General features: G+C 65.8%; 50 protein-coding genes (2 of these 50 running past the window's edge). 28 read left to right on the top strand and 22 right to left on the bottom strand.

Annotated elements, in window-relative coordinates:
- Positions 1–1,829: the 3' portion of a TRAP transporter large permease gene (locus tag DEA8626_RS07880; protein WP_108852452.1), read on the top strand. It extends 529 nt beyond the left edge of the window; only the last 1,829 of its 2,358 coding nucleotides appear in the window; its start codon lies off the left edge, out of view; it ends in the stop codon at positions 1,827–1,829.
- Between the two features lie 82 nt (positions 1,830–1,911).
- Positions 1,912–3,027 carry a cystathionine gamma-lyase gene (locus tag DEA8626_RS07875; RefSeq protein WP_108852451.1) on the top strand — a complete coding sequence of 372 codons (1,116 nt, stop codon included), beginning with the start codon at positions 1,912–1,914 and terminating at the stop codon, positions 3,025–3,027.
- A 6-nt stretch (positions 3,028–3,033) separates the two neighbouring features.
- Here the strand turns inward: DEA8626_RS07875 and DEA8626_RS07870 are convergent, their stop codons facing one another.
- The 3 genes from DEA8626_RS07870 to DEA8626_RS07860 form a co-directional block, all read right to left on the bottom strand.
- Positions 3,034–3,879: an arginyltransferase gene (locus DEA8626_RS07870; protein ID WP_108852450.1), complete on the bottom strand. Its 846-nt coding sequence runs from the start codon at positions 3,877–3,879 to the stop codon at positions 3,034–3,036.
- Between the two features lie 150 nt (positions 3,880–4,029).
- Positions 4,030–4,494, bottom strand: a complete 465-nt coding sequence (locus DEA8626_RS07865; protein WP_245890794.1) for a DUF2852 domain-containing protein — start codon at positions 4,492–4,494, stop codon at positions 4,030–4,032.
- Positions 4,495–4,610: 116 nt separating this feature from the next.
- Entirely contained in the window at positions 4,611–5,081 is a 471-nt protein-coding gene (locus tag DEA8626_RS07860; RefSeq protein ID WP_108852448.1) for a YbaK/EbsC family protein, read from the bottom strand.
- A gap of 142 nt (positions 5,082–5,223) precedes the next feature.
- Between DEA8626_RS07860 and DEA8626_RS07855 the strand changes: the two genes are divergently transcribed.
- From DEA8626_RS07855 to DEA8626_RS07845, 3 genes are all read left to right on the top strand, one after another.
- Positions 5,224–8,028 (top strand): bifunctional [glutamine synthetase] adenylyltransferase/[glutamine synthetase]-adenylyl-L-tyrosine phosphorylase, encoded by a 2,805-nt coding sequence (locus DEA8626_RS07855; RefSeq protein WP_108852447.1) that lies wholly within the window; start codon positions 5,224–5,226, stop codon positions 8,026–8,028.
- Between the two features lie 35 nt (positions 8,029–8,063).
- Positions 8,064–8,345: a hypothetical protein gene (locus DEA8626_RS07850; RefSeq protein WP_108853369.1), complete on the top strand. Its 282-nt coding sequence runs from the start codon at positions 8,064–8,066 to the stop codon at positions 8,343–8,345.
- Between the two features lie 226 nt (positions 8,346–8,571).
- Positions 8,572–8,958: a hypothetical protein gene (locus tag DEA8626_RS07845; RefSeq protein ID WP_108852446.1), complete on the top strand. Its 387-nt coding sequence runs from the start codon at positions 8,572–8,574 to the stop codon at positions 8,956–8,958.
- Positions 8,959–8,965: 7 nt separating this feature from the next.
- Here the strand turns inward: DEA8626_RS07845 and eda are convergent, their stop codons facing one another.
- The gene (eda, locus tag DEA8626_RS07840) at positions 8,966–9,613 is read right to left on the bottom strand and encodes a bifunctional 4-hydroxy-2-oxoglutarate aldolase/2-dehydro-3-deoxy-phosphogluconate aldolase (protein WP_108852445.1); all 648 of its coding nucleotides are present in this window, start codon (positions 9,611–9,613) and stop codon (positions 8,966–8,968) included.
- A gap of 82 nt (positions 9,614–9,695) precedes the next feature.
- Positions 9,696–11,501, bottom strand: a complete 1,806-nt coding sequence (edd, locus tag DEA8626_RS07835) for a phosphogluconate dehydratase (protein WP_108852444.1) — start codon at positions 11,499–11,501, stop codon at positions 9,696–9,698.
- A gap of 191 nt (positions 11,502–11,692) precedes the next feature.
- Between edd and DEA8626_RS21040 the strand changes: the two genes are divergently transcribed.
- From DEA8626_RS21040 to DEA8626_RS07805, 7 genes are all read left to right on the top strand, one after another.
- Positions 11,693–11,854: an RSP_7527 family protein gene (locus tag DEA8626_RS21040; protein ID WP_181366384.1), complete on the top strand. Its 162-nt coding sequence runs from the start codon at positions 11,693–11,695 to the stop codon at positions 11,852–11,854.
- 115 nt (positions 11,855–11,969) lie between these two features.
- On the top strand, positions 11,970–13,166 hold the full coding sequence (locus DEA8626_RS07830) for an RSP_2647 family RNA methyltransferase (protein WP_108852443.1): 1,197 nt from the start codon (positions 11,970–11,972) through the stop codon (positions 13,164–13,166).
- Positions 13,163–13,705, top strand: coding sequence for an RSP_2648 family PIN domain-containing protein (locus tag DEA8626_RS07825; RefSeq protein WP_108852442.1), 543 nt, complete (start codon positions 13,163–13,165; stop codon positions 13,703–13,705). The genes DEA8626_RS07830 and DEA8626_RS07825 overlap by 4 nt, the downstream gene beginning before the upstream one ends.
- 107 nt (positions 13,706–13,812) lie before the next feature.
- The gene (speB, locus tag DEA8626_RS07820; protein WP_108852441.1) at positions 13,813–14,778 is read left to right on the top strand and encodes an agmatinase; all 966 of its coding nucleotides are present in this window, start codon (positions 13,813–13,815) and stop codon (positions 14,776–14,778) included.
- 222 nt (positions 14,779–15,000) lie between these two features.
- On the top strand, positions 15,001–16,056 hold the full coding sequence (gene prfA / locus DEA8626_RS07815; RefSeq protein WP_108852440.1) for a peptide chain release factor 1: 1,056 nt from the start codon (positions 15,001–15,003) through the stop codon (positions 16,054–16,056).
- On the top strand, positions 16,053–16,880 hold the full coding sequence (gene prmC / locus DEA8626_RS07810; protein WP_108852439.1) for a peptide chain release factor N(5)-glutamine methyltransferase: 828 nt from the start codon (positions 16,053–16,055) through the stop codon (positions 16,878–16,880). Before prfA ends, prmC begins: the two co-directional genes overlap by 4 nt.
- 248 nt (positions 16,881–17,128) lie before the next feature.
- Positions 17,129–17,809: a DUF4167 domain-containing protein gene (locus tag DEA8626_RS07805; RefSeq protein ID WP_108852438.1), complete on the top strand. Its 681-nt coding sequence runs from the start codon at positions 17,129–17,131 to the stop codon at positions 17,807–17,809.
- Positions 17,810–17,875: 66 nt separating this feature from the next.
- On the opposite strand, the gene rsmA is transcribed toward DEA8626_RS07805, so the two are convergent.
- The 6 genes from rsmA to lptF form a co-directional block, all read right to left on the bottom strand.
- A complete protein-coding gene (rsmA, locus tag DEA8626_RS07800; protein ID WP_108852437.1) occupies positions 17,876–18,718 on the bottom strand; it encodes a 16S rRNA (adenine(1518)-N(6)/adenine(1519)-N(6))-dimethyltransferase RsmA in 843 nt (280 codons plus the stop codon).
- A 127-nt stretch (positions 18,719–18,845) separates the two neighbouring features.
- Positions 18,846–19,823: a 4-hydroxythreonine-4-phosphate dehydrogenase PdxA gene (gene pdxA / locus DEA8626_RS07795; RefSeq protein ID WP_108852436.1), complete on the bottom strand. Its 978-nt coding sequence runs from the start codon at positions 19,821–19,823 to the stop codon at positions 18,846–18,848.
- Positions 19,824–19,833: 10 nt separating this feature from the next.
- Entirely contained in the window at positions 19,834–21,120 is a 1,287-nt protein-coding gene (locus DEA8626_RS07790; protein ID WP_108853368.1) for a peptidylprolyl isomerase, read from the bottom strand.
- 91 nt (positions 21,121–21,211) lie between these two features.
- Positions 21,212–23,350, bottom strand: coding sequence for an LPS-assembly protein LptD (locus DEA8626_RS07785; protein ID WP_245890793.1), 2,139 nt, complete (start codon positions 23,348–23,350; stop codon positions 21,212–21,214).
- Positions 23,350–24,447, bottom strand: a complete 1,098-nt coding sequence (gene lptG, locus DEA8626_RS07780) for an LPS export ABC transporter permease LptG (RefSeq protein ID WP_108852434.1) — start codon at positions 24,445–24,447, stop codon at positions 23,350–23,352. Before lptG ends, DEA8626_RS07785 begins: the two co-directional genes overlap by 1 nt.
- Complete coding sequence (gene lptF, locus DEA8626_RS07775; protein ID WP_108853367.1) at positions 24,444–25,574, bottom strand: LPS export ABC transporter permease LptF; 1,131 nt, start codon at positions 25,572–25,574, stop codon at positions 24,444–24,446. Before lptF ends, lptG begins: the two co-directional genes overlap by 4 nt.
- A gap of 125 nt (positions 25,575–25,699) precedes the next feature.
- On the opposite strand from lptF, the gene DEA8626_RS07770 reads away from it, so the two are divergent.
- From DEA8626_RS07770 to DEA8626_RS07760, 3 genes are read left to right on the top strand one after another with little or no spacing between them, the layout of a single operon-like run.
- The gene (locus DEA8626_RS07770) at positions 25,700–27,175 is read left to right on the top strand and encodes a leucyl aminopeptidase (RefSeq protein ID WP_108852433.1); all 1,476 of its coding nucleotides are present in this window, start codon (positions 25,700–25,702) and stop codon (positions 27,173–27,175) included.
- A 26-nt stretch (positions 27,176–27,201) separates the two neighbouring features.
- On the top strand, positions 27,202–27,609 hold the full coding sequence (locus tag DEA8626_RS07765) for a VOC family protein (RefSeq protein WP_108852432.1): 408 nt from the start codon (positions 27,202–27,204) through the stop codon (positions 27,607–27,609).
- On the top strand, positions 27,609–28,073 hold the full coding sequence (locus DEA8626_RS07760; protein WP_108852431.1) for a DNA polymerase III subunit chi: 465 nt from the start codon (positions 27,609–27,611) through the stop codon (positions 28,071–28,073). Before DEA8626_RS07765 ends, DEA8626_RS07760 begins: the two co-directional genes overlap by 1 nt.
- A gap of 28 nt (positions 28,074–28,101) precedes the next feature.
- Here the strand turns inward: DEA8626_RS07760 and DEA8626_RS07755 are convergent, their stop codons facing one another.
- From DEA8626_RS07755 to DEA8626_RS07740, 4 genes are all read right to left on the bottom strand, one after another.
- A complete protein-coding gene (locus DEA8626_RS07755) occupies positions 28,102–28,653 on the bottom strand; it encodes a thioredoxin family protein (RefSeq protein ID WP_146188847.1) in 552 nt (183 codons plus the stop codon).
- Between the two features lie 133 nt (positions 28,654–28,786).
- Positions 28,787–29,362: a retropepsin-like aspartic protease family protein gene (locus tag DEA8626_RS07750; protein ID WP_108852429.1), complete on the bottom strand. Its 576-nt coding sequence runs from the start codon at positions 29,360–29,362 to the stop codon at positions 28,787–28,789.
- A 3-nt stretch (positions 29,363–29,365) separates the two neighbouring features.
- Positions 29,366–29,983 carry a MarC family protein gene (locus tag DEA8626_RS07745; protein WP_108853366.1) on the bottom strand — a complete coding sequence of 206 codons (618 nt, stop codon included), beginning with the start codon at positions 29,981–29,983 and terminating at the stop codon, positions 29,366–29,368.
- Positions 29,984–30,022: 39 nt separating this feature from the next.
- Entirely contained in the window at positions 30,023–31,876 is a 1,854-nt protein-coding gene (locus DEA8626_RS07740) for an ABC-F family ATP-binding cassette domain-containing protein (RefSeq protein WP_108853365.1), read from the bottom strand.
- Between the two features lie 201 nt (positions 31,877–32,077).
- Here DEA8626_RS07740 and ndk point away from each other — a divergent pair, with 201 nt between their 5' ends.
- Positions 32,078–32,500, top strand: a complete 423-nt coding sequence (gene ndk / locus DEA8626_RS07735) for a nucleoside-diphosphate kinase (protein WP_108852428.1) — start codon at positions 32,078–32,080, stop codon at positions 32,498–32,500.
- Here the strand turns inward: ndk and DEA8626_RS07730 are convergent.
- The 3 genes from DEA8626_RS07730 to DEA8626_RS07725 form a co-directional block, all read right to left on the bottom strand.
- Positions 32,497–32,850: a TfoX/Sxy family protein gene (locus DEA8626_RS07730; RefSeq protein ID WP_108852427.1), complete on the bottom strand. Its 354-nt coding sequence runs from the start codon at positions 32,848–32,850 to the stop codon at positions 32,497–32,499. The genes ndk and DEA8626_RS07730 overlap by 4 nt on opposite strands.
- A 64-nt stretch (positions 32,851–32,914) precedes the next feature.
- The gene (locus tag DEA8626_RS21035; protein WP_181366383.1) at positions 32,915–33,079 is read right to left on the bottom strand and encodes a hypothetical protein; all 165 of its coding nucleotides are present in this window, start codon (positions 33,077–33,079) and stop codon (positions 32,915–32,917) included.
- 313 nt (positions 33,080–33,392) lie between these two features.
- Positions 33,393–33,953 (bottom strand): DUF4202 domain-containing protein, encoded by a 561-nt coding sequence (locus DEA8626_RS07725; protein WP_108852426.1) that lies wholly within the window; start codon positions 33,951–33,953, stop codon positions 33,393–33,395.
- A 163-nt stretch (positions 33,954–34,116) separates the two neighbouring features.
- On the opposite strand from DEA8626_RS07725, the gene DEA8626_RS07720 reads away from it, so the two are divergent.
- The 5 genes from DEA8626_RS07720 to DEA8626_RS07700 all read left to right on the top strand — a co-directional run bounded on the left by DEA8626_RS07720 (position 34,117) and on the right by DEA8626_RS07700 (position 42,897).
- Positions 34,117–36,315 carry a fused MFS/spermidine synthase gene (locus tag DEA8626_RS07720; protein ID WP_108852425.1) on the top strand — a complete coding sequence of 733 codons (2,199 nt, stop codon included), beginning with the start codon at positions 34,117–34,119 and terminating at the stop codon, positions 36,313–36,315.
- Positions 36,316–36,581: 266 nt separating this feature from the next.
- Entirely contained in the window at positions 36,582–37,571 is a 990-nt protein-coding gene (locus DEA8626_RS07715) for a carbon-nitrogen hydrolase family protein (protein WP_108852424.1), read from the top strand.
- Positions 37,572–37,642: 71 nt separating this feature from the next.
- On the top strand, positions 37,643–40,381 hold the full coding sequence (locus tag DEA8626_RS07710) for an aminotransferase class I/II-fold pyridoxal phosphate-dependent enzyme (protein WP_108852423.1): 2,739 nt from the start codon (positions 37,643–37,645) through the stop codon (positions 40,379–40,381).
- 15 nt (positions 40,382–40,396) lie between these two features.
- On the top strand, positions 40,397–41,857 hold the full coding sequence (locus DEA8626_RS07705) for a biotin carboxylase (protein WP_108852422.1): 1,461 nt from the start codon (positions 40,397–40,399) through the stop codon (positions 41,855–41,857).
- A 47-nt stretch (positions 41,858–41,904) separates the two neighbouring features.
- Complete coding sequence (locus DEA8626_RS07700) at positions 41,905–42,897, top strand: C45 family autoproteolytic acyltransferase/hydrolase (protein ID WP_108852421.1); 993 nt, start codon at positions 41,905–41,907, stop codon at positions 42,895–42,897.
- On the opposite strand, the gene DEA8626_RS07695 is transcribed toward DEA8626_RS07700, so the two are convergent.
- Complete coding sequence (locus DEA8626_RS07695; RefSeq protein ID WP_108852420.1) at positions 42,890–44,278, bottom strand: phosphomannomutase; 1,389 nt, start codon at positions 44,276–44,278, stop codon at positions 42,890–42,892. The two genes, DEA8626_RS07700 and DEA8626_RS07695, sit on opposite strands and share 8 nt — an antisense overlap.
- Before the next feature lie 442 nt (positions 44,279–44,720).
- On the opposite strand from DEA8626_RS07695, the gene DEA8626_RS07690 reads away from it, so the two are divergent.
- The gene (locus DEA8626_RS07690; RefSeq protein WP_108852419.1) at positions 44,721–46,127 is read left to right on the top strand and encodes a mannose-1-phosphate guanylyltransferase/mannose-6-phosphate isomerase; all 1,407 of its coding nucleotides are present in this window, start codon (positions 44,721–44,723) and stop codon (positions 46,125–46,127) included.
- 164 nt (positions 46,128–46,291) lie between these two features.
- Complete coding sequence (locus tag DEA8626_RS07685; protein ID WP_181366382.1) at positions 46,292–47,374, top strand: alpha/beta hydrolase; 1,083 nt, start codon at positions 46,292–46,294, stop codon at positions 47,372–47,374.
- A 126-nt stretch (positions 47,375–47,500) separates the two neighbouring features.
- Here the strand turns inward: DEA8626_RS07685 and DEA8626_RS07680 are convergent, their stop codons facing one another.
- The gene (locus DEA8626_RS07680; RefSeq protein ID WP_108852417.1) at positions 47,501–48,673 is read right to left on the bottom strand and encodes a glycosyltransferase family 4 protein; all 1,173 of its coding nucleotides are present in this window, start codon (positions 48,671–48,673) and stop codon (positions 47,501–47,503) included.
- Positions 48,674–48,912: 239 nt separating this feature from the next.
- Between DEA8626_RS07680 and DEA8626_RS07675 the strand changes: the two genes are divergently transcribed.
- Positions 48,913–50,073 carry a glycosyltransferase family 4 protein gene (locus DEA8626_RS07675; protein ID WP_108852416.1) on the top strand — a complete coding sequence of 387 codons (1,161 nt, stop codon included), beginning with the start codon at positions 48,913–48,915 and terminating at the stop codon, positions 50,071–50,073.
- Here DEA8626_RS07675 and DEA8626_RS07670 read toward each other — a convergent pair.
- Entirely contained in the window at positions 50,054–51,127 is a 1,074-nt protein-coding gene (locus tag DEA8626_RS07670) for an NAD-dependent epimerase/dehydratase family protein (RefSeq protein WP_108852415.1), read from the bottom strand. The two genes, DEA8626_RS07675 and DEA8626_RS07670, sit on opposite strands and share 20 nt — an antisense overlap.
- 165 nt (positions 51,128–51,292) lie before the next feature.
- On the opposite strand from DEA8626_RS07670, the gene DEA8626_RS07665 reads away from it, so the two are divergent.
- The gene (locus DEA8626_RS07665) at positions 51,293–52,345 is read left to right on the top strand and encodes a Gfo/Idh/MocA family protein (RefSeq protein ID WP_181366381.1); all 1,053 of its coding nucleotides are present in this window, start codon (positions 51,293–51,295) and stop codon (positions 52,343–52,345) included.
- 35 nt (positions 52,346–52,380) lie between these two features.
- A complete protein-coding gene (locus DEA8626_RS07660; RefSeq protein WP_108852413.1) occupies positions 52,381–53,301 on the top strand; it encodes a glycosyltransferase family 2 protein in 921 nt (306 codons plus the stop codon).
- A 103-nt stretch (positions 53,302–53,404) separates the two neighbouring features.
- On the opposite strand, the gene DEA8626_RS07655 is transcribed toward DEA8626_RS07660, so the two are convergent.
- Positions 53,405–54,028, bottom strand: a complete 624-nt coding sequence (locus DEA8626_RS07655) for a transglutaminase-like cysteine peptidase (RefSeq protein ID WP_108852412.1) — start codon at positions 54,026–54,028, stop codon at positions 53,405–53,407.
- 366 nt (positions 54,029–54,394) lie between these two features.
- Between DEA8626_RS07655 and DEA8626_RS07650 the strand changes: the two genes are divergently transcribed.
- Together DEA8626_RS07650 and DEA8626_RS07645 are read left to right on the top strand one after the other, a co-directional pair.
- Complete coding sequence (locus DEA8626_RS07650; protein WP_108852411.1) at positions 54,395–56,134, top strand: ABC transporter substrate-binding protein; 1,740 nt, start codon at positions 54,395–54,397, stop codon at positions 56,132–56,134.
- A 113-nt stretch (positions 56,135–56,247) separates the two neighbouring features.
- A protein-coding gene (locus tag DEA8626_RS07645; protein ID WP_108852410.1) for an ABC transporter ATP-binding protein crosses the window boundary here: on the top strand, positions 56,248–56,399 show its beginning. 913 nt of this gene lie beyond the right edge of the window; only the first 152 of its 1,065 coding nucleotides appear in the window; the start codon lies at positions 56,248–56,250; its stop codon lies off the right edge, out of view.

Raw genomic sequence — 56,399 nt, 5'->3', positions numbered from 1 at the left:
CGACCGGGATCGTCGGTGCGACCGTCGTCACGATGGGTCTGCTCTCGCTGCCGACGATGCTCAGAAACCACTATTCGCCCGAGCTCGCTACCGGCGTCATCGCCGCGTCAGGGACGCTCGGCCAGATCATCCCGCCCTCGATCGTCATCGTGCTTCTGGGCACGCTCGCGGGCGACCTCTACGCCGCCGGCCAGGAAATCCGGGCGAGCGCGGCGGGCTGTTCGGACGCGCTAACCTATCTCGGCGAAGCGGCGGTGCTGTCGGTTGGCACGCTCTTCCAGGCCGCACTTCTGCCCGGGATCATGCTGGCCGGACTCTATGCGCTCTACGCGTTCAGCTACGCGCTATACAGTCCGAAGAACGCGCCCCCGGTCTCGCTCGAGCCGGTGGGCGGCGAGATCGTGACACGGTTCGACGCGCTGAGGTGGTTCGTCCTCGCGCCCGTCGCGTTGATTGGCGGCGCGCTTCTCGCGGGCCAGATCGGGCTTGTCGGCACCCAGGACCTGACGGTTGACAGCTTCACCGACGCCGGCCAGACAGCCGCGCTCCGCACGCGCGTATCGGAGCAGTGCAAGACCTCGATGATCGAGCTGCACGGGCAAGAGGCCTGGGACAATGCAGTCGCCGAACAGTCTGCGATCGACGAAGCGGGCGGCGTGGCACGAAGTTCGCGCCGGACCGCTGAGGAGTTGGAGACGGCCCGAGCTGCCAAGATCTCGGATGCCGCGCCCATCGGCACCGGCGTGACCGTCCTGTTCATCCTTGCGGCGCTCGTCCTGACGACGGCGCGCGGTGTGTCGCCCACCGCTGACGTCAGACCCTTGATCGTGGGTGCGATCGGGGTTGCCGCCGGACTTCTGGCCGACGCGATCCTGGTCCCGCCAACGATGAGCCCTGGCCAAAGCTTCCTGTTCCTCGCCATACCGTTCGCACTGACCATCTACGGCTGCGCGGCTGCGGCGGGGAGCATGTCGCACAACGACCTCATAAGGGTTGTGTTCCCGCCGCTCGTTCTCATCATCGCCGTGCTGGGGTCCATCCTTGGCGGCATTACCAACCCCACGCCGGCAGCGGCGCTCGGCGCGGGCGGGGCGCTTCTTCTGGCCGCCTACCGGCGGCTCCATGACCAGAACAGAACCGGCGCGTTCATCCTGGCGACCGCCTTCGCGGTCGTGATCATGATCCTCGTCGGGATCAACTTCGACCTCAGGCTCGGCCGCGCCGTCGTTCCGACTGAGGATCTGATCGCCTTCTACGTCGCGCGCATATCCTATTTCTTCGCGATCATCGGACTTCTTTATGCGTGCTGGGTGCTTCTTCGGGGCCGCATCCTCGGCCCTGTCGTGCGCGAGACGGCCAAGGTTACGTCGATGGTCTTCACGATCCTCATCGGCTCGCAGATCCTGAACCTCGTGCTCATCTCCTTCGGCGGCGAGCACTATATCCAGAGTTTCCTGCGGTCGTTCGAGGAGGAGTGGACGGCCTTCCTGATTGTCATGCTGGTTCTGTTCATCCTGGGATTCGTGCTCGATTTCCTCGAGATCATCTACATCGTCGTGCCAATCGTGGGCCCGGTGATTTACGGCGGCACCTACGACCCCTCGTGGGTGACGATCATGATCACCGTGAACCTCCAGACCTCATTCCTGACGCCGCCCTTCGGCTTCGCCCTCTTCTACCTCAGGGGCGTGGCGCCCGCGAGCGTGACGACAGGCCAGATCTATCGCGGCATCATTCCTTTCGTGCTGATCCAGGTGATCGGGCTCGCGCTCCTGTGGGCCTTCCCATCCATCGTGACGATCGTGCCGGCGCTTCTGCCCAACAACTGACACCGGCCGCGGGCGGACGCCTTCCGCCCGCGCCACCTTTGGTCTAGTCAGCAGCAGCCTGTAACGGGAGGGGAGCCTTTCGATGACCTCCGATGATGCCGATCGCGCGGCGGCACTTCTGCACCTGAGGGGCGCGACGCTCGACAAGGGCGAACCGCTGCCCATGCCGTTGACCATGGCCTCCATGTATCACCTGCCGGGCGATCCCGAGGGAGCCGCCCAGTATGGCCGGACCCACAATGCGACCTGGGAAGGTCTGGAAAAGGCGCTCGGCCATCTCGAAGGCGCACCCTGTATCGCCTTTCCCTCGGGCATGGCGGCGATCGCGGGAGTGTTCTTCGCGACATTGCGTGCAGGAGATCGCCTCTTGCTGCCTTCGGACGGCTACTACGCGACCCGCGCGCTGGCCGAGCGGTTCCTCGCGCCAATGGGGATCGTGGTGGAGACGCGCCCAACCGCAGCTTTCCTCGACGGCGGATTCGAGGGCTATCGCCTCGTCTTCGTCGAGACGCCGTCCAATCCGGGCCTGGACGTTTGTGACATCGCCGCCACCGCCGAGGCCGTTAGAGCGGCGAGCGGCCTCACCGTCGTCGACAACACCACGATGACGCCCTTCGGCCAGCGCCCGCTAGATTTCGGGGCCGATATCGTGGTGTCGGCCGACACGAAGGCGATGAACGGCCATTCCGACCTTCTCATGGGCCACGTGGCGACGCGGGATGCGGATCTGCTGGCCGCGCTCTCCGACTGGCGCCGGCTGTCGGGCAGCATTCCGGGGCCGTTCGAAGCGTGGCTCGCCCATCGCGGACTCGAAACGCTGGATGTGCGCTTTGCCCGGATGTGCGACACGGCCGAAGCAGTCGCGCCCCGGCTCGCTGACCACCCCGCGCTCTTGAGCGTTCGTTATCCGGGACTGACGGCAGATGCGTCGCACGGTTTGGCCGCGCGGCAGATGCGGCGCTTTGGATTTCTTATCGGCCTCACCTTTGCATCTAAGGGCGCCGCCGAGCGCTTTATCGACGGATGCGCCTTTCTCAGGCCCGCGACCTCTTTCGGCGGCGTTCACAGTTCGGCTGAACGGCGCGCGCGTTGGGGCGATGCGGTTGAGCCCAGCTATGTCCGACTGTCGATCGGGTGTGAGCCGGCCGAGGCGCTTTGGCCAGCGCTCGAAAGGGAACTCGGACGGGCAACTTCGTAGCCGCCGTCAGCGCTTGGTTGGAGTTGTCGGTCGCGTCTCGGGTAGAGCGATCCGCGCCACCTGCTCTGCGATGGGCTCGACCGACAGGGGGTGAGTTTTGCCGGAATGGTCGGCCGGGTTTCCGATGTCCTGCCAGCGTCCGTTCTTGTAGATTTCGAGCGCGTTGAATCCCGCCTTGTAGCCCATCTTCTTGCTGCCGGGCACCCAGTAGCCCAGATAGACGTAGGGCAGGCCGGAACGTCGGGCGATCTCGATATGGTCGAGGATGATGTAGGTCCCCAAGCTGTGCGCCGCCCGGTCGGGATCGTAGAAGCTGTAGACCATAGACAGGCCATCATCGAGCACATCGGTAAGGCAGACCGCCACCAGCTTGCGCCGGTCCTGTGGTGTCGCGGCCGGGACGGAATACTCGACCACCCGGCTACGTACCGGCGTCTCCTCGATCATCGCGGCGAATTCGAAGATATCCATGTCGGCCATGCCGCCATCCGCGTGCCGGCTGTCGAGGTAGCGTCGGAAAAGCGCATACTGATCCTCGGTCGCCCAAGGGCTCGTCGCGTCGCGCCTAAGGTCGACGTTGCGCTTCAGCGTGCGGCGCTGGCTGCGGCTCGGCGTGAAATCGGCCACGCGGATACGCGCCGAGAGACAAGCCGCGCATTCGGCGCACGAAGGGCGGTAGAGCACATTCTGCGACCGGCGGAAGCCCTGCTTGGAAAGCGCGTCGTTCAGCTTCTCCGCATTTTCGCCCTGGAGTGCCGTGAACAGCTTCCGCTCCGACCGGCCCTCGAGATAGGGGCAGGATTGCGGAGCCGTCACGTAGAATTGGGGCGCTATGGGAAGCGTATGGCGCATGGCCGAAGGGGCGGGGCGGCGTTCATTGCTGTTCGGTGGCTAAGAAGACGTTAGCAAGCGGAGGCATTTCCGCCAAGCCCCGAGTTGGGATTCCAGTGAAAACGCGAACGGCCCGGTCGGGGCCGGGCCGTTCGTAGCGGTGGTTGCAGGTCAGTAGCGGCCACGCTCGGGGTGGTCGCCGTCACCATCGTTGTCGCGATCGTCGCTGTCCTCGCCGCTTTCGCGGGCGGCGCGTGCACGCTCGTCGAGATACTGATCGAACTCGGCCTTGTCCTTGCTTTCGCGAAGCCGCTTCAGGAAGGCTTCGAACTCGTCCTGCTCGCGCTCCAGCCGATCGAGCGTGTCGGCTTTGTAGGCGTCAAATGCCGTGTTGCCCGAGGAGCGGAAGCCATGCCGGCGGCAATGATTGCGGGCCATGTGGGAATGGGCGTCGTGGCGGCTCCAGCCGCAGCCTTTTGAGAACATGCGCTTGCTCCAGATCATGTAGGCGAGAAGAAAGAGGCCGATAGGCCAGAAGAAGATGAAGCCGAGCACCATGGCGGCGATCCAAGCGCCTTTACCGCGCTCGTCGAGCCATGCTTCAGCCCGTCCGGGCCAGGCGGCTATCGTGGACATGTTCAACTCCTCTGTTCTGGACATGTAAATTCCTTTCACATCCCCAACATTGTGACGGTCGGCGGCTGCGTCAAGAGGTGATGTGAATGTTTTTCACATCGGCCGTGAAAAGACGCTCACTCGACAAAGTCGGTTGGCCGGGCGCGGGTGAGGCCGAGGAGCGCATCGGGCGCGATGGCGAAGATGTGGCGCGGCGTGCCGGCCGCGGCCCAGACGCGGTCAAAGTCGAGCAAGCGTGGATCGAAATAGCTCTCGACTGGGCGGAGGTGGCCGATGGGCGCGACGCCCCCGATGGCGAATCCGGTCTCTGCGCGGACGAGGGCGGCATCGGCCTTGCCAAGCGGCTGGCTCGCGACCGTGCTCGCCTTTGACGTGCTCACGCGGTTGCCGCCGGCGGTAAGGAAGAGAACGACATGGCCCGTCGCCTCGCCGCGAAAGATGATGGATTTCGCGATCTGATCGAGCGCACAGCCCGCCGCTTCCGCCGCCTCGGCCGCCGTGCGCGTTTCACTCGACATTTCCAGTATGTCCACGTCGAGTCTCGCCGCTTCGAGCGCCGATCTCACGCGTGCCAGGCTCTTGCTCATCCCGTCATCTTGCCTCGAACGGCCTCTCCGAAAGCAAGAAGGTCATGACCGGGAACAAACTTCAATGCCTGCAAAAGGGTTATTTCGGGCAAGCCGGGACCAGCCGCGTTGACGCCGACCGACCGGGCGCTAGTGTCTGGCCATGACCTTTGCCGCCCGCATCACGCGCTGCCCGATCCCTTATGAGCCCGAACGGACAGCGGATACGCGCGAACGCTTCACGGCGTTCGCGCCCGAACTGCGCGCGCTTCTGGAAGGCACGGCCGGGTGCAGCCCCTATCTCGCCGATCTTATGATGCGTGAGGCCGATTGGCTGGACGAGGCGCTGTCGGGGTCGCCCGAAGCAGCGCTCGACGCGACGTTGACAGGGTTTGGAGAACTCGACAGCGCTGCACTCAAACCCGCACTCAGGCGCGCCAAGGCGCGCGTGGCGCTTCTTGCGGGGCTTGCCGATCTTGGCGGCGTCTGGCCGCTCGAGGGGGTGACCGGGGCGTTGACACGGCTCGCGGATCTGAGCGTGCATGAATCGCTCCGCGCCCTCGTCGCCGACGAAATCCGGCGCGGCAAGGTGCCGGGCGCTGTGCCCGAAGATGCGGGGACGGCGGCCGGCATCGTCGCACTCGCGATGGGCAAGATGGGGGCGGGGGAGCTGAACTACTCCTCCGATATCGACCTCATCTGCCTGTTCGACGAAACCCGCTATGACGCGGACGACGTGCAGGATGCGCGCGCGGCGTTCATTAAGGTCGTGCGCCGGATGGCGGCGCTTCTGTCGGACCTGACCCCCGATGGCTACGTCTTCCGCACCGATCTCAGGCTCCGGCCCGACGCCGCGGTCACGCCCGTCTGCATCTCGATGGCCGCCGCCGAACAGTATTACGAGGCGCAGGGTCGCACGTGGGAGCGGGCGGCCTATATCAAGGCGCGGTCCTGCGGCGGAGATATCGCGGCAGGTGACAGGTTCCTCGCGACGCTCACGCCGTTCGTCTGGCGCCGGCATCTCGATTTCGCGGCGATCCAGGACGCCCATGACATGCGGCTCAGGATCCGCGAGCACAAGGGTCTGCATGGTCCCATCGTGCTTGAAGGACATGACATGAAGCTCGGCGTGGGCGGTATCCGCGAGATCGAATTCTTCACCCAGACCCGGCAGCTGATCGCAGGTGGGCGCGACCCGGAGCTGCGCCAGCGCGACACGGTGGGCGGATTGGCGGCGCTGGCCTCCAAAGGCTGGGTGCCTGCGGCCGATGCGAAGGAGTTGACGGACCACTACCGCGCCCATCGCGAAGTCGAACACCGCGTGCAGATGGTGGCGGACGCCCAGACGCACGACCTGCCGGCGAACGGCGAGGGCTTCGATCGGCTCGCCCGGATGATGGGGGAGCCGGACACTCAAGCGCTGCGGGCCGCGCTCCAGGAGCGGCTTGAACGTGTCGCGGAGCTGACGGAAGGCTTCTTTGCGCCGGGCGAAGCGGGCAAGGGTCCGGAAATCAGCGACGAGATGCGTGAGGTTGTGGAGGGCTGGCGCGCCTATCCCTCGCTGCGCTCCGGGCGTGCGGTCGCGATCTTCAAGCGCCTACAGCCGGAAATCCTCTCGCGCCTCAAGCGCGCGGCCAACCCGTCCGAAGCGCTGCGCCAGTTCGACGGGTTCCTCTCCGGACTGCCAGCCGGTGTGCAGCTCTTTTCTCTCTTCGACGCCAATCCGCAGCTTGTGGACCTGATTGTCGATATCTGCGCGACGGCACCGGGGCTCGCCGCCTACCTGTCGCGGAATGCGGCAGTTCTGGACGCCGTGATCGGGGGCGATTTCTTCGCTCCGTGGCCGGGGGCGCCCGCTCTGTCAACGGCGCTCGCCGAACGGCTTGCGGAGCAGAGCGACTACGAGTGGCGGCTGACGGCGGCGCGGATCTGGGCGCGCGAATGGCACTTCCGGATTGGCGTCCATCATCTGCGCGGTTTGATCGACGCGAACCAGGCCGGCCGTGAATATGCCGATCTAGCTGGCGCTATCCTCTCGGCGCTTTGGCCGGTCTGCGTCGAGGAGTTCGCCCGCAAACATGGCACGCCGCCGGGTCGCGGCGCGGTCGTGGTCGGTATGGGGTCGCTCGGGGCCGAGCGTCTGAACGCGGCGTCGGATCTCGATCTGATCGTGATCTATGACGCGGACGGGACGGAGTCTTCGGACGGATCGCGGCCGCTGGCGGCGCGCGCCTATTATGCGCGCCTCACTCAGGCGCTCGTGACCGCCTTGTCGGCGCCAATGGCGGATGGCCGGCTTTACGAGGTCGACATGCGGCTCCGGCCCTCCGGCCGGCAGGGGCCCGTCGCCACGTCGATCCAGTCTTTTCGCAGCTACCAGATGGAAGAGGCCTGGACGTGGGAGCATCTGGCGCTGACCCGGGCGCGGCCAGTGGCGGGCGAGACGGCGATCGGCGTCGAGGTGGAAGCAGCGCGGAAGGCCGTGCTGGCGGCCAAGGGGGGCGCGGCAAAGATCCTGACCGACGTGGCCGAAATGCGCGAGCGCATCTTCGCCGCCAAGGCTTCGGACGGCGCGTGGGAGGCCAAGATCGGCCCCGGTCGGCTGCAGGATATCGAACTTCTCGCGCAATCCTGTGCGCTTCGCGCGGCGGTTCCGGCGCGCCGGGTCGAGGCGCAGCTTCGCGCGGGCAAGCAGGCAGGTTTTCTGTCCAAGGAGGACGAGGCAGCGCTTCAGGAAGCGTACCGATTTCTCTGGCGGCTTCAGGCAGGCGGGCGACTTCTGACGGAACGGCCGCTCGACATGGAGGCGGTGGGCGAGGGCGCGCGCGCATTCCTGATGCGCGAGACGGGCGCGTCGGAACTCGCAGGGATGGCGTCGCTGCTGGACAGCCATGCCGATCGCGCCGGCGCCATCATCGCCCGCAGCCTGGCGCTCCCGGATGACGCGGCGGACGAGCGCGCGGGCTGAAAGCGAAAGGCGGGGTCTGGATGGCGAGGAAGATCATGGATATGTCGCTTGCGGACCCGAGGGGCCTGGTCCGGGAAAGCTACGCGATCGAGGGGATCACGGCCTCGGAATGCCGGTCGATCTTCCTCGACTGGGCACTGAGTCTCGGCCCCGCGACGGATGCCGCCGAAGCGATGCGCGTGCTGCTAGCGCACTACGGTCTGGATCGTCCGGACCACCCGATGAGCCGGGTCCTGACGGACGGACTCGCGACGCCCCCGAGTCCCGTGCGCCGGGGCGGACGGGCGGCCCGTGTCGCGCGACACGGCGAACAATAGGCCCGCGCGCGGCCACCGCAACGCACCGGACGCGGCGATGCGGCATCAAAGTCTTGCCGTTCCGTGACCACCGGGCCGTCATCCATGCGCCAAAATGGCATGTCAGAAGGGCGACAGTGATGTCAGCAAGCTGCCTTTTTCCATGCGGAACTTGTATCCTGTCCGAAGTTTCCTGACCTGTTTCGCACCCGGCGCAGGAATTGCCGTATGTCTCAGCAGTCTGTCGATGCGAAATGCGCCGGGGCTCGCACCCGCTGTTCTTCTGGCTCTCGGCTTCTTGGCCTTCGCTCTGGCGGTGGGTCGGGCCTCCGCTCCGCCAGGCGACGCGGCACAGCGAGGCCGGTTTCATGCCATCGAGAGGCTCCTGCTCCTCCGGCGCAACCGGGCGCGCTATGCATTTGTCTTCGCCGCGGCTGGAACCGTGCTTGCCACGGCGACGCTCGTCGGGTTCGCCGGGATCGGTACCGAAATCCCGCTTCACGCGGGGCTCGGCCTCGTCCTGCAGATGCTTGCGATCTTCTTCGTCGCGGCCTGGGTGTTGATTGGCGAGGTGGCCTGCACGCACGACGCGATCCGCCGCGCGCTGAAGGAGGCGCGCGAGCAAGACGGCTAAGTTGCGATCAGCGTGCGCGCTTGAGCTCCGACGCGGTTCGCGCAAGCGCCTCAATCCCCGCCCAGTCCTCGGCCGCGACTTTGTCTTTCGGCGCGACCCAACTGCCGCCGACGCACGAGACATTGGCGAGTTTCAGATAGGCGTCGACATTGGCGGGCCCGATGCCGCCCGTCGGACAGAATGTGACCTGTGGGATCGGCGCGCCGATCGCCGCGAGCACGGGCGCGCCGCCCGATGCTTCGGCGGGGAAGAATTTCTGAACGGTGTAGCCCCTTTCGAGCAGCGTCATCACCTCGGTCGCGGTCGCAGCCCCGGGCAGGAGCGGCAGCCCTTCTTCCGCACAGGCGTCAAGGAGCCGGTCGGTCGCGCCGGGAGAGACGCCGAAGGTCGCTCCCGCACGTTTCGCAGCCTTGACGTCGGCGGGCGTGAGCAGCGTGCCCGCACCGACCACGCCGCCCGGAACCTCGGCCATTGCGCTGATCGCGTCGAGTGCGGCAGGCGTGCGGAGAGTGATCTCGAGCGCCGGAAGCCCACCGGCCACGAGCGCCTTCGCAAGCGGGGCGGCCTTGGCTACGTCGTCGATCACGAGAACCGGGATGACGGGGGCGAGCGCGCAGATCTCGGCGGCGCGGCGGGATTGTTCGGCGGGCGTCATCGCGGTGTCCTTTCATTCGTGCGCGCGGAGGCGGATGACGCCTCCGGCGGGGGTCTTTGGGCAATGAAGTAGTCCGGAGCCATCAGATCACGGCCGAGGCGCCTTCGGTGGCCGCGCAGACGTGCTGGCGGAAGGATTCGAACAGCTCGCGGCCCGTGCCGTAGCGATTCGCCGCGAGGTCCGGGACTGCGGCTTCGCGTTTTGCCAGATCGACCGCAACCGCCTCGAGTGTGCCGGCAGTCGCGTCGAGCTTTATCAGGTCGCCGTCGCGCAGCTTCGCGAGCGGACCGCCCGATGCAGCTTCGGGGCTCACATGGATCGCGGCGGGCACCTTGCCCGATGCGCCCGACATGCGCCCGTCGGTCACGAGCGCCACCTTCAGGCCGCGTCCGAGAAGGACCGAGAGGACCGGCGTCAGCGAGTGCAGCTCGGGCATGCCGTTGGCGCGCGGGCCCTGGAAGCGGACGACGACGATGGTATCGGAGGTGAACTCGCCCTTCTGGAAGGCGGCCTTGACCTCGTCCTGGTCGTGGAAGATGCGCACCGGGGCCTCGACGATCCGGTGTTCGGGCGCGACGGCCGAGACCTTGATGACCGCGCGGCCGAGATTGCCGGTGAGCTCCATGAGCCCGCCCGTCGGCTGGAACGGGTCTCGCGCGGGGCGCAGGACCTTGTCGTTGGCCGTCTCCGTCGGACCCGCGCGCCACGATAGCGCGCCGTCCTTCAGGACCGGCTCCTCGGTGTACCGGCTGAGCCCGTCGCCCGCGACAGTGCGGACATCCTCGTGCAGGAGCCCGGCCGCGATCAGCTCTCCGATCATGTAGCCAAGCCCGCCGGCGGCATGGAAGTGGTTCACGTCGGCCAGCCCGTTCGGATAGACCTTGGCCATCAGCGGCACGATCGCGGCGACACCGGCGAAATCCTCAAGCTCCAGCGCGATTCCCGCAGCGCGCGCCATCGCGGGCAAGTGCATGACTAGATTCGTCGAGCCGCCCGTCGCCATCAGCCCGACCATGCCGTTGACGAAGGCGCGTTCGTCGAGGATCTCGCCCGCCGGCCGGTAGTCGTTGCCGAGCGCGGTGATCTCGGAGGCGCGGTTCACCGCGGCGACCGTCAGAGCCTCGCGCAGGGGCGTGTTGGGGTTGACGAAGCTCGCGCCCGGCAGGTGGAGGCCCATGAACTCCATCAGCATCTGGTTGGTGTTCGCGGTGCCGTAGAAGGTGCAGGTGCCGGGGCCGTGATAGGCTTCCATCTCGGCCTTCATCAGTTCGTCGCGGCCGATCTCTCCGGCCGCGAAGCGGTTGCGGATCTTCGATTTCTCGTCGTTCGGGAGGCCCGAGGGCATCGGCCCGCCGGGCACAAAGATCGAGGGCACGTGGCCGAAGGTTGCCGCTGCCATGACGAGGCCCGGCACGATCTTGTCGCAGATGCCGAGATAGAGCGCCGCATCGTAGCAGTTGTGGCTCATCGCCACTCCGGCGGCGAGCGCGATCACATCGCGCGAAAAGAGGCTAAGTTCCATCCCAGTGCGGCCCTGCGTCACGCCGTCGCACATCGCCGGCACGCCGCCTGCCACCTGGGCGGTCGCGCCCGCCTTTCGTGCGGCGGCGCGGATCAGCTTGGGATAGTCCTCGTAGGGCTGATGGGCCGATAGCATGTCGTTGTAGGCCGTCACGATCCCGATGTTCGGCGCCCGCCCGCGCGCGAGTGCGTCCTTGTCGTCAGCCATTGCCGCGTAGGCGTGGGCCTGGTTTCCGCAGCTTAGATGAGCACGGGCCGGGCCTTCCTCGGCCGCCACGCGGATGCGGTCGAGATAGCGGCTGCGCGTGTCGCGGGACCGTTCGGCGATCCGGTCGGTGATTTCTGCGAGGCGGGAATTGAGAGGCATGACGGCGGCTCCTCGGAGGTGCTGACCCTGATTATCTTAGGCGATCGCGGGCGGCATAGCATGATCCGTTAGCGCTAACAACCTGTCCTTGCCGCCATGCTGGTTGCGCATGGCGGCATTGCAAAGGGATAGGTGGTGCTGCGCTGCAGCATTGCCTAGCTCTAAAGCAACAGAAACGAAAGGAGCCAATCATGGCCCGGGAAAACGAGTTTCACATGCCGACCTTCGCAGAGCAACAAGCGCTCATGCGGCGGGCCGAAGTCCTTCGCGCACGGGCGATCGCCGACATGTTCCGCGCAGTGCGCAGTGCAATCACCCGTTACTTTGCCGCGCAAAGCGCTGTGGCGCATTGATCGGTCGCAAGGCTGGCGGGTAGGGGGCGAATTCGTTCGCCACCACCCGTCCGGCCTTTCGCGCGGCGCGATCAGCGACTAGACCGAAGCGGTCCCCGAATGCCGGAGCCGCTCGATGACCGACCCTCTGCCCACCGTACGCCTCAGACCCAAGGCCGATGCCCGCGCCTTGCGACACGGGTTTCCGTGGGTCTATGCCGACGAACTGGTCACCGACCGACGCACCAAGGCGCTTCAGCCCGGCGCGATCGCCAGGCTCGAAGACGCTACGCGGCAACCGCTTGGAACGGTAACGGTCAATCCGAATTCCAAGCTCATCGCCCGGATACTAGACCGCGATCCCGAAGCGCGAATCGATCACCGGTGGGTCGCGGCGCGCATGGCGCAGGCCATGGACCTGCGTGCGCGGCTCTATGAGACGCCGTTCTACCGTCTGGTCCACGCCGAGGCGGACGGGTTGCCCGGCGTCGTGATCGACCGCTATGGCGATGCGGCGGTTATCCAGCCCAACGCGGCCTGGGCCGACGCGATGATTGGCGATCTTGCCGCCGCGCTTGCCGATGTGGCTGGCGTGGCGATTATCGTGAAGAACGGCACGGGGCGTGCGCGCGGCCTTGAAGGCTTGCCGGAGGAGATGTCGATCCTCGCCGGCGCGCTCGACGGGCCGGTGCCGGTGGAAATGAACGGCGCGACCTACATGGCCGATCTCCTGGGTGGACAGAAAACGGGTCTGTTCTTCGATCAACGCGACAACCATGCTTTCGCGGCGCGACTTGCACGGGGCGGATCGGTCCTCGACGTCTTCTCCCATGTCGGGGGCTTTTCGCTTGCGACACTTGCCGCCGGTGCAGCGCGCGCCATTGCCGTGGACGGCTCGGCGTCGGCGCTGGACCTCGCCGCGCGGGGCGCCGCGGCGAGCGGCGTGGGGGAACGCTTCGCCACCCGAAAGGGCGATGCCTTCGCGGTAATGGAAGCGCTTCAGGGGGAGGGTGAGCGGTTTGATCTCGTGATCTGCGATCCGCCCGCCTTCGCGCCGTCGAAGCCGGCGCTGGCGGCCGGACTGAGAGCCTATGAGCGCGTCGCGCGATTGGCCGCGCAGCTTGTCTCGCCGGGCGGTTACCTCGTCCTGTGTTCGTGTTCGCACGCCGCCGATCTTGCGCAGTTCCGCAATGCATCGGCGCGCGGAATCGGCCGTGGCGCGCGGCGCGCGCAGCTTCTTCACACAGGCTTTGCGGGGCCGGATCACCCGCAACTGCCGCAACTTGCCGAGAGCGGTTATCTCAAGGCGCTGTTCTTTCGGCTCGACGGATGAAGGCGCTTCTTGACGCCTGCGTTCTCTACCCGACCGTCCTGCGCGAAATTCTGATCGGCGTCGCGCAGGCGGGGCTCTATTCGCCCCTCTGGTCCGACCGCATTCTTGAGGAATGGGCCCGCGCGACGGTCAAGCTTGGCCCCGGCGCGGAAACCATCGCGCGGGGAGAGATTGCGGCGTTGCGGGCGGTTTTTCCGCGCGCCACTGTTCCGCCGCGTGATGGGCTCGAGGCGCGGCTCTGGCTGCCCGACCCGGCAGATATCCATGTCCTCGCCGCCGCCATTTCGGGGCAGGCGGATGTGATCGTCACGTTCAACGCCGCCGACTTCCCGCGTGGAACGCTGCGCGAAGAGGGGCTGGACCGCGCGGACCCCGACGCCTTCCTTCTCGCCTTCTGGCAGGCCAAGCCCGGCCCCGTTGCGGACGTCGTCGAAACCGTGCGCGCAGAAGCCGAGCGCCTCTCGGGCGAACCGCAGCCCGTCCGGGCGCTCCTGAAGCGGGCGCGGCTGCCGCGTCTTGGGAAGGCGCTCGGTGCCTGAGCGGCCGGCTTGACATCCGCGCGACCATCGCGTGGGGTGGCCGCAACCGGATCGGCGACATCTCCGGCCCCGAACGATGTCCGTTTCCGAGAATGGAGATTGTTCCGATGGCTCTCGAAGACGCAAAGAAGGAAGTGGACCTGGCCTTCACCCAGCCTGAACGGCGGGGCCTTGCCTATGAGAACGCGTTCGGCGGCGCGACGAGCTTTCTGCGCCGGCGCTACACGAAGGACCTGGCCGGCGTCGATCTGGCGATCACCGGCGTACCGTTCGATCAGGCGGTCACGCACCGCACGGGCACCCGCTTCGGGCCGCGCGCGGTGCGCGAGGCTTCGGCGCTGCAGCCGTTCGATCTGCCCTATGGCTGGGGCTTCTCGCCCCTGGAGGAGTTCGACATCGTCGATTACGGCGACGTGGCCTTCGACTACGCCAAGGTGTCCGATTTCCCTGACACGCTTACCGCCCACATCGCAGATATCCTGAAAGCCGGACCCGGCACCGTGACTCTCGGCGGCGATCACTACATCACTTTCCCGATCCTCAAGGCCTATGCCGAGAAGTTCGGGCCACTCAGCCTGCTGCATTTCGACGCCCATTCCGATACCTGGGCCGACGACGACTTTACCCGGATCGACCACGGCACGATGTTCTACAAGGCGATCAAGTCGGGGATCGTCGCCCCGAAGTCCTCGGTTCAGGTCGGCATCCGCACCCACAACGACGACTTCATGGGCGTGAACGTCATCGACGCCCGCGAGGTGCATGAGACAGGGGCGGCGGCGGTCGTCAAGAAGATCAAGGCCATACTGGGTGATCGCCCGACCTACCTGACCTTCGACATCGACTGCCTCGATCCTGCCTTCGCGCCCGGCACCGGCACGCCGGTCTGGGGCGGCCTCACCAGCTGGCAGGTCGCCGCGATCCTGCGCGATCTGGCGGGAATCAACCTTGTCGGCGGCGACGTGGTCGAGGTATCCCCGGCCTACGACACGACCGGCGCGACCGCGATCGCGGGGGCGCATGTCGCGCATGAGCTCATCTGCCTCTACTGCTGGACGCGTCGGAAAAGTTAGAGGCGCCGCCGTCTTAGAAGTCGATCAAGCTGGTGATCAAGCGGCCGGTTTCGCGGGGCGTTGACGGCAGGCGGCCGCGTCTGGCATCCCTACCGCTTCCGTATGGCATGCGTCCCGACACTGTCCCGACAGGCGCGCACCTCCGATCTTCTTCTTTTTGCAGGTACGCCCAGGGCGCTCTCCCCCCTTGACCGCCGCCCGGACAAGAGCGAAACCGCCCAGATGGTGCCCATCGACAAGCTCGATCAGATCACGCGGCGTTTCGAGTTTCTCGAAGCGAAGCTTTCGGCCGGCGCGGACCCGGCCGATATCGCAACGCTCAGCCGTGAATATTCCGAGCTGAAGCCCGTCGCTGCCGAGATCGCCGCCTACAAGCAGGCGCTCGCCGATCTCGACGAGGCCGAGGCGATGCTCGCCGATCCCGAGATGCGCGTGCTGGCCGAGGACGAGCTGCCGCGGCTGAAGGAGCGCATTCCCGAGATGGAGCAGCGGCTGCGCGTCGCGCTTCTGCCGAAGGACGCCGCCGACGCGCGGCCCGCGCTCCTCGAGGTGCGGCCCGGAACGGGCGGAGACGAGGCCGCGCTCTTCGCCGGCGACCTTTTGCGGATGTACCAGAAATACGCTGAGGCGCAGGGCTGGCGGTTCGAGCTTCTGGACCTCAGCGAAACTGAGCTTGGCGGTGTCAAGGAAGCCGTCGCCCGGATCGAGGGAGAGGGGGTCTTCGCCCGCCTCAAGTTCGAATCCGGCGTCCACCGCGTCCAGCGCGTGCCAGAGACCGAGTCGGGCGGACGTATCCATACGTCTGCTGCGACCGTCGCCGTCCTGCCCGAGGCGGAGGAGGTCGATATCGAAATCCCGGCCAGCGATATCCGCATCGACACGATGCGCGCGAGCGGGGCGGGCGGCCAGCACGTCAACACGACCGACTCGGCGGTCCGGATCACCCATGTCCCGACGGGCATCGTTGTCACCTCGTCGGAGAAGTCTCAGCACCAGAACCGCGCGAATGCAATGGCAGTGCTCAGAGCGCGCCTGTTCGACATGGAGCGGATGCGCGCCGCCGATGCCCGTGCCGCCGACCGCAAGGCGCAGGTGGGCTCGGGCGACCGGTCCGAGCGCATCCGCACCTACAACTTCCCGCAGGGCCGCATGACTGATCACCGGATCAACCTGACGCTCTACCGGCTCGACCAGGTCATGCAGGGCGATCTGGGCGAGATCACCGACGCGCTGATCGCGGCCGACCAGGCCGCGAAGCTCGCCGAGATGGAAGCATGACTGGCGCCGACGCACTCCGCGCCGCCGTCGACCGGCTCGGCGCGGCGGGCGTGGAGGGCCCTCAGCGTGATGCGCGGCGGCTCATGGCCCATGCGCTGGGGCTGACGCCCGAGCGCCTGACCCTGGTGCTGGATCAGCCGTTCGGTCCCGAGGCGGCCGCCGCGTTCGAGTCCGCGATTGACAAGCGCGCGGCGCGCCAGCCCGTCTCCCAGATCGTGGGGCGGCGCGCGTTCTACGGGCGCGATTTCCGGGTGACGCGCGATACGCTCGATCCCCGGCCGGAGACCGAGCAGCTGGTTGAACGGGCACTCGTGCGACCGTTCGCTCGCGTGCTTGATCTCGGCGCCGGGACCGGCGCGATCCTGATCACGCTTCTGTCCGAACGGCCCGAGGCGACTGGGCTCGGTACCGATATCTGCACGGCCGCACTTGCTGCCGCCCGCGACAATGCCCGCATGCTTGGCGTCGAGGCACGGTCGGAGTTCCAGCAGGCCGACTGGTTTTCCGGCGTCTCGGGGCGCTTTGACCTGATCGTCTCGAATCCGCCTTACATTGCGCAAGACGAAATGGCCGCACTCGCGCCCGAAGTCCGCGAGTGGGAGCCGCCGGCCGCACTGACCGATTTTGGCGACGGCCTGTCGGCCTATCGGGCGATCGCCGCCGGCGCGAAGGCGCATCTTTTGCCCGGCGGCGCCGTCGTCGTGGAGATCGGCTGGCAGCAAGGGGCGGCGGTCGCGGAGCTTTTCGGGAACATGGGGTTCGGTACGGTTTCTATCCATCCGGACCTTGACGGCCGTGACCGGATCGTCACCGCCCTGCCGTAGGGCGGATCAGGGCATATCCGGCGCATTGATGCCGAATTCGGACGAAATTCGCTGAAAATGTCAGATTCCTCTTGCCCGTGGCGACACATCGTGCATTAACAGTCGCGTAACGGGTGGCCGTTAGGTACCGCCCCGATCGCTTCGCCCATCTCTATCAGGACCGCGCAGCCGCAGCCGCCTCTTTCGGCGCAGGACGTGGGACCGGGCAAGCCCTCTGAAAGCCCTAGGCTCGGAAAAAAACGAAAAACATGAGATCATCTAAAAACCGTTCGCGTTCGAAATCGAACCGACAGCGTTCTCTCGGCAACATCGTCAACCGGGTGTTCGATTCCTCTGGACCCGAGGGCAAGGTGCGCGGGACGCCGCAGCAGATCATCGACAAGTACCTCGCGCTTGCGCGGGACGCGCAGCTCGGCAACGACCGGGTGGCGGAGCAGAACTTTCTCCAGCATGCCGAGCACTACGCGCGCCTTCTGGGCGAGGCGCAGCGCGACATGGCGCGCGAGCAGGAAAGCCGGCAACAGAGCCAGGGCCAGCCCGATGGCGGCGGCAACCAGCACGGCGGGCAGGGCAATGGCGGCCAGGCGAACGGCTCCGACCGGCAGGGCGGCCAGCGCGGCCGCGACCAGGACCGCGGCGAGCGGGACACCGGCGGCCGGGTCAGCGACGCATTGTCCACGGCGCGCCAGGATGACGCCGATGAGGGGCCGGGCCTCGTGGAGACGCCCGAGGCGCGCCAGCGCGCCGCGCCCATGATGCCCGACATGCCGCAACCGGCCGAGGCAGAAGAGGCCGGCGGCAAGAAGCCCGCCCGCGCACCGCGCGGCCCCCGCAAACCGCGTGGAAAGCGCGCGGGCCCGGAAGAGGGCGGCGAGGCCACAAAGTCGGACGGCGGGAACGGCGATTCCACCGCAGACGCGGCCGAGTAAGGCGGGGCGAACCCGGGCCCGCCGCGCGCCGGGCCTTTCAAGACAGACGTCAATGTTGACGGGGGCTCAGAGCGTTTCGAGCGCGCGTGCGAGCCGGCAGAACGCCTCGAGCGAAACCTCCTCGGCGCGCGCCGTCGGCGCGATCCCGGTGTCCAGCAAGATCCGCTCGATGTCGGGCGACAGCGCCTTGAGGCTCGAGCGGAGCATCTTGCGCCGTTGATTGAATCCCGCCGCGACGATCCGGTTCAGGACCTTCGGATCGGCCGGGAATCGCGGCGTGGGCAGTGCCGTGAAGTGGACGACTGCCGAATGGACCTTCGGCGGCGGCGTGAAGGCTTCGGGGGGTAGCGTCAGGACGATGCGCGCGTCGGTGCGCCACGCGGCGAGGATCGCGAGCCGCCCGTAGGCCTTCGAGCCGGGCTGCGCCACGATCCGTTCGGCCACCTCCTTCTGGAACATGAGAGTCATCGTCTGCCAGAACGGCGGCCAGGCGGCGGGCGTGAGCCAGCGCACGAGAAGCTCGGTCCCGACATTGTAGGGCAGGTTGGCCACGATCCGGATCGGCGGCGACAGATGCGCCGTGGGGTCGATTTCCAGCGCATCGGCATTCAGGACCGTGAGGCGGCCGGGATAGGTGGCCGCGATCTCGTCGAGCGCGGCCAGGCAGCGGGCGTCCTTCTCGACCGCGAGCACGCGCCGCGCGCCTTCGGCAAGCAGCCCACGTGTCAGCCCGCCGGGGCCGGGCCCGACCTCGAGAACGTCGGACGCGCGAAGATCACCAGCCGAGCGCGCGATCTTTGCGGTCAGATTCAGATCTAGAAGGAAATTCTGCCCAAGCGCCTTCTTCGCGGCGATTCCGTGCGTCGCGATCACCTCGCGCAATGGTGGCAATCCGTCGAGCGCGGCCACTACGTCCTCCGGCTTTCATTTTCGCGGAAGCAATGCCGGGGAAAGCGCGATGGGCGGGAGTGCAGGCAAGGTCCGTCCGCGCGGCGGGCCGGGCGCCGTCGGCGCTTGTATCCGAACAGGAGCGGCTTCATCCGGCCTCCCGGTTCCGCGCCATGTCGCGTGCGAGTTGCAGCGCGGCGATGAGGCTCGACGGGTCGGCCGCGCCTCGCCCCGCGATGTCGAGGGCCGTGCCGTGGTCGGGCGAAGTGCGGACGAAGGGCAGGCCGAGGGTCACGTTCACCCCACCCGCAAAGTCGATCGTCTTGATCGGGATAAGCGCCTGGTCGTGATACATGCAGATTGCGGCGTCATAGCGCGCACGCGCGGCGGGGTGGAACATCGTGTCGGCGGAGTGCGGTCCGGAAATCGTCATGCCTTCGGCGCGGAGCCGGTCGAGAAGCGGTCGGATCAACCGGATTTCCTCGTCGCCCATCGCGCCTTCCTCGCCTGCATGCGGGTTGAGCCCGGCGACGGCGAGCCGGGGCTCGGCCACGGCAAAGTCGCGCCTGAGCCCGGCATGGGTCAGGCGGATTGCGGTTTCGAGGACCTCTTCGGTCAGCGCGCGCGGAACCTCGGTCAGCGGAATGTGGATCGTCGCGGGAACGACCTTCAGCTCGTCACAGGCGAGCATCATTGCGACGCGCTCTGTTCCTGCGAGATGCGCGAGGTATTCGGTATGGCCGGGAAAGCCGAAGCCCGCGCCGTCCTTCAGCGCCTTCTTGTGGATCGGCGCGGTGCAGATAGCCGAGGCGGCCCCGTCGCGGACGAAATCGACGGCGCGCGCGATGGTCTCGATCACCGCCGCGGCGTTTTCCGGCGCGGGTAGACCGGGCCGGGCAGGGGCGGGGAAATCATGCGCAATAACGGGGAGCAGCGCGGTCGGAACCGCAGCCGCCTCGGCCGGATCGTCAATCTCGCGGATTGCGGTTCCGGCGGGCAGATGTCGGGGCGCGCCGATCCAGAAGAACGGCACATCTTGCCCAAGTCGCGCGCGCGCCTTCACCGCGATTTCCGGACCGATGCCGGCGGGTTCGCCACAGGTCAAGGCGATGGGCGCGAGCGCCATCTCCGCCCGGTCACGGGGTCTGGATAATGGCATTCGCGCGCAGTTCGGCGAGGTAGCCGTCGGCATAGCCAGCGAGTTGCTGGTTGGTCAGCTCCTCGCGGATCTGCGCCCGGCTCGGCCCCGCGCCGAAGCCGAGTTCGGGGTCGACCGCTGGGGCGCCTTCGACCGCGCTCGCCGCCGTGGCGGAAGGCAGGCCGCCTTCGGCGAGCGTCGCGCGCCTTTCGCAGAGCATGAGAAAGACCAGCGCGCCACCGCGCGTGAGCGTCGCGGAACTTTCGTTGTCGTCGAGGCGGGCGAGTTCGGCGGCGATGTCGGCGGGCACTTGGCCCAAAGGCCGCTCGTCGCGCAGGAGCCGGCCCGCGGGCAGGCCGCTTGCGACACGATAGAGGTCGTCGCAGGTGTCGACCTCGCCCCGCACGCGCTCCGCCTCGGCGAGGGCCGCGGGGCTGCGGCCGCCGGGGATCAGGAACTGCGCGTAGTCGACAGTGAGGTTGCGCGCCGCGATCTCGCCGCCCTGTTGAATTCCACGCAACCGCACGATGGCGATCGCGCCCCCGAGCGGCACCGGCGGGCTCACCTGGCCGTTCGCCATGCCGGCGACGACAGCACGGAGCTGCGGCGGCAGGTTGGTCAGCGGAATCCAGCCCAATTGCCCGCCGCGCTCGCGCGAGGCGGCGGCGGAGTGCCGGCGCGCGGCGGCAGAGAACGCCGCCTCGCTGCCGATGGTCTCGGACAGTTCGGTCGCGAGCTCCTGGGTCTCGGCCGCCGTCGCGGGCGTCAGGGGCAGGAGAATTTCGGAGATAAGCACGCGCGGACCTGCGCCACGCTGCGCGGCGACGGACATCGCGCGGTCGATCTCGGCCTCAGTGATGCGAACGCGGGGGACAAACCGGGCGCGGACGACGTCGCGCCAGGCAAGGCCGGCGGTCACGAAGTCGCGGAAGGTCTCGGGCGCGACGCCGCCCTGGCCGATGGCCTGAAGGAACTGTTCTGTTTCGAGATTGGCGCGGCCGGCGAATTCGGCCATTCCGGCCGTGACTTGTTCGGGCGTGACGGTGATGTCCGCGGCCTCGGCGGCCTGGGCGCGGAGCCGATCGTCGATCAGGCCCTTTTCCGCCTCGACCACGGGGTCGCCAGGCGCGCGCAGCAACTGAAGGAAGCGGATGCGCTGTTCGAGCTCGTAGTTCGTCACGACGGAGCCGTTCACGATCACGGCGGGCGAAAAGCGCCCGCTTTGCGCCGCCCCGGGCAGGCTCATCGCCGTGAGGCCCGCGAGGGCGAGAGAAAGGAGAGTCATGATACGCATCGTTGTCGTCCGTCTGCTCTGTTCTTCTTTCGATGCCGCGCCGCTGCGTTCGCGGTTCCTGTCCGTGCCGGTCCCCGGGGATCTATCGCACGCAGCTGCGGCGGTACATCCGCCCGTCCGTCGTACTGCCGAAGCCCAAAAGTTCGACGGACAGGTTGAAGTCGGTATCGGCGCTTACACTAGTCGAGGATGTAAAACGACGCGAGAGGGAAAGATCGATAGCCGCGCATTCGTTGCGGTATTCGAGCCCGACCGAAGCGCGTGCGGCGCGGTCGGCGTCGAAATCGTAGCGCCCCGCGACCGTGCCGCGCCAGCGGGGCGTGATGCTCCAGCCCGCATCGAACACGACTTCGGAACTGGGCGATAGCCGCCCCTCGGCAGGATCGGCGGTTAGCCAAAGATAGCTCGCCGCGAGCGTGTAGCGGTCGGTCAGGTAGTCGACACGCAGCTCGTCGCGGCTGAAGTCGAACCCGTCGTCGAAGATCGCGCGGTTGATGACGCGAAGCCCGTCCGCGGTTTCGATCTGCGCCGCGACCAGCCAGTCTGACGACGTGCCGTCGAGACCCGAGGCCGAGCCGAACTGGCCGAGATCATTCTTGCGGAAAACGCGTCCCGCGGTGATGCCGAGCGACCAGCCGGCCGGGTCGTGGCGTGTCCAGGACAGCCCCATGTTGATCCGAGTGCCCAGCTCGTGACGGTCGGCGCCGGAAAACCGGTTGAAACCGAAGAGGTTTCCTTCGTCGAAGCTGACGATCTGGCTGTCTTCGTTGGGCACCGTCTCGGTCGAATCGGGGCTGACGACGAGCTGGACGACAGGCTCGATCACATGGCTCGCGCCGCCCGTCGGCGCGCTGCGGACCCAAGGCCAACGCAGCTCAACCGCGGCGGCGGGGGTGAAGCGCGTGATCGTGCCGGGAAACGTGACGTCCTGGCTGACCGCGTAGAAGTCGGCCGTCGCCTGCGCGGCGCCGGACACCAAGATGCCGTTCCCGAGGACCCAGTTGCGGCGCCAGTCGACCATCGCGGTCGCACGCGACACGTCGCGCCCATCGGTGACGCCGTCGCCATTTGCGTCCGTCGAGATTGCCGAACGGCGCTCTTGGCTGTGAACCTCGAACGCGAACTTGCCTTCGCCGCCAAGATAGCGGGGCTTGAAACGGCGCTGGAAGCTGAAATCGCCGACCAGGTTCGGCAGGACCGCGTTGTCGTCGCCTGCGCGCAGCGACCAGTAGCGAAAGACGCTGGCCTCGATATGTTCGTTCCGCCGGGTGCGGGTGACGCGGACGCCCGAAGCGAGCCGGTCGATGTCTCCCAGGCCATAGTCGAGGATATAGGCGTCGTCGCTGACCCCCTGCACCCAGAAGTCGAGCTGGAAGTCGCGCGGCAGGTCGAAGCTGCCTTCGCCGAAGAGGTAGCCGCGTGTTTCGTTCATCAGGATGTCGTCGCGGCTCACCGCGCCCTTCATCTCGAGTTCGCCTTTGCGGAATGCCTGGCGGTAGCGGAACTCCAGCGTCCGGGTGCGCGAGGACGAAACGTAAGGTGTGAGCGTCAGGTCGCGGCTGTCGCCCATCGCGATGAAGTAAGGAAGCTTGATCCCCGGCCCGAGCGACGAGGTGGTGCGGATCGAGGGCAGGAGAAAGCCTGTTGCGCGCTTCAGCGTCGGGTCGGGCATCCTGAGGCGCGGGAGGTAGAAGACGGGCACGCCCGCGACCCGGAACTGGGCGTGGTCGAAATACAGCTGGCGTTCCTGCTGATCGTGGATCACGCGGCGGGCGCGCACCTCCCAAAGCGGCGTGGGATTGCCTGGGCAGACCTGGCAGGAGGAGGCGACGACCCGGCTCATCCGAGTGTAGCGCCCGCTGATGCGCGCCATCTCGGTTGCTGCAAGCTGGAGCTGCTGGTCGAGGACGAGTCGCGCGCTGGTCAGGATGCCTTCCTGAAGGTCACGCGAGAGTTCCGCCGCGTCGGCGAGCACGATCATTCCACCGCCTTCGGTCAGCCGAATGGGCCCGGTGATCGTCAACTGGTCCGTGGGCTGGTCGTAGACGATCTTCTCCGCCGTGAGACGCGCCCCCCTGTAGAAGACCTCGACCGCGCCTTCGGCAGTCAGAGTGTCGTCACCCGAGAGGTAGACCCGGTCGGCGACGAGCGTCGCCTGGTCCTGCGCGTGCGCGGGCAGGGCCAGAAGCCATAGGAGGATCGCGCCAAGAAGCTGGCGCATCATCCGTCCTCCAGGTGCAGGACGAGGCTCAATGACAGCATGGCGGCGGCCACGGGCGGGATCCAGGCCGCGAGGATTACGGGTATCTGGCCGTTCTCGCCCAGAACTTGGGCAAAGTTGCGCAGAAGGAAGATCGCGAAGCCCGAGACGATGGCGAGCAGGACCATCGTTCCGGTCTGGCCAGAGCGCGCGTGGCGCATCGTGAAGCCCGCGCCGACGAGGACCATGGACATCAGAAGAAGCGGCAAGGCAAGCTCCATCTGGAACCAGACAGTGTGCTTGCGCGCCGAGAAGCCGGCCCGTTCGAGCCTGGATATGAAGCTCGGCAGGTCCCAGACGGGAATCGTTGCGGGCGTACCGAAGCTGTCGCGGATTTGGTCGGCTGTGAGGTCCGAAGGCAGGCGGTGCTCGGCCAGCGTCTGCGCCCTCTGTTCCGGGTTCTGGCCTTGCGCGAATTCCCATGCCTTCGCGTCGCTCAGGACCCAGCCGCCGGCTTCGAGCCGCGCCTCGCTCGCATCGAGGCGCGACTGAGGCAGACCGTCTGCGTCGAATGAGATGAACGTCGCGTCGTAAAGCGTTGTACCGTCGTAATTTGCCCGCGCCGCACGGATCACGGTCTGCCCGTCCGGCCCGCCCTGTCGCAGCCACATCCCCTCGCGCGAGACCGAGACCACGTTTGCCTCGCCGGCACGATACTCGTTAGAGAGCGTGTCGTAACGCTTGGCCGTGCCCGCGACGATCGGGTTCAGTACAGCGACGGCGAAGGCTCCGATGACGAGCGCCATCAGAAGCGGCGAGACGAGCATCCTGAGCGCAGAGCGCCCCGCCGCCCGGATCACGACGAGTTCGGAGGAGCGCGCGAGTGCGAGGAAGAACGCGATCGACGACAGGATCGTGATCATCGGAAGGATCCGGTAAACCGATTGCGGCACGTTGAGAAGCGCGAGTTCGGCTGTCGCGGTAAGGCCGAGCCCGGTGCCTGCGAAACGCCGGATCTGCTCGACCATCTCGATGAGAAAGAGCAGTAGGAAGAAGCCGATGAACACGGTCAGGAACATCACAAGGAACCGGCGCGCGATGTAGAACGACAGTGTCATGAGGCCACCGCCGAGGCGAATTCATGATGCACCTTCCGGATGCGCCCGGCATAGGCAAGGAGCAGGGCGGAGAGCGCGAGCCCCGCGAGCGAGGGCAGGTAGAGCACCGGCCAGAGCGCGGGAGCGCCGGTCACCAAGCTCGTCGCGCCGTTGACGAAAAACTGGACGACGATCAGGAGCACGACCGCAAACACGATCTGCCGCCAGAGCCCGAACCGGCTGTAGCCGCCGGTCAGAAGCGTGGCAAAACCGATGAGCGCGGCGACCACCGCAAGGGCCGGTTGAGAGAGCCGGTGATGCAGTTCGACCCGCAGCGCAGCGGCGTCCGTTCCCATCGTGGCGAGCAGCACGGAATCGGGCGCAATAAGTGCCTGCGTTGGAAGTTCCTCGACCGTCGGCACCGGAGAACCGCGCCCTGCGATGAGCGCGCCAATGTCGTAGGTGAAGTCCGAAAATCGCGTGACGGCGAGGCCCCGCGTCTCGGTCGAGAGGGTCTGGGCCATGCCATCGAACATCACGAGCTTCGGCCCTCCGGGGTCTTTCACGAGGATGGCGCGCCGGGCGGTGTAGGTCGTGCGCTGTCCCGCCGCCCGCAGATCGGTCAGGAAGATATCCTGCAACTCGCCGCGGGGCGTGATCTTGCGGATGTAGAACGTGATGCCCGCGGCGGGATGCAGGAATGTACCCTCGGTCAGAAAGTTCGCGGCGACGTTTTCGGCGATCTCGCCGCGCCGCTCGGCGAGCTTGGCGCGACTTGCCGGGACGAGCACCGTCACGAGAACCGCAATCATCAGCGCGACAACGAGGCCGAAGATCAGGACGGGCCGGGCAAGCCGCCAAGGCGAGAAGCCGGTGGCCTGCATGACGATGAGCTCACTTTCGGCCGATAGCCGGTTCGTGACATAGACCGTGGCGACAAAGGCCGCGACCGGCAGGACGAGACGGATGACGTTCGGCAGCGTAAGCGCGGTGAATTCTAGGAAAACCCAAGCCGACTGGCCGTCCGAGATGAGCTGGTCGAAGAGCGACACCGCCCGATTGACCCAGTAGACCGAGACGAGGATCAGCGCGAAGAAGCCGAAGAGCATCATCAGCTGCGACAGCAAGTATCTGTCGAATCTGGACACCTTTTCCTTCTCCCGTCGCTCGTCCCGAGCCATCCCTAACTCAATCGCGGGGCGGGGAAAACTGATATCTGGCCAAGGCCGGGGCGCCCATGTAGGGTCCGGCGAAACCACGCCGGAGAGCCGCCATGACGACAACCGTCCCCATCCAGTTCCGCCCCGCCGAGTTCGAGACTCTGAAGGAGGCGGGCGGCCGCATCGCGCTGATCCTTGCGCCGGATGCGCGTCCCGGGGCCTTCGCGCGCCGTCTCGACCGGCTGATGCGGGGCGCGATCTCGCGCGCGATGGAGGGCAAGGCGTGGACGAAGCTCAAGTCCGGCGAGGCGATGGAGCTCGCCTATCCGGCCGGGCTTGAGGCGGAGGCCGTCCAGCTCGTGAAGCTGCCGAAGAAGGTGAGCGTGACCGAGGCGCGAAAGGCCGGCGGCGCGATCGGCAAGGCGCTTGGAGAAAACGGCGTGACTGTGATGGCGGCGGGCCACGGACGGACGACGGACATCGTGCTGGGAGCGGTGCTCAGGGCCTATGATTTCCGCCGCCACCGCACGTCGGAGGGCAATGGCAAGGGCGCGATCACGATCTTGACCGCCAAGGTCGAGGCGCTCGAGGCGGAATGGGCCGCATATGCGGCGGTCGCCGAGGGCATCGCGTTCACCCGCGACCTCGTCAACGAGCCCGCCAATGTGCTCACGACCACGGATTTCGCCGACCGGCTCGCCGCGATGAATGAAATCGGGCTCAAGGTCGAGGTGCTGGAAGAGAAGGAGCTCGAAAAGCTCGGCATGCGCGCGCTTCTGGGCGTGGGGCAGGGGTCCGAGAGCCCCTCGAAGGTCGTCGTGATGGAGTGGCAGGGCGGCAAGAAGGGCGACGCGCCCTTGGCGCTCGTGGGCAAGGGGGTCGTCTTCGACACCGGCGGGATCTCGATCAAGCCGGCCGCGGGGATGGAAGAGATGACGATGGACATGGGCGGCGCTGGCGTCGTCGCAGGTGTGATGCGCGCCATCGCGCTGAGGAAGGCCAAGGCTAATGTCGTCGGGCTCGTGGGCCTCGTCGAGAACATGCCGGACGGCCGCGCCCAGCGGCCGGGCGACATCGTGAAGTCGATGAAGGGCGACACGATCGAGGTGATCAACACCGACGCCGAAGGGCGGCTCGTCCTGGCCGACGTTCTGTGGTACGCGCAGGACAGGTACAAGCCTGCCGGGCTCGTCAATCTCGCGACGCTCACGGGCGCGATGATCATCGCGCTCGGCCATGAAAACGCGGGTGTCTTCTCGAACGACGACGCGCTCTGCGGCGCGCTCCTGAAGGCCGCGGAAGCGGAAGGCGAGGGTGCCTGGCGGATGCCGATGGGCGCGGCCTATGACGAGCTGTTGAAATCGCGGCTGGCGGACATGAAGAACATCGGCGGCCGGCCCGCCGGGTCGATCACCGCCGCGCAGTTCCTGCGCCGTTTCGTGAAGGACGATGTACCCTGGTGCCATATCGACATCGCGGGCGTGACGCTGCCACCGAAGGAAACCGATCTCGCGCCCAAAGGGGCGACCGGCTGGGGGGTTATGTCGCTTGACCGGCTAATCCGTGATAGGTTTGAAGGCCAGGGCTGAGGCCCCCGAAACCGGGAACGAACGCCATGATCATCCCCGCCACACGCTACAAGGACTGCGAGGCCGCGCTTGGCTTTCTGAAGGAGGCGTTCGGTCTTCACGAACATGCCATCCATCGCGATGAGGCGGGGAACATCGTCCATGCACAGCTTATGCATGCGGGCGGTATGGTCATGTTCGGCCCGGCGCGGGACGGTGAGTTCGACAAGCTGATGACCGATCCCGCCGAAACGGGCGGGCGCGAGACGACGACGATCTATGTCGTGGTCCGCGACGTTCCCGGCCTTTATGAGCAGGCGAAGGAGAGGGGGGCGAAAATTCTCCTGCCGCTTAGGCACGAGGACTACGGCGGCCAGAGCTTCACCGCCGCCGATCCGGAAGGCCATATCTGGTCCTTCGGCAGCTATGATCCGCTCGCCCCGCATCCGGCCTGATGGGACAGGTTTTCTTCTATCACCTCACGCGCTCGCCGCTCGAGACGACGCTTCCGATGCTGCTGTCGAAGTCGCTTCAGGCCGGCTGGCATGTGGTCGTGCGGGGCCGTGACGCGGATCGCCTGACCTGGCTTGACCAGAAGCTTTGGACGGGTTCGGAGGAGGCGTTTCTGCCGCATGGGATCGCCGAAGGAGCGCATGACGCCCTGCAGCCAATCCTGCTTACGACGGGGGAAGAGATGCCGAACGGCGCCCAGTGCCTCATGTCGGTGGATGGAGCCGGGGTCGCGATCGAGGAATGCGCGCGGCTCGAGCGTGTCTGCGTGATCTTCGACGGCAATGACGCGACCGCGCTCGACCATGCGCGCGGGCAGTGGAAGGCGCTGACCCAGGCGGGTGCCGTCGCGCAATACTGGAGCGAGGCGGGCGGGCGCTGGGAAAAGAAGGCCGAGAGCGGGGCGTGAGCCGGGCGGATTCTTTCGCCTCGGGAGACTACCAGACGTCCGGGTCGATCCCTTGCGCTTCCAGCTCTGCGAACTTGTCCTGCAGATATCGCTGGAAAGGCTGGTCGCGATAAGCGCCGGTGGCGACGTATTCGAGGCCCGAGAGATGGTGGAACGGCTTGAAATAGCCAGGCAACCGGAAGGCCTCCGCCTGCCGCAGATCGCTCGCACCGGCATTTTCGGCTGGAAAGAGAACTTGGGTCGGCGTGAAGTTCACGAACCACTTCTGCGCGAGTTGACGCTCTTCCATTTCCTCGCCGTCGAAATCCAGAACGGCCCGCGCGCCCCAGAGGTCGAGCTGCACGACCAGGAAATGCGCCTGGATGAAATCGGTGATCTCGGTGCGGGCGAAATTGACCTGATGCAGTTCGCGGCAATAGGGGCAGCCGCGCTGCTCGAAGAGGGCGATCAGCCCCTTGCCCTCGGCCGCCGCATCTTCGAGATCGGCCCCGAGCTCTAGAAAGCTGTCAAGGAAGAACGGCTGCTTGTGAAGCCCGTCGTCGCCCACGATCGTCTCGGCGCGCGCGCGGCTGGAGATCATACCTGCCGCCGCGGCGGCGGCTCCGAAGGCAAAGAAATCGCGGCGCTTCAATGCAGGGTCCTTCCGTTGACCCGCGCGATGGTAGCATGGCCGGCGCCTCCGCGAACAGGGGACCGGCCGAGAGCCGCCGGTGTCAGCGCCTGAGGATCAGCCGGTCGCGCGTCAGCGTCACCTCGTGCCGGGCGAGATAGCTCATGCCCAGAAGCGAGGTGTCGAGCGCGCCGCCGTTCACCACGGCGGGCAGGTTGGTGTCGGTGATGCCGGCGAGCGTGAAGGTCTCGAGGCGCACCGGTGCGGTCTCCACCCGTCCATTCGCGGTCATCGCGGTGCCGAAGTAGTTCAGCGTCTCGGGGTCAAGTCCCGCGCGTTCGGCGTCGCGCTGGCTCAGCACGATGTCCGAGGCCCCGGTATCCACCACGAAGAGCACCCGCGCCCCGTTGATTTCTGCCGTGACGTAGAAATGGCCGTCCTCGGCGACCGGCACCTCGATCTGGTCGCCGCGCAGCACCGCCTCTTGCGGAATGGCCGAGCGTTGGATGTCGCCCCAGAGCCCGGCGACGGCAATCGCGCCGAGGAAGATGAGCCCCCAGACAGCCGCCTGCTGCGCCGTCTTGCCGAGCTGTTTGCGGTTCTGCATCAGGAAATAGCCAGCGATGACCGCGCCGAGCAGTCCCAGATAGATCAGCCGTGCGACGTCACCCTCAGCCATCGCTTAGAGGAACCCCGTGCCGCGGATTCCGTCAAGGACGAACTGGACCGACAGCGCGGCGAGGAGCATCCCGAGAAGCCGGGTTATGACAACCGTCCCGGTGCGGCCCAGGAGCCGTTCGATCGGGGTGGAGGCGAGGAAGAAGAGAAAGGTAACGATCAGCATGGCCGCCATGAGCCCGAGCACGGTCAACGTGCCGGGCCAATCGCCGCCCGATTCGCCGATCAAGAGGATCATCGAGGCGATCGCGCCCGGCCCGGCGATGAGAGGCGTGGCGAGCGGAAAGACCGACGGATCGTGATCGGGGTCGGGCTGCTGGCCCTCGCGCCGCTGAGTGCGGCGCTCGAAGAGCATGTCGAGCGCGGTGAGGAAGAGCAGGATGCCGCCCGCGATGCGGAAGGCCGGCATCGAGATGCCGATGAATCCGAGGATCGATTCCCCGAAGAGCCCGAACAATGTCAGAAGCATGCCCGCGATCAGGCAGGCGCGCAGCCCCAGCCGGCGGCGGTGCTCGGCGTCCATCCCCTGTGTCAATGCGATGAAGAGGGGCACGAGTCCGGGCGGGTCGATGACCACGAAGAGCGTGGCGAATGAGGTGATGAGGAAAGCGGTATCCATCATCATGCCATACGGGCGGCTTGCGGGTTCGGCAAGGGGCGCTCAGTCCGCTTCCATCGCGTCAAGCCGCTCGTGCGCGGCGAGCCAGAGCGCCTCGGCACGCGCCATCGCGTCTTCGATTTCCGCGAACTTGCGGTTCCAGCCCTCAAGCTCGTGGATGCGCGTCTCATCGTACAGCGAGGGGTCGGCGAGCTTGGCCGAGAGCTTCTCGCGCATCTCGGAGAGCTTTTCGAGCCGCTCCTCGCATTTGCGCACGTCCGAGCGAAGCGCGAGAATCGTGTCGCGTGGCGCCAGCGCCTCTTTGGTTTTCGGCCTCGCGGCGGGTTTGACCGCGTCATCGCGCGCCAGCAAGTCGTTCCGGTAGGTCTCGAGATCGTGTGGATAGGGCACGACAGTGCCGCCCTTCACGAGCCAGAGGCGGTCCGCGATCAGGCTCAGAAGATGCATGTCGTGCGAGACGAGGATCACCGCGCCGGGATATTCGGTCAGCGCCTCGACCAGCCCCTCGCGGCTTTCGATGTCGAGGTGGTTTGTGGGTTCGTCGAGGATCAGGAGATGCGGCGCGTCGATCGTGGCGAGAAGGAGCGACAGCCGCGCCTTCTGCCCGCCCGAGAGCCGCGCGACGGGCGTGTCGGCCTGTTCGGCGAGCAGCCCGAAGCCCGCAAGCCGGGCGCGGAGCTTCGCCTGCGCCTCCTCGGGGCGGAGGCGCCGGACGTGCTGCAGGGGCGTTTCGTCCACGTGCAACTCGTCCACCTGATGCTGCGCGAAATAGCCGATGCGGAGCTTGCGGGACCGTTCGACCTTGCCGTCACAGGTCTGAAGCTTGTCCGCCAAGAGCTTGGAAAGCGTGGATTTCCCCTCGCCGTTCTTGCCGAGAAGCGCGATCCGGTCGTCCTGGTCGATCCTGAGGTTCAGCCGCCTCAGCACCGGCGGTCCGTCATAGCCAACCGCCGCACCCTCCATCTGGATGATCGGCGGCGAAAGCTGCTCGGGCGCGGGGAAGGTGAAAACGACGCGCCTGGCCTCCTCCGGCACGGTGATCGGCGTCATCTTCTCGAGCATCTTGATCCGGCTCTGCGCCTGCACCGCCTTCGACGCCTTGTAGCGGAAGCGGTCGACGAAGCTTTGCAGATGCGCGCGCCGCGCCTCCTGCTTTTTTGCTTCCGCCGCCTGCACCGCCATCCGCGCGGCGCGGTTCGCGGCGAAGGTTTCGTAGGGTCCGGTCCAGAGCGTGAGCTTGCGGTTTTCCAGATGCAGGATCGCGCCCACGGCGCGGTTCAGAAGGCCGCGGTCGTGGCTGATGATGATGACGGTATGGGGATACTTCGCGAGGTAGCTTTCAAGCCAGAGCGCCCCTTCCAGGTCGAGATAATTGGTCGGTTCGTCCAGAAGCAGCAAGTCAGGCTCTGCGAACAGCACGCCCGCCAGCGCCACCCGCATCCGCCAGCCGCCCGAGAAGTCCGAGCAGGGTCGGCGCTGGTCGGCCTCGTCGAATCCGAGACCTTTCAGGATCGCCGACGCCCTCGCCTCGGCCGACCATGCGTCGATATCCGCCAGCCGGTGCTGGATCTCGGCGATGCGGTGCGGGTCGGTCGCGGTCTCTGCCTCGGCCAACAAGCCGGCCCGTTCGGTGTCGGCCGCAAGGACCGTGTCGAGCAGCGGGGTCGAGGATGATGGCACTTCCTGATCCACGCCGCCAATCTTCGCGCGCGAGGGCAGGGCGATCTCGCCGCCTTCGAGCGCCAACTCGCCGCGGATCAGCTTGAAGAGCGTCGTCTTGCCCGCGCCGTTCTTGCCGACCAACCCGACCTTGTGGCCTGCGGGAATCGTGGCCGACGCCCCTTCGATGAGCGGCCGCCCCTCGACGGAATAGGTGATGTCGGCGATCCTGAGCATGGCGATGCGCATAGCAAAGCGACGGATCGGGATAAAGCCCACCTCACGTTCTGTCTCCACATACTGCGCGGTCCGGGGCGCCGCTGCGGCCGGCGGCGTCAGCGGCACCTTTTCAATTCTGAGCCCCCATGCTAGCAGGCGCGCAATCCAAATCCGGCGCGGGGGAAGGGCCTGCCGCGCCGCCACAACGAGGGCACCGACATGGCGATCGAACGCACGCTTTCCATCATCAAACCCGACGCGACGAACCGCAACCTGACCGGCAAGATCAACGCCAAGTTCGAAGAGGCGGGGCTTCGCATCATCGCTCAGAAGCGCATTAAGCTGACGATGGATGAGGCCGGCAAGTTCTACGAGGTCCACAAGGAACGCCCGTTCTACGGCGAACTGTGCGAGTTCATGGCCTCGGCTCCGGTCGTCGTTCAGGTGCTCGAAGGCGAGAGCGCCATCGCGAAAAACCGCGAAGTGATGGGCGCGACCAACCCCGCCGACGCCGCACCGGGCACGATTCGCAAGGAATTCGCGAACTCGGTCGGCGAAAATTCGGTCCACGGTTCGGATGCGCCGGAAACCGCGACGGTCGAGATCGCCTTCTTCTTCTCGGGTCTCGAACTCGTCGGCTAAGTTTCCGGGCCGCGTGGCCTGAGACCGATCTCATCGAGGACCGCTTCCATCTGGGCGCGGTCCTTTTCCTTTTCCGGCAACGTGACGACCTGAGCCTTCAGCGCGTCGAACCTTGCCCTGAGCGCCTTCTTCTCGTCGCCCCGGCAATCATTCCAGGGCCGGCCCTGAAGACCCATGACGAGGACGTAGTAGCCGATGAAATGCGGCCGCGTTCCGGCTTTCAGGAGTTTCAGGTAGGCTTGGTCCGCGCCCAATGCGCGGATTTCCTCGGCCGTGTGAATGCCAGCCCGGGCGAAGGCCGCCTCGGAGGCGGGGCCGAGATTGGGAATCGTCGATACGGGGTCCGGCATTGGGGCAACTGGGAGGCACCTGGCGTCCCGCCAGTCTAGCCCGCGCGCGGACTGGCGACTATACTCAGATCGACGCCCAGTCGCTGAAATGCATCGGCCGCATCTGTTCCGCAGGGGTATCGGCAAGCTGCGAATCCGGCTTGCGGCGTTCCCTCGTCTCCGATTGGCTCTGCTGCGTCTGCTGGCGGCGCTCTGTCGTTCCCGCTTCCATTTGCTTCGGCATGTCCATCCGCTTCTTCCTTCCCGCGCGGTCCTCTCCGGAACCGCGACTTGACCCTACTGTAAGGCCATACTCACATTTGACGGTGACAATGGCGCGGCGCAGATAAGGCCGCGACCGGGCACCGTCAATAATTTTGTTACACAAATGTGTTTTCGCCAACGGGGGTATTCCATAATCCGGTGATTGCGAGTCTTTCGGGCAACATTCCGGGGTTCGAATCCCGCTTAAAGCTCGGATTTGAAACATAATCGGGCAAGTATTCGCCGAGGCTATCAACCCGCGATTGCGGGCGGAGCCTCGGGCGCCGAGCCATTTCGGGTCAAGACGCGAATGCGGCGGCGAAAGGTTCAGGCAAGTCGAACTCGACCAGGGCGCGGGCGCGGGCTTCGGCGGACATCTTGCGGGCGGTGCGGGTGACGATTCGCTCAAGCTCCTCCGTGTCGCGTCCGTCGGCGAAGGGTTGAAAATACCACCTAAGGAAAGTGAAGCAGATCACGTCCTCGAGCGCCTGCACCTCGTCGTCGCGCTTTATGCCCTCCTTGCGGATCATGCGGCCTACCCGGTCGATGCTCTCGGGGTCGTAACCTTGCGCCGACATGATCTCGCCCACGCGGCGCGCGTGATACTGGGCGAGGTCGCGGCGCCAGTCGAGATAGCCCTTACGGCCCTCGGGATAACCGGCGCGGGGCGAGGTCCAGCGTTCGACATGCTGACCGCGTGCGGCGATGCGCAACTCGTCCGAAGCGCCGGGGCGAAGCCGTTCGAGCTCTTCCGTCATGCGCTCGCCGTAAAGCCGCGCGGCGGGCGTGCCTTCGGAACGGTCGGGATCGGCGTCATTGGCCGCGTCGATGGCGGCGAGCGTGCGGGCGAGACGGGTCATGGCGGTCCTTTGCATCGGTCGGACGAACGGTGCATCGCGCGTAGTGCGCCGTCAAGGCGCGGACCCGGCATCGACAGTGGGCGCGCCGAAACCGCGATTTCGCCCCATTCTTAACCCATTCACGGGATTTTCTGTGCATTGACCACGAATCCCGGGGCAATACATGCACGCGACCGATACTGACAGCGCCGCACGGCCAGGCGTTCTTGCGCCCGTCGTCTTCACCGGCACGATATTTCTCAGCGCATCGCTTCTGTTCTTCGTCCAGCCGCTCTTTGCCAAGATTGTGCTGCCGCAGATCGGCGGCGCTCCCGCGGTCTGGACGACGGCGATGCTGTTCTTCCAGACGGTGCTGATCGGCGGCTATCTCTACGCGCATGTCGTCGCGCGGCATCTGCCCGTTCGCGCGCAGCTTGCGCTCCATCTGTTGCTTTGGGGCGGTGCGCTCGCATTCCTGCCGCTCGCCATTCCCGAGGGCTGGCAGTACGACGCCGCGCGGCCGGCGGTCTGGCAAACGCTGATGCTGTTCGGGCTCGGCGTGGGCGTGCCCTTCGCGGTCCTGTCGGCGAACGCGCCGCTGTTGCAGTCGTGGTATGCGCGCAGCGACGGGCCTTCGGCGGAGGACCCGTATTTTCTCTACGGTGCGAGCAATCTTGGTTCGCTTGTCGCCCTTCTGGCATTTCCGCTGGTCGCCGAGCCGCTGTTCGGCGCGGCCGAGATCGGGCGGGGATGGGCCGCCGGGTTCGCGTTGCTGGGCGTGTTTCTCCTGTCATCCGGCCTTCTGGCCGCCCGTGGCCGCGACTTTGTGACCCATGCCGAGCCCGCGGCGCCCGAGGCGCGGCCCGGCCCCGCCGCGATCGGGCGCTGGGTCCTACTGGCCTTCGTTCCCTCGTCGATGATGCTGGCGGTGACCACCAAGATCTCGACCGATATCGGGGCGATCCCGCTCGTCTGGGTGATCCCGCTCGCGCTGTATCTCCTGAGCTTCGTCCTGACCTTCACGCGCCGGTCGCTCCTGCCGCCTGGCGTGCTGCGCATCGCCTATCTCGGCGCGCTCGGCTGGCTCGGGGCTGTCTTCACCGGCCTCGCAGGCGCACATCTGGAGCTTTGGGGGGTTGGCGCGCTGATCGTCAGCTTCTTCATTGTGGCGCTCTTCGCGCATCAGAAGCTGTATGCAGCGCGGCCCTCAGGCGCGCATCTGACGCTCTTCTACCTCGTGATGTCGGTGGGGGGAGCGCTTGGCGGGCTCTTCAACTCGGTCCTCGCGCCCATCATCTTCAACAGCCTCGCCGAAGGCGGCGTGACAACGCTTCTGGCCGCCACGCTCGTTCTCAGCGCCCAGATGCGGCTCACACGGGCCCTTATCCGCAAGGGGCTGATCGGGGGCGCGCTGGCGGCGCTGCCGTTGATTCTGGCCGCACGCGCCGTGCAGATCGACGATTGGCTGACACTGAAGCTCATCATGTTCGCGATGGCCGCCTTCGCCGCAATCGCGCTGCGCACGACGCTGCCGGCGGCGGCGCTGGCGGCGGGGCTTGTCATGGTGTCGGGCACCTACGTCATTCCCGACGGCGACAGCTTCCGCGACCGCAGTTTCTTCGGCACGCACCGGGTGACCGACGAGGACGGGATGCGGCACTACGCGAACGGCACGACGATCCACGGCGCCGAGCGCCTGACCGACTACGGCGCGCCGCGGCCCGAGCCTTTGTTCTACTACCACCCGAATGGGCCCATGGCGCAGGTGCTGACCTCGGAACCGGGCCAAATGGCCGGGCGAGTGGGCATCGTCGGGCTGGGCGTCGGCGCGCTGTCCTGCTACCGGCAGGACGGGCAGGAATGGCATTTCTACGAGATTGACCGCGTGGTCGACGAGATCGCGCGCAATTCCGAACTTTTCACCTTCATGTCGAACTGCGCGTCCGACGCGCCCACCCATCTCGGCGATGCGCGCATGGTGCTTGCAGGGCAGGAGGGCTTGCGTTTCGACATCCTCATCATCGACGCCTATGGCTCGGATGCGGTGCCGATGCATCTGACGACCCATGAGGCGATGCAGCTTTACCTTGACCGGCTGTCGCCGGACGGGCTGCTCGTCTATCACATCTCGAACCGCTACTACGCGATCCAGCGGCCCTTGTCGCGGAGCGCCGAAGCGCTGGGGCTTCAGGCGCGCATCCAAACCTACCAGGGCAATACCGAGATCGATCCCGGCGACACTGCCTCGCGCGTTGTCCTGATCTCGCGCAGCGAAGCGGCGCTTGGACCGCTCGCGCGGGACGGCCGGTGGCAGCCGCTGCCATCCGATGGCGGGCGCATCTGGACCGATGATTTCGCGAACCTTCTGACGATCCTCGAATGAACCGGACGCGGTTGACAGGGTGCTTGCTGAACCAGTCCTCGATCGGGCCGGCGCGGCCGGCGATCTCGCGGGTTCGGCGGCCATTGAAACTCCGACCCGATCGACAGTTGAAGCCCGGGACCCTGCAGATCCGACGCGTGCAGCGGAGCCACACTTCTCCGCGATTGGCTTTTCGTCGCCGTGATTAACGGATATGGAGGGGCCCGAACAGAGAACGGCCCGCATCGCTGGTCCATCGCGGCCAGCCGGGCGACGGAGACGTTGAAATGACTCCCTTTGCGATTGCCGGCGTGCAGATGCATGTCAGCGCCCTCAACTCGAACGTCGAAGGCATGATCCATCGCCTCGACATTCTGATGATGCGCTTTCCCTGGACCCAGATGGTCCTGTTTTCCGAATTGTCGCCCTACGGGCCGCTCACGCGGTTCGTCCAGCCCTTCGAGAATGAGGCGCTCGACCAGTTCCGCGCGGCCGCGAAGCGGCACGGGGTCTGGCTGATCCCGGGCTCGATGTTCGAGCGCACGGAGGATGGCCGCATCTTTAACACCGCGGCCGTCATCGACCCTTCGGGTCATGTCGTCACGCGCTACCGCAAGATGTTCCCGTTCCGGCCCTACGAGTCCGAGGTCGAGGCGGGCACCGAGTTCTGCATCTTCGACGTGCCGAGTGTCGGCCGCTTCGGGCTGTCGATCTGCTACGATATCTGGTTCCCCGAGACCACGCGGCAGCTGACCAGCGCGGGGGTCGAGGTCCTGCTGCACCCGGTCCTGACCGGAACGACGGACCGTGACGCGGAGCTTGCGATCACGCGCGCCACGGCCGCGCAGTTCCAAAGCTATATCATCGACGTGAACGGGCTCGGCGCGGGCGGGGTCGGCCGTTCGCTGGTCGTCGATCCTGCGGCCACGGTGCTGCACCAGTCGGCGGGGCAGGAGGACATGTTCCCGATCGAAATCGATATCGATCAAGTGCGTCGTCAGCGCGAAACCGGGTTCAAGGGACTGGGCCAGGTGTTGAAAAGCTTCCGCGACCGGTCGGTGGATTTTTCGGTCTACGACCGGGCGAGCGCCGCAGACGCGTATCTCAAGACGTTGGGACCCTTAGAAATTCCGCGCCAAGGCTCGCGCGCGGGGCTTCAGTTTCCGGTTGTGGGAACCGATGGGATCGCGCATGCTGGACATCAGATGGCGTTCCACTCGGTTCAGACCGAGACGGATGACCAGCCGCCCAAGGCGGACAGAACAGCGAGCGGCTGAGCGCTCGGAGCGATACGAAATCCACGTATTCCGGATCAGCTCTCGGCCGCCGTCACAACAGGGTCGAGAACATGCAATCGGTCAACGACTACTATTCTGCCATTCAGCTCCGCTCGGATCGCTGGAGCGCCCTGCGCGCCGCGACGGGGGAACTTAGTCGCGATCCATCCGGCCGCAAGGCGGCGGCGCTCAACAAGCAGGTCAACGAACTTTTCGATGCGCTCGCGCTCATCGAGCGCTATTGGGCCTTTCCAGGCACTCAGGCCTTCGACCACCTCCGCCGCCAATTCGAGCATGGCAATCTCGACGACCTCGCCTTTGGCGTGCACCGGGTCACGCGGGCGCTTACGACCGGGGCCTATCGCCGGCGGCACATCCCGCTCGACCGCGACGCGGCCGATGCCGAGGATCACGAGGACGAGGCGATGCTGCCGCCCGAAGCGCGGGCGCTGGCGCGCCCGTATTTCGAGGTGATCATCGTCGACGACCTGAACGAGCATCAGGAACGCTGGCTCAGGAACAACGTCCAGCGCATGCGGCGGAGCGAGGATCCCTTCGTCTACGAGACCGTCGTGGTGCCGAGCCTCGAGGACGCACTGATCGGCGTGCTCTTCAACCACAACGTCCAGGCGGTCGTGGTGAGACCCGGGCTGACGCTGAAGTCGCGGGCGGAACTGCCGATCCTGAAGCGCTACCTGAACCGGGCCGGCGGCGCGGAGGGAATCGAGGGGCTTAAGCCCGAGGATTACGGGCCCGAGCTCTGCCGGCTGATCGCGAAGGTGCGGCCGGAGCTTGACGCCTATCTGGTGACCGAACGCTCGGTGGAGGAGATCGCCGGGCTCGATCTCGGCATCTGCCGGCGCGTCTTCTACAACCAGGAAGACTTCATGGAATTGCACCTCAACATCCTGAGGGGGGTGCAGTCCCGCTACAAGACGCCGTTCTTCACGGCGCTCGTGGAGTATTCCAAGCAGCCCACCGGCGTCTTTCACGCTATGCCGATCAGCCGCGGCAAGTCGATCTCGCGCTCGCACTGGATCCAGGACATGGGGGCGTTCTACGGGCCGAACATCTTCCTCGCCGAGACCTCGGCGACGAGCGGCGGGCTCGACAGCCTGCTCGAACCGCACGGGCCGATCAAACGCGCCCAGGAACTCGCTGCCCGCGCCTTCGGCTCGAAGCAGACGTTCTTCGCTACGAACGGCACTTCGACCTGCAACAAGATCGTCGTACAAGCCCTTGTCAGGCCGGGAGATATCGTGCTGGTGGACCGCGACTGCCACAAGTCGCACCACTACGGCATGGTGCTGGCGGGCGCGCAGGTCGTCTATCTCGACAGCTATCCCCTGAACGAATACTCGATGTACGGGGCGGTGCCGCTTCGGGAAATCAAGCATCAGCTTCTGAAGCTGAAGGCGGCGGGCAAGCTCGATAAGGTGCGGATGCTCCTGCTCACGAACTGCACCTTCGACGGCGTGGTCTACAATGTCGAGCGGGTGATGGAGGAATGCCTCGCCGTCAAGCCCGACCTCATCTTCCTCTGGGACGAGGCCTGGTTCGCCTTCGCCCGGTTCGGTCCGACTTACCGTCAGCGCACCGCGATGAACGCCGCCAACGCGCTGAGGGAGCGGCTTAGAGGCCCCGACCAGACCAAGGCCTGGGAGAAGCAGCAAGAAAAGCTGAAAGACGCCGACGAGAAGGCGCTGCTGAACGCGCGGCTCGTCCCGCCGCCCGACGCGCGCGTTCGGGTCTACGCGACCCAGTCGACGCACAAGACGCTAACCGCGCTCCGACAGGGATCGATGATCCATGTCAACGATCAGGACTTCAAGGGCGAGGTCGAGCAATCGTTCCATGAAGCCTACATGACCCACACCTCGACCAGCCCGAACTACCAGATCATCGCCTCGCTAGATGTCGGCCGGCGGCAGGTCGAGCTCGAGGGGTTCGAATTCGTGCAGCGCCAGGTCGAGGCGGCGATGTCGATGCGCAAGGCGATCTCGACCCATCCGCTCTTGCAGAAATACTTCAAGGTCCTGACCGCCGGCGACATGATCCCCGAGGAGTACCGCGAAAGCGGGGTCGAGAGCTACTACGACCCCCATCAGGGCTGGACCGACATCTGGGAATGCTGGGAACAGGACGAGTTCGTGCTCGACGCGACGCGGGTGACGCTCGCCGTCGGCGGTACCGGCTGGGACGGCGACACGTTCAAGACCCAGATCCTGATGGACAAGTACGGCATCCAGATCAACAAGACCTCGCGCAACACCGTGCTGTTCATGACGAACATCGGCACCACGCGGTCCTCGGTCGCCTACCTGATCGAGGTTCTCGTGGAGATCGCGCATGAACTCGACGACCTGCTCGACGATGCCTCGAAGATGGAGCGGCTCGCCTTCGAACACCGCGTCAAGGCGCTGGTGGAGGATCTGCCGCCGCTGCCTGACTTCTCGCGCTTCCACGACGCATTCTGCGGCGACCCGACGACCGGGGAGGGCGACATCCGGACCGCGTTCTTCTACAGCTACGACGAGAACAACTGCGACTATCTCGCGCTCGACGGCTCCATCCGCGAGGCGATGGAAAGCGGGCGCGAGGTCGTGTCGGCCTCATTCATCATCCCCTATCCGCCTGGCTTCCCGATCCTCGTGCCCGGTCAGGTGGTGAGCGAGGAGATCCTCGCCTTCATGCGCGCGCTCGACGTGAACGAGATCCACGGCTACCGGCCCGACCTGGGCCTGCGCGTCTTCACCGAGGAGGCGCTGCACGGACTATTGAAGAAGAAGCTGCCGAAGGCGGCGGAATGAACAGGGGAGTACCAAATGGCTAAAGGCGAACTGAAGAACATCTCCGAAATCCGCCGGCATTTTCACCGCAACGAAGATCCGATCTATTTCATCTCGGCGACCAATTTCAACCTCTTGGGCATCGACGAATGGTGCAAGAATTTCAAATACATATGCTATATCGACTGCTATGACGGCCGTCATCCGAACGTGTTCTGCCCGTCCGAGCAGCCGCATGCGGAGTTCCAGTCGATCGAGGAGATCAACAACTACCTCCTCCAGCACAAGGAGGTGATCGACCTCATCAAGCGGCGCGGCGGCAAGCCGAAGTTCGTCTTCCTGATGTTCGACGAGGAGACCGAGCGGCTGGCCAAGGAGCTGGGCGCCGAGGTCTGGTTCCCGAAGGCGAAGCTCCGGACCAATATGGACAACAAGATCGAGACCGTGCGGATCGGCAACAAGGCCGGTGTGCCCTCGGTGCCGAACGTGCTGGCCGAGGTCAAGAGCTACGACGACCTCCGCAAGACGTGCGAGAAGGCCGGGATCGGCCATGACCTCGTGCTGCAATCGGCGTTCGGCGATTCCGGCCATACCACATTCTTCATCAAGTCCGAGGCCGATTTCCGCCGCCACGAACACGAGATCATCGGCGAAGGCGAGATCAAGATCATGAAGCGCATCGATTGCCGCGGATCGGCGATCGAAGCCTGCGCGACGAAGGAGGGCACGATCGTCGGGCCCCTGATGACCGAGCTCGTGGGCTTCAAGGAGCTGACCCCCTATCGCGGCGGCTGGTGCGGCAACGAGATATTCTCGACCGCCTTCCCGCCGAAGACCCGCCAGAAGGCGCGGGAGCTGACCTTCAAGTTCGGCGAGCAGCTTCGCAAGGAGGGGTATCGCGGCTACTTCGAGCTTGATTTCCTGATCGACAAGAAGACCGGCGACATCTGGCTTGGCGAGCTAAATCCGCGCATTACCGGGGCGTCATCAATGACAAACCACGCCGCCTTCGCCCATGCCGACGCGCCGCTCTTCCTGTTCCATCTGCTCGAGTTCTCGAGAAAGAAGTTCCACCTCGGCATCAAGGAGCTGAACGCCCGCTGGGCCGATGCCGACATGATCGATTCATGGAGCCAGATGGTCATCAAGCATACCGAGGACAGCGTCGACATCGTCACCCACGCGCCGCAGACCGGCATCTACAAGATGCTGGAGGACGGCCGGGTCGTCTTCGACCGCTTCGACTATCACCGCCGCGCCGTGGAATCGGAGAACGAGGCCTTCTTCCTGCGCATCCTGAAGCCCGGCGACTACCGCTACGAAGGCGCCGATCTCGGCATTCTCGTCACGCGCGGACGCTCGATGACCGCGGGCTTCAAGCTCAACGAGCGCGCCAAGAAGTGGATCCACGGTATCAAGCACGGCTTCGCCGCGCGGCCCCTGGACATGGCGCAGGCCGGTCCGGCGCTTGCCGATCCCGTGTTCAAGATTATGTAGCCCATGCCGGGTCCGGCGCGTGCGCCGCACCCGAGGACCGGACCGACATGGAATTTCCCTGGCGCGCCATCGACGAACCCAAGCCCGGCCCGAAATGGGCCGCGCTTTTTGCCGAGTATTGGCCGGACTATCATCGCTGGTGGCTGAGGGAGGGCGAGGGGCCGCGCCCGCCTTTCTGGGAAAGCCGGCAGGCGCTGAAGCAGCACATGCCGGAACTCGTTCCGCTCTATGACCGGCTCTGCGAGCTTGCCGGCGGTGGAGATCACGCAGCGCGGTTTTTGTCCTTCTACCGCCCGCCGCCTTACCTGTCAGGATGCAGCCAGGCGATCTGGCCGGGGCGCGAGCCGGTCATGGTCCGGAACTACGACTACAATCCAAACGCGTTCGACAGGATCATAATGCGTACGGAGTGGCTGGGGCGGAGCGTGCTCGGCACGAGCGACGGGCTCTGGGGGCTCGTCGATGGCGTGAACGACGCCGGGCTCGCCGCATCTCTGACCTTCGGTGGAAGACAGGTGGTGGGGGAGGGCTTCGGCGTGCCGCTGATCCTGCGCTACGTGCTCCAGACCTGCCAGACCGCCGAAGAGGCGGGCGCGGCGCTCGCCCGCATCCCCACGCATATGAGCTACAACGTCACCGTCCTTGACGCCAAGCGGCGCTTCCTGACCGTGATGATGGCGCCCGACCGCCCGGCCGAGATCACGCATGCGGCGGTCGCCACCAATCACCAGAAGACAGTGGAGTGGACGAGCCATGCGCGCATGACCGCGACGGTGGAGCGTGAGCGCTTCCTGCTACAGCGCCTCACGCTGCATATCGAAGCGCAGGAAAAGTTCATCTCGGCCTTCCTGCGCCCGCCGATCTATTCGACCGCCTTCGCGCACGGGTTCGGAACGCTCTACACCGCCGTCTACCGGCCACGCCTGGGTGAGATGGAACTGCGCTGGCCCGGTGCGTCTTGGCGCTTCGCCCTGGACGGATTCGAGGAAGGCACGCGGCTCATTCACACGCCGGAGACGGCTGGGATCGGGGTCAGGTAAGCGCGTCTCGGGCACGGCTCAGAAGCTGGCGAACGAGCGCGGCGGCGTTGCTCTCGCTGCTCGCCTCGGCATAGGCCCTGAGCTCCGGCGCATTGCCTGACGGTCGTAGATGCGCGATCGCGCCGGAGGTGAAGGTCACCCTGAGCCCGTCGGTCAGATCGAGCGCAGTTTCGGGGCCAAGACCGGCGAAGAACCGGGCACGTTCCTCCGCATCTGCGGCAAGCCGTGCAACCAGGTCTGACGAGCGTTCCGACGGCGTGTTCTGAAGCCGGTCGCTCGCCGTGTGACGGTTGGGCAGGGCGGCGACGAGTGCCGACAGCGGCTTTCCCCTTGCGGCCGTCTCGGCCAGCGGCACGAGGATCGGCAGGAATGCATCACGCGTCATCAAGGGCGCCACACTGTCGCCCGAGCCCGATGCCTCGAAGCCCAGAAGAAAGCCGCCATTCGCCTCGAACCCGACCACGCGGGCCGCAGGATCGCGCCGCGCAACCTCCATCGCCTCGATCACGTATGGCGAGCCGATCCGCGTGCGGATCACCTGCGCGAACGCGCCGGACGCCTCGATCACCGTGTTCGAGGAAAGCGGCGTCACCACCGTGCCTGCACCGAGCGCCCATGCGGTCAGAAGACCCAGCACGTCACCGGGGACGACCCGGCCTTCGGCATCCGCCACGAGCGGCCGGTCCGCGTCGCCGTCGGTCGAGACAATCGCGTGGAGCCGGTGCTCGTGCGCCCAGGACGCAAGCAGTGCGCGCGTCTCGTCGCTGACCGCTTCGGTGTCGACAGGCACGAATTCCTCCGAACGACCGAGGGGCACGGTTTCGGCCCCCAGAGCGATCAGCACGCGGTCGAGCAGGTCGCGCGCGACCGAGCTGTGTTGCCACAGCCCGACCCGCAGCCCGGAAAGTGCGCCGGCCGCGAAGTAGCCGAGATAGCGGCGGGCATAGGATTGAAGGGCATCGGGCGCGGCGCCGAGTTGGGCAGATGGCAGAACGGCCTCGCCGTCGTAGGAGGCGAGGATGGCGGCCTCGTCGGCCTTCGTGATTTCGCCATCGGCCTTGTAGAACTTCAGCCCGTTGCGATCGGCCGGAATGTGGCTGCCGGTCACCATCACCGCCGGCGCGCCCGCCGACATGGCGGCGAGCGCGAGAGCCGGGGTCGGCAGTGCACCACAATTGACAACGTCGAGCCCGAGATTTTCGGCCGCCGCTGCGACCGCCTCGGCAAGGCGCAGTGAGGAGGGGCGCAGGTCGCGTCCGATGAAGAGGACGCCGCGATGCGGGACCGACTTCAGGAAGGCGTTCACATAGCCCGCCGTCAGCCCGTCGGTGAGCTCACTCACCAGGCCCCGGAGCCCGCTCGTTCCGAATTTCGGTACCATTTTCCTCGCACGCTTTCAGTGGTTTACGAGAGGCAATTGTGACAGATCGGACGCAGATGTATAGTCGTCGCGGCAGGGGGCCGCACGCGCCGCGCGGCTTGCGGAACGGGCGCGGGGCGGGCCGGAGGCGGCAGGCGGCTGGAGCGTGGTGCGACGCGCATTGAACGGCGCGGTATTCGACCATGCATGGCAGGAGTATTCTCGCCGGGCGGCCATTGTTTCGCACTTTCCACCAATTCGCCCAGCCATGCGTTTGAGGGTCGCGGTGCCCCGTCATTCGGCCTATCCTGCCCAGGAGAACGCGACAGAGCAGCATGCGAGCAGCCCCCCGTGAACCCGACAGTGCATGCCGAATGTGCCGAGCACCGGCTTCCCGGCAGCCCGAGCAAAAGACGGCACCCTTCGGGCGCGCCCGGGGCACGATAGCGCGAAGGAACCCACGATGAGCGACAAGATCCTGCCGGTGATCCTTTGCGGTGGCACGGGCACGCGGCTCTGGCCGGTGTCGCGCGAGGGTATGGCCAAGCAGCTCCTTCCCATCGCAGGCGAGGAGACCCTGTTGCAGATGACGCTGCGCCGCGTCGCGGGCAATGGATTTGCCGAACCGATGGTGATCGGCGCCCATCCCGTCCGGTTCACGATCCGCGACCAGGTCGAAGCGGTTGCGCCGGGCGCGCGCGTGGTGATCGAACCTGAGCGGCGCGATACGCTCGCCGCTGTCCTTCTCGCGGCTGCGATCGCGGCGGACGACGATGCCGACAGCGTCCTTGCGGTTATGCCGTCGGATCATCTGATCCGCGAGACCGAGGCTTTCCGCGCCGCAGTCGTGACGGCCGCCACCCAGGTCCGCGAGGCAGGGATTGCGGTGATTGGCGTGACGCCCACCGAACCATCGACCGCCTACGGCTACGTAAAGCCGGGCGCGTCGGCGGGCGAGGGAGCCGCTGCGGTCATGCGCTTCGTCGAGAAACCCGACGCGGAACGGGCGCACCGGCTGATCTTTGACGGCTGCCTGTGGAACGCAGGCATCTTCTGTTTCCGCGCGGGCTGGCTGATCGAGGCCGCGCGCGAGGTCGACCCGAAGACGGTTGCCGCCGTGACCGAGGCCGTGCGCGCTCTGAAGCCCGATCTCGGGATGCTGATTCCGGGGGCTACGTTCGCGAAGGCCCGCGCGATATCCTTCGACCACGGATTCATGGAGACCACGAAGGACGCCTATGTCGTGCCAGCCGATTTCCACTGGTCCGACGTCGGCGACTGGAACGCGGTCTGGTCGGTTCTTGGCAAGGATGCTGCCGATAACGCGATTCGCGGTGACGGGCTGGTGATGGAGGGGCGCGGCAATCTCATCCATTCCGAGGGGCGGCTCGTCTGCGCGCTTGGCGTCGACGACCTTGCCATCGTCGAGACGCCGGACGCGGTCATGGTGGTCCCGCGTGGCCGTGCGCAGGAGGTCAAGTCGCTTGTCGGTGCGCTGAAGGCTGACGGACGGCCCGAGGCCGAGGAGCACATCCGCAATCACAGGCCCTGGGGCTGGTATCAGACGATGGACCTGGGTGAGCGGTTCCGGGTGAAGCGGATCGTGGTGAAGCCGGGCGCGCGGCTGTCGCTGCAGAAGCACCACCACCGGGCGGAACACTGGGTGGTCGTGCGCGGCACGGCCGAGGTGACGCTGGGCGACAAGGTTTCGGTCCTGCACGAGAACGAAAGCGTATACATCCCGATCGGCGGAATCCATCGGCTGGCCAACCCCGGCCGCATCCCGGTCGAGATCATCGAGGTGCAGACCGGCACCTATCTGGAAGAGGACGATATCGAGCGGATCGAGGACGAGTTCGGCCGCGTGTAGCGGCATGGCCTCGCGATTGCCTTGTTGAACCGCTGGTGCGAAGATCTGGCGGTTACTTCCAAGCGTGAGCCATGGGCGACGCGCGGGTGCGTCCGGATCTTCAATGTACTTGTTCGAGCAATCCCGCGACCCTAGATGTTAATCTGGTAAACATGGAGGCTTCGATGAGGTTTCAACTTCTCTGCGCAGGTTTGTTCCAGATCGGGATTATGTTTGCGACGCCTGGCGTTCTGACAGCGCAATCGGCCGGCGACACTGCCGGTCGTGTCGTCGAAGTCGAGATTTCAGCCCCGTCGCTGGCCGGCAACCTGCTCGGGACTCCGGACATCCAAGGTGCCGCCATCTATCTGCCGCCGAGCTACGGCAGCCAACCAGAGCGCCGATATCCGGTTGTGTATCTGCTGCACGGCATCTTCGACGACTATGTCGTCTGGCTTGAGCACTTCGAGGTGCCGGCAATTCTGGATCGCCTCATTGAGGCAGGAGACATTCCAGAATTGGTGGTGGTCATGCCGAATGCTGGAAACAAGTACGGTGGCGGCTTCTATCGCAATTCGGCGGTCAGTGGACACTGGGGCGACTACATCGCCACCGATCTCGTCGCTTTCGTCGACACCAATTATCGCACCAAGGCCAGCGCAGACAGCCGCGCCGTGGTTGGCCATTCCATGGGCGGCTACGGTGCCCTGCATTTAGCGATGACGCGTCCCGGATTGTTCTCTGTTGTTTGGGCCCTGAGTCCGTGCTGTCTGGCTGCCACCGACGACTTTGGCTTCGGCAATGACGCATGGAAACGCGCGGCCGAGGTCGCGTCCGAAGAAGACTTGCAATCCTTGTTCGAGAGCAGGGATTTCTACCCGATCGCTTCGCTCGGCATCGTCACCGCCTTCAGCCCGGATCCCGATAATCCGCCAACCTATGGTGATTTTCCGTTCGATATCGTTCGCGGCGAGGTGGTTCTCGAGGATGCAGCCTACGATCGCTTCTTGGATGCCTTGCCAGTGCGGCGGGTGGACGACTCCCGCGAAGCGCTTCGCAGCTTGCGCGGACTTGCTATCGGCGTCGGTCTTGGCGATCAGTTTCTGCACATTCCGCCTGGAACGCTCGCATTCTCGCAGCGTCTTGGAGCAGAGCGCATACCTCATCGCCTGGACGTCTACGAGGGAGACCATCGTGAGCACGTCGGAGAGCGATTGGAGCGGATCGTCCTTCCCTGGGTTGGCGCGCGACTGGTGCACGCAGAATAGGGAACCTGCTGACCAACGAGCGGTTCCGTCGGAGAGAAATGCGGTGTCAGGCGCAGCCTGAACTCGGCTCGAATTCTCCAAGGATATCGGCGGGGCGCCGGCTGAATGTGCGTTGTGGCGACCCTGTCAGCCTTTCGCGACGGTCCTTCCGAACGACGCCTCCGTCAGTTCCGCGCTCTTCTCCCAAGTGAACGTGGACGCCCGGGCCAACGCCTGCGCCGACAGCCGCCCGTGCAGCACCTCGTCGCTCAGAAGCTGGATCGCGCAGGCGGCAAGCGCTCCGGTGTCTTCGGGGTCGAAGAAGAGGCCGGCGTCGCCCACGACCTCGGGCAGGCTGCCCCGGTCCGACGAGAGGACTGGCGTGCCGCAGGCCATCGCCTCGAGCGCGGGCAGGCCGAAGCCTTCCCACAAGGACGGCATGACGAGCGCGTGGGAGGCGTTCAGAAGCTCGGCCATATCTTCGTCGGAAATCTCGCCGGTGAAAGTGATGCGGTCGGAGGTGCGGGCATCTCGCGACGCGCCGGCCTTGAGTTCGTCGACATTGTCCCAGAACCGCGCGCCGGTCGTGCGGCCGACGATCACCAACCGCGCGAGCGGTTCGGCGGCGAGAACCGCAGGCATTGCTTCGATCAGCCTCAGCACATTCTTGTGGCGGTTGAAGCCTCCGATATAGAGGAGCACCTTGTCGTCCTCGGCGATGCCGTGACGGTCGCGGATGGCGGCGATGCGGGCCGCGTCCTCGATCGGGCGGAACGCCTCGTAGGCGCCTTCGGTCGTCACATCGATCCGGTCGCGCGGGATGCGGAGGATCTGCGACAGGTCGGCGGCCGAGGCGTCGGAGACGGTAAGGATCCGCCGGGCCTGCGCCTTGGCGATCCAGGTCTTGATCTGCCACAGTCGGAAGTTCCGCTTGGTCGGGAAGACGAGATCCGGGAAACGCTCCGGGATGGTGTCGTGAAAGCAGACGAGCTTCGGCACGCGCGACAGGATGGGATAAAATGAATAGCTCGCCGGGAAAAAGAAGAGATCGCAGTCGAGCCTGGCGGCGGCGCGCGAATGGGTCAGCATGTCCGCACCGGCCCGTGCGCTCGTGCCGGACGAGGCTTCGGACATGGACTGGCCGGCGCCCGCGACGACCACATCGACACCTTCGGGCGCGGCGCGTTCTGGGGCGCGGTCGAAGAGGAGGGTATAGCGGAACCCGGTGTCGCGTGCGGCGAGGGCGGCGACGAGGCTGCGGGTGAAGCGGCCGAAACCGCGATCGTTATCCCAGGCGCTCGCGTCGATGGCGACGTGCATGGCCGCTCCTCCTGTTCCTTCCGTTCCCCTATGACCGATCCCGCGCGCGAGCCCAACCGGCGCGAACCTTCTTCGTAGTGCCGATCGTCGTGCGTTTGCAAAGGTTGCAATTCTGTCACGTCGTTTCCATTCCGGCTCCAGTCATCCGATCCGCCCCCAAAGCGGCGATCTTGGACGTGCCATCCCGTGGCGGCTGGAGTAAGGACGATGGGACGCGTTTTTCAGGATCGGATTGAAGCATGACGAGTGATGATCCCGGTTTGGGCAGGCTTCATGTCCTTGAGATGCAAACCCAGTTCGGCGTGGGCGGGATCACGCGGCATGTCCTGTCGCTCAGGGACTGGATGCGTGCGCGGGGCCACCGGATCACGCTCGCCGGCACGTCCGACGCGTGGGCCGGACCGGAGACGGAGTCCGACTATCTGGAGCTGCCCATCAAATTCATCTCGGACTTTGGCGGGTCCGTTCCGGCGCGGCTGACGAACGCCTGCCGCGCCGCCTGGACGCTTCGCCGCTGGCTGAAGGCCAATCGGGTCGACCTGATCCATGCTCACGAATCCGCGCCGATGCTCGCTGCGAACCTTGCCCGGATGGGCACCGGCATCCCGCTTGCGGTCACCTATCACGGCTCCGACCCCTCACGCATCGCTTCCTTTGGCAAAATCGCGTCGAAGGCGGATCTCGTGATCACGCCCTCGCACCGTTCGGCGGAGGATCTGGCGAAGATCGGCGGGGTGCCCGAGGCGAAAATCATGGTCCTGGGCCTCGGCGTTACGCCGGCGCCGGACGACCCGCCCGACGAGATCGCGGCGCTGAGGCGCGAGTTGCTGGCCGGCGGCGAGAAGCTCGTCATTACCGTCGCGCGACTAGTGCATCAGAAGGGCATCGACATCCTGATCGACGTGGTCGCCCGGATCATGCGCGACCATCCTGAACTCCGCTTCGTGGTCGCGGGCGACGGGCCGGACGAAGCGAAGCTGAAGGCGCTGGCGAAAGAGCGGGGCGTGGAGAGCCATCTTCGCTTCCTCGGCCGCGTGAGCCGCCCGCATCTCTACTTGCGCGCTGCGGACCTCTTCCTCCTGACCTCTCGCTGGGAGGCGCTGCCGTTCACGATCGTGGAGGCGTTCCAGGCGGGAACGCCCTCCGTGTCGGCGGCCTGTTCCGGGGTGGTCGAACTCATCGATGACGAGGTGGGGCGCGTCGTGCCGATCGGTGACGTGGACGCGATTGCCACGGCGGTCACGGAAATCCTTACGAATGATACGCTTCCCGAATCCATGGGCATAGCGGCGCTCGCAAAATCGAAGCTGGACCGGTTCGACCCGGACTGGGTGCACAGGCAGTTCGAGAAAACCTATTTCTCGCTTGCGGGGCGCGGGGTCAGCCCGCCAGCCGCCTGAGGTGATCGGCACTGGCGGCGAGGCCCGAGGTGAGGTCGAAGTCCGGCGCGTAGCCAAGCCTTTGGCGCGCATGGTCGATGCGGCATGTACCTGCCCCGGAAAACTCCTCGAGAAGATGATGGTTGGGATGGAGCATACCGCCTTTCGAAACTCGCCGCTTCAGCCCCCTCACCATTGCCTCGAACCGTTGATGGCCGATGATCCGCCGCACGAGGGCGCTGACGCGCGCCGCAAGCGATGGCGGCGCGTCCTCGCTTTCGTCGGGTTTCGGCCCGAGACCCGCAGTCAGTTGCTGAAGAGGTACGTGCCGGACCTCGCCCCGACCGATGATCCGCGCGTAGCCCTCCAAAAGCGCCGACCACGGGAATGGCTCCGGCCCCGAGATCACGAAGCGTTCGCGCCCGAGATCTGGCAGCACGGCCGCCCGAAGCGCTGCCTGAACGACATCGTCCACAAAGACGCCGTTGCAGCGCCCCTCCGGCTCGGGCAGAACGACGCCGCCTTGCGCGAGAGCGGTGGCGAAGCCGTCTGTCCAGAGCGAGGATCCGGGGCCGTAGACGATCGTTGGCTGAAGGATCGCCACGGACATCGGCGCGGACATGAGCCGCATTTCCATGGCGACCTTGGCGCGCCGGTAGGCGCTGCCGCCGGGGCGCTCCATCGACCCGGTTTCGTCGATGTCATGGTCGGGCCAGTCGTCGTAGACGACGATGGAGCTCGTGTGAACGATGCGTTTCACGCCGGCCGTATCGGCCGCTTTCAAGAGCCGGTCGAAGGCGTCAAGGTTCGCGGCCGCAGTGGCGCGGACGTCATAGGCGAGGTTGAACAACACCTCGTGCCCGGCGAGTTGGGCGGCGAGGGCAGATTCGTCCTCCATTCCACCCATCACGATCTCTACGGGAAGATCGCGCACGCCCGCGCGGCTGCGGACCAGCGCTGTCACTTCCGCGCCGTGTTCGGCCAGGGCGGCGACGAGGCGCCGACCGATGAAACCCGTCGCACCGGTGACGAAAACCTTGCGCCCCTTGAGCCCCACAATCGCGTCTGTTTCCATGCTTCACCCAATTGCCGCTGCGGCGCAGAATAGACACAGCGCCGCGCCATTGAAACTGTCACCGGGTCCCAAGCTGGCCCGAATCCATCGGCTATGCTAGCGCCATTGCATTGTTTATCGGATTGGGTTGGCGCTTTTTGGGTGGCGCGCCGGGAAGGATCGGGCATGCGGATCGGAGTGATCGGGGCGGCTGGCAAGATCGGCCAAATGCGCGTTGCGACGGTCCTCTCAGAGTCGCGGGCGGAACTCGTGGCCGTCATGGACATGACGATTGAGAAAGCCAAGGCACATGCCCACGGCGTCCCGGCTTTCACCGATCTCGACGCCTTCCTGGATGTGCCCATGGACGCCGTCGTGATCTCCACGCCTGCTCATGTGCGCGAACCCTTGTGTCTTGCCGCCTTCGAGCACGGCCTGCACGTGCTGTCGGAAAAGCCGCTGCACAACACGGTCGAGGGAAGCCGCCGCATTCTCGCCGCCGCGAAGACGGCGAAACGGCACCTCGGGGCCGGCTTCAACATGCGCTACTATCCCGCTTTCGCCTACGTGAAGGACGTGATGGAAAGCGGCGAGATTGGCGATATAGACCATGTCCGCATCTATGGCGGCCACGCGGGGCTTTCGAACTTCGCGCATGACTGGGAGTACAAGTCCGAACTCTCGGGCGGGGGCGCGATGTGGGATGTGGGAATCCACATGACCGACATGGGCCGCCATCTGATGGGCGAGATCACGCGGGTCTACGGCGTCTCCTCGAACAAGGTCTGGGGTGTTGAGGGGTCGGAGGACAACGCAATGGCGGTCTTCACCGCGCCGTCCGGGCTTTCGGCGATCTACCAAGCCTCTTGGAACGACTGGAACGGCTACAAGAGCATGGTCGAGGCTTACGGCACGAAGGGCATGGTGCGCGGGGCCTATGCGCCGATGCGCAACGACCTGATCGTCATGGATCGGCCGGGCGGGGCGCAGCGCCGGACGACGAAGCGTTACTTAGACATCGCGGTGCGCGAGAAACTGCAGTCGTGGAAGACGACGGCGGTGAAGTCGTTCGCCGACGAGCTTTCCGAATTCATCGACCTCGTCGAGGGCAAGACGGAACTGCGGATCGCCGACGGACATGCCGGTCTCCGCGCGATCGAGGTCGCCGCGGCGGTGGCGGAATCGACACGCAGCGGGCAGGCGGTCGAGCTCGAGAACCTTGGGCCGATGCGGGTGTGATCGTGGCGCAGGACAGGACAGGCGGGGGAAGAGACATGGACGAGGATCCGAAGCTGTCGATCGTGCTCACGGTCGTCGAAGGCGGCACATATGTGCGCGACTTTCTGCGCGACGTCGCGGCATTCGAGAACCCGCCGCCACTGGAAGTCATCGTGCCCTACGACGACAGCATCGCCGACATCGCCGCGTATCAGGACGAGTTTCCGGACGTGAAGTTCTTGCCCCTCGGCCGCATCGTGCCGAAGAGGCCGATCACCAGCGAGGCAGGCAAGCACGAGCTTTACGACCGCCGCCGGTCGGCTGGGCTTGCGGCCGTGACCGGCGACATCATCGGCATTCTGGAGGATCGCGGGCGGCCGCAGAAGGATTGGGCGCGGGTGCTTGTCGGGCTCTATGCCGAGACCGGCAAGAACGTCATCGGCGGCGCGATCGAGTGCAAGGAGCCGGCGAGCATTCTCAACTGGTCCTTCTACGTCACCGATTTCGGCCGTTACGGGCGTCCCTTCGACAGCGGCCCGGCCGACTGGGTTTCAGACGTCAATCTCAGCTATTCCCGGTGGGCATTGGAGGAGACGCGGCATCTCTGGAAGGATCGCTATCATGAGCCGATCGTGCACTGGTACCTGATCGACAAGGGAGAGGCGCTGTGGCTTTCGAACGAGCTGGTCGTGCATCATCAGCGCCCGCCCACAACGTTTCGCCAGTTGTTGCCGGAACGCTTTGGCTGGGGCCGGCTGTTCGGAGAAATCCGGGTGCGCGACATGCCCGCGGGCAAGCGCTGGGTGCTGATCCTGGCAAGCCCGCTGATCGCCCCGGTTCTCTGGTTCCGGCATTTCCGCATCCAGGCGTCGAAGGGAAGGGCGGGGCGCTATCTTCGCGCGCTGCCTTTCGTGATGCTCTTGAGTTCGGCCTGGACGCTTGGAGAAGTCTGGGGCTACATCACGAAGCGCAACTAATCACTGGTGAGTTGCGATGCTCGACGCGTTTCTCGAGGTCTTGGTCTGCATTTGCGCAGACGCGGTGACGGTCGAGCCTCACTAGTGCCGCAGCCTGCCGGATTTACACCCGCCCGAAGACGCCGCCGGCCAGGATCGCGTCCCAGCGTGCCGGCCGCTCGGGATTCTGCATCTTGAGGAAGCTGTAGCCCGTGCGACGCCAGTCGAGGATGCCGGACCGTAAATTGTCCAGCACGAAGTCGCCCTGTTCGGTGCGCAGCACCAGAACCGCATGCGAGTTGCGCCGTTGGTCGAGAACCGTGGCGATCAGCAGAGAACGCGCCGGAAGACCGGCCGCGATCAGCCGACGCTTCTTCTCGAGCGCGAAATCCTCGCAGTCGCCGCCGCGCCGGGTGGGAAGGGCCCACATCTCTTCGATGCCGTACTGGCTCCGGTCCGACAACTCGCGGGTCCGAGCGTTTACGGCCGTGTTGACACGGCGGGCATGATGAAGCAGGTCGCTTGGGGCAATTGCAGCGCCGCTACCCGAACAGGCCCAGCCGTAGCGGTGGCACAGGGTCGCGGCGCCCGATGGCGCGGCGATCGCACTTTTCGGCGCCAGCCGCGCGGGATCGATCCGCGAAGCGGCCTGAGAGCCGTGGGGCAGGCCAAGCGCGACGAGCGCGCAAAGAGCGATTGTGCGGAGCGATACGTCAATCGGTCCGCGAGTCCAGAGCGGCAGCATCATGGTGGCGGTCTCGCGAAAGTGGCAGCTTTCGCAGCCATCCCGCCATCGAGATGTGGCGACAATGTGCCGGAACCGGGGCGATTATTCGGTATAGTTGTGTTTAGGCCGGTTTATTCGCCTCAACTATCCCCGACTTCCGCCGAGGTTTTGCTAAGTCTTGCCGTGGTTGCGGCGACTGACATGAACGCTTTTCCGCCCCGAAAGTTGTCCAAAGGCGGCGAGAAAAGTTAGTCAAAACAGTTATATACAGGCTTGGCCAAAGCAGGCTCGCGTCTACTAAATATTTAGTTTGACAAACGCCGGCGCATCCATGGATGATCTGTCGGCCAGTTTCCGCTGGCCCAACATGAACAGGGAGGAGACAGGATGCGGAAGTATCTTCTCTCCGCGGTGGCCGTTTCTGCGGTCATTGCGGGGGCTGGGCAGGCTTTTGCCGATGCCGCGGCCGCACAGAAATGGATCGACGACGAATTCCAGCCCTCGGTGCTCTCGAAAGAAGAGCAGATGGCCGAGATGGAATGGTTCATCAGCGCCGCCGAGCCCTATGCGGGCATGGAGATCAACGTGTTGTCGGAAGGCATTCCGACACATTCCTATGAATCGGAGGTCCTGACCAAGGCGTTCGAGGAGATCACCGGCATCAAGGTGAACCACCAGATCCTCGGCGAAGGCGAGGTGGTGCAGGCGGTGCAGACGCAGATGCAGACGCAACGCAACCTCTATGACGGTTATGTCAACGACTCGGACCTCATCGGTACCCATTCGCGCCTTCAGCTGGCCTATCCGCTCAGCGACATGATGGCGGGGGGCTGGGCCGACGTGACCAACCCCGGGCTCGACCTCGATGACTTCATGGGCAAGCAATTCACGACCGGCCCGGATGGCAAGCTTTACCAGCTTCCAGATCAGCAGTTCGCGAACCTCTACTGGTTCCGCAAGGACTGGTTCGACCGCGAGGACCTGCAGGCGCAGTTCAAGGAAAAATACGGCTACGATCTCGGTGTGCCGGTCAACTGGTCGGCTTATGAGGACATTGCCGAGTTCTTCACCAACGACGTGAAGGAAATCGACGGGGTCCAGATCTACGGCCACATGGATTACGGCAAGCGCGCCCCGGACCTCGGCTGGCGGATGACCGACGCCTGGCTGTCGATGGCCGGTGCCGGCACCCAGGGCGAGCCGAACGGCGTGCCGATCGACGAATGGGGCATCCGCATGGAAGCGGGCACCTGCAACCCCGTCGGCGCGAGCGTGAGCCGTGGCGGCGAGGCGAACGGTCCCGCGGCGGTCTACGCCATCGCCAAATGGGACGAGTGGCTGAGGAAGTACGCACCTCCGGGCGCGGCCTCCTACGACTTCTACCAGTCGCTGCCGGCGCTGTCTCAGGGCAACGTCGCCCAGCAGATCTTCTGGTACACGGCCTTCACCGCCGACATGGTGAAGCCGAAATCCGAGGGCAACAACACCGTCGATGACGAGGGCAATCCGCTGTGGCGGATGGCGCCTTCGCCGCACGGCCCCTACTGGCAGGAAGGCCAGAAGGTCGGCTATCAGGACGTGGGATCGTGGACCTTCCTCAAGTCGACCCCGGAGGACCGAGCCAAGGCGGCCTGGCTCTATGGGCAGTTCGTGACGTCGAAGACTGTCGACACCAAGAAGTCGCATGTGGGTCTGACATTCATTCGCGACAGCACTGTCCGGCATGAAAGCTTCACCGAACGCGCGCCGAAGCTCGGCGGTCTGGTGGAATTCTACCGCTCGCCGGACCGCGTGCGTTGGTCGCCTACGGGGATCAACGTGCCTGATTATCCGAAGCTGGCCCAGATCTGGTGGCAGCAGATCGGTGACGTGAACTCCGGCGCCTTCACGCCGCAGGAAGCGATGGACCGACTGGCCGAAGAGATGGACATCACCATGGCCCGGATGCAGGCGGCCGACGAATCTGCCGGCGTATACGGCGGCTGCGGTCCCCGGCTGAACCCCGAAGTCGATCCCTCGGAATGGCTCGGCAAGCCGGACGGTCCGAAGGCCAAGCTCGATAACGAGAAGCCCCAGGGCGAGACCGTCAACTACGACGAGCTCGTGGCCCGCTGGGCCGAGAACTGAGACCAAGCGAAACTCCCGTCCGGCCATCGCGCCGGGCGGGTCCGGCCGGGGCGGCTGCGCCCCGGCCTTCGCGACCCGCGAGCGGCCGTCGCGGATCGTGCCGGGGAGGGGACATGGCGCTCGAACTCAAGGCGATCACCAAGCGCGTGGGCCAGGTGACGCATATCAAGGAAACCTCGCTTGTCTTGGAGCCGGGACGATTCAACATTCTCCTCGGCGAGACGGGATCGGGCAAGACCTCGCTGATCAAGCTGATGGCCGGGCT

The sequence above is a fragment of the Defluviimonas aquaemixtae genome, assembly GCF_900302475.1.
Lineage (GTDB): Bacteria > Pseudomonadota > Alphaproteobacteria > Rhodobacterales > Rhodobacteraceae > Albidovulum > Albidovulum aquaemixtae.
This window is presented reverse-complemented; position numbering and strand designations above follow the sequence as displayed.

Coding starts and splice junctions, on each gene's coding strand:
- DEA8626_RS07765 (WP_108852432.1), top strand. CDS start 27,202: ATGATCATCCCCGCCACACGCTACAAGGACTGCGAGGCCGCGCTTGGC.
- DEA8626_RS07760 (WP_108852431.1), top strand. CDS start 27,609: ATGGGACAGGTTTTCTTCTATCACCTCACGCGCTCGCCGCTCGAGACG.
- DEA8626_RS07750 (WP_108852429.1), bottom strand. CDS start 29,362: ATGGCTGAGGGTGACGTCGCACGGCTGATCTATCTGGGACTGCTCGGC.
- DEA8626_RS07770 (WP_108852433.1), top strand. CDS start 25,700: ATGACGACAACCGTCCCCATCCAGTTCCGCCCCGCCGAGTTCGAGACT.
- DEA8626_RS07680 (WP_108852417.1), bottom strand. CDS start 48,673: ATGCACGTCGCCATCGACGCGAGCGCCTGGGATAACGATCGCGGTTTC.
- DEA8626_RS07725 (WP_108852426.1), bottom strand. CDS start 33,953: ATGACCCGTCTCGCCCGCACGCTCGCCGCCATCGACGCGGCCAATGAC.
- DEA8626_RS07875 (WP_108852451.1), top strand. CDS start 1,912: ATGACCTCCGATGATGCCGATCGCGCGGCGGCACTTCTGCACCTGAGG.
- ndk (WP_108852428.1), top strand. CDS start 32,078: ATGGCGATCGAACGCACGCTTTCCATCATCAAACCCGACGCGACGAAC.
- DEA8626_RS07830 (WP_108852443.1), top strand. CDS start 11,970: ATGACCGACCCTCTGCCCACCGTACGCCTCAGACCCAAGGCCGATGCC.
- prmC (WP_108852439.1), top strand. CDS start 16,053: ATGACTGGCGCCGACGCACTCCGCGCCGCCGTCGACCGGCTCGGCGCG.
- prfA (WP_108852440.1), top strand. CDS start 15,001: ATGGTGCCCATCGACAAGCTCGATCAGATCACGCGGCGTTTCGAGTTT.
- edd (WP_108852444.1), bottom strand. CDS start 11,501: ATGCCTCTCAATTCCCGCCTCGCAGAAATCACCGACCGGATCGCCGAA.
- DEA8626_RS07805 (WP_108852438.1), top strand. CDS start 17,129: ATGAGATCATCTAAAAACCGTTCGCGTTCGAAATCGAACCGACAGCGT.
- DEA8626_RS07790 (WP_108853368.1), bottom strand. CDS start 21,120: ATGACTCTCCTTTCTCTCGCCCTCGCGGGCCTCACGGCGATGAGCCTG.
- DEA8626_RS07825 (WP_108852442.1), top strand. CDS start 13,163: ATGAAGGCGCTTCTTGACGCCTGCGTTCTCTACCCGACCGTCCTGCGC.
- DEA8626_RS07700 (WP_108852421.1), top strand. CDS start 41,905: ATGGAATTTCCCTGGCGCGCCATCGACGAACCCAAGCCCGGCCCGAAA.
- DEA8626_RS07740 (WP_108853365.1), bottom strand. CDS start 31,876: ATGCTCAGGATCGCCGACATCACCTATTCCGTCGAGGGGCGGCCGCTC.
- eda (WP_108852445.1), bottom strand. CDS start 9,613: ATGACGCCCGCCGAACAATCCCGCCGCGCCGCCGAGATCTGCGCGCTC.
- DEA8626_RS07675 (WP_108852416.1), top strand. CDS start 48,913: ATGACGAGTGATGATCCCGGTTTGGGCAGGCTTCATGTCCTTGAGATG.
- DEA8626_RS07660 (WP_108852413.1), top strand. CDS start 52,381: ATGGACGAGGATCCGAAGCTGTCGATCGTGCTCACGGTCGTCGAAGGC.
- DEA8626_RS07715 (WP_108852424.1), top strand. CDS start 36,582: ATGACTCCCTTTGCGATTGCCGGCGTGCAGATGCATGTCAGCGCCCTC.
- DEA8626_RS07670 (WP_108852415.1), bottom strand. CDS start 51,127: ATGGAAACAGACGCGATTGTGGGGCTCAAGGGGCGCAAGGTTTTCGTC.
- DEA8626_RS07730 (WP_108852427.1), bottom strand. CDS start 32,850: ATGCCGGACCCCGTATCGACGATTCCCAATCTCGGCCCCGCCTCCGAG.
- DEA8626_RS07665 (WP_181366381.1), top strand. CDS start 51,293: ATGCGGATCGGAGTGATCGGGGCGGCTGGCAAGATCGGCCAAATGCGC.
- DEA8626_RS07710 (WP_108852423.1), top strand. CDS start 37,643: ATGCAATCGGTCAACGACTACTATTCTGCCATTCAGCTCCGCTCGGAT.
- DEA8626_RS07655 (WP_108852412.1), bottom strand. CDS start 54,028: ATGATGCTGCCGCTCTGGACTCGCGGACCGATTGACGTATCGCTCCGC.
- DEA8626_RS07705 (WP_108852422.1), top strand. CDS start 40,397: ATGGCTAAAGGCGAACTGAAGAACATCTCCGAAATCCGCCGGCATTTT.
- DEA8626_RS07785 (WP_245890793.1), bottom strand. CDS start 23,350: ATGCGCCAGCTTCTTGGCGCGATCCTCCTATGGCTTCTGGCCCTGCCC.
- DEA8626_RS07690 (WP_108852419.1), top strand. CDS start 44,721: ATGAGCGACAAGATCCTGCCGGTGATCCTTTGCGGTGGCACGGGCACG.
- DEA8626_RS07850 (WP_108853369.1), top strand. CDS start 8,064: ATGGATATGTCGCTTGCGGACCCGAGGGGCCTGGTCCGGGAAAGCTAC.
- DEA8626_RS07865 (WP_245890794.1), bottom strand. CDS start 4,494: ATGTCCACGATAGCCGCCTGGCCCGGACGGGCTGAAGCATGGCTCGAC.
- DEA8626_RS07870 (WP_108852450.1), bottom strand. CDS start 3,879: ATGCGCCATACGCTTCCCATAGCGCCCCAATTCTACGTGACGGCTCCG.
- DEA8626_RS07755 (WP_146188847.1), bottom strand. CDS start 28,653: ATGATCTCCAGCCGCGCGCGCGCCGAGACGATCGTGGGCGACGACGGG.
- DEA8626_RS07695 (WP_108852420.1), bottom strand. CDS start 44,278: ATGGTACCGAAATTCGGAACGAGCGGGCTCCGGGGCCTGGTGAGTGAG.
- DEA8626_RS07685 (WP_181366382.1), top strand. CDS start 46,292: ATGAGGTTTCAACTTCTCTGCGCAGGTTTGTTCCAGATCGGGATTATG.
- lptG (WP_108852434.1), bottom strand. CDS start 24,447: ATGACACTGTCGTTCTACATCGCGCGCCGGTTCCTTGTGATGTTCCTG.
- DEA8626_RS07720 (WP_108852425.1), top strand. CDS start 34,117: ATGCACGCGACCGATACTGACAGCGCCGCACGGCCAGGCGTTCTTGCG.
- DEA8626_RS07845 (WP_108852446.1), top strand. CDS start 8,572: ATGCGAAATGCGCCGGGGCTCGCACCCGCTGTTCTTCTGGCTCTCGGC.
- DEA8626_RS21035 (WP_181366383.1), bottom strand. CDS start 33,079: ATGGACATGCCGAAGCAAATGGAAGCGGGAACGACAGAGCGCCGCCAG.
- DEA8626_RS07745 (WP_108853366.1), bottom strand. CDS start 29,983: ATGATGGATACCGCTTTCCTCATCACCTCATTCGCCACGCTCTTCGTG.
- DEA8626_RS07855 (WP_108852447.1), top strand. CDS start 5,224: ATGACCTTTGCCGCCCGCATCACGCGCTGCCCGATCCCTTATGAGCCC.
- pdxA (WP_108852436.1), bottom strand. CDS start 19,823: ATGGCGCTCGCGCCCATCGCCTTGACCTGTGGCGAACCCGCCGGCATC.
- DEA8626_RS07650 (WP_108852411.1), top strand. CDS start 54,395: ATGCGGAAGTATCTTCTCTCCGCGGTGGCCGTTTCTGCGGTCATTGCG.
- DEA8626_RS07860 (WP_108852448.1), bottom strand. CDS start 5,081: ATGAGCAAGAGCCTGGCACGCGTGAGATCGGCGCTCGAAGCGGCGAGA.
- speB (WP_108852441.1), top strand. CDS start 13,813: ATGGCTCTCGAAGACGCAAAGAAGGAAGTGGACCTGGCCTTCACCCAG.
- DEA8626_RS21040 (WP_181366384.1), top strand. CDS start 11,693: ATGGCCCGGGAAAACGAGTTTCACATGCCGACCTTCGCAGAGCAACAA.